Here is a 56,179-nt window from a genome sequence, read left to right as displayed (position 1 = left end):
TGACGATTCCGGTCTGCTTCATCTGCATAAGATGGGCCGCCAGCACGTGCACGACTGCCGGGCTGTAACAGACAATACGCTCACGCCGGCTCTTGGTGGTTTCTGCCCGGATGCGGATAAGGCGGTGCGCAAAGTCGAAGTCATCAACACTGAGCGAAGTAATTTCAGACCGCCGCAGCGCGCCGTAATAGGTTAATGCCAGCATCAGGCGGTCACGCAGCGGGGAAGCGGCGGCATGAAAGAGAAAAGACTGCCACTGCGCATCGTCAGGAATGCGCGGCAGTTTCACGACGCGGGGAACCAGTCCCCGGCCGGTACTCAGCATGCCAGGCGTGCCGGAGCGGGGCAGCGGATTGACCGTGCAGAGGTCCAGGTACATGAGAAAGTCATACCAGAGGCGGATTGCAGACAGGCGAAGCTGGAGCGTGGCGCTGGCTGAAGGGAAAGGCATGCCGGGAAGCTGCGGGCTGATGTACGCGGCCAGGTCTTCAAACCGGGCCTTTTCAGGTTCGATCCGGCGCTGGCTGCAGAATGCAAAATAATGGTGGAGGGCAATGCGGTAGGCGGAAAGTGTGGCCTGTGACCTGCCTAAATCGGATACCAGTTTCAGCCAGCGCTCTGCCAGTAATATGACGTTTTCATTTGGCGGGATCAGCATTGCATTCACCTCTGCCAGCAGTTTTGCTGTTCAAAGTCTACTCAGCTAATGTTGCATTCCACTTAACTTACTATAAGGCGTAATTCGAGCTAAACACATGTATTTTATCAGAATATCCTTCATTTTTAATCTGAAACCACGGGGCACCCATTTTTATGCTCAGGAGCTTCGCGCCCGCTGAGCGGGCAATCACGCAGCCGTCGTTGTTGCTGAGCACCACCACCGGCTTACCGCGCAGGTCCGGGCGAAACAGCGCCTCGCAGCTGGCGTAAAACGAGTTAACGTCGGCCAGTCCGAACATGGGCATGCTTACCTCCGGCGCGCGCGGGTGCTGTTGAAGAACCAGGTCACCACGCCGAGCAGCTGCAGCTCCTCAGGGTAAATGGTGGAGTAAGCCGGATTCATGGGCAGCAGGGCGAGCCGGGGATGCAGCTGCAGGCGTTTGACCGTGAATTCCCCGTTAACCTCCGCAATGACGACATCGCCGTGCGATGCCTCCTCGGCCCTGTCAACCACCATGACGTCGCCGTCATACAACCCCAGTCCTTCCATGCTGCTGCCGCTGGCGCGCACAAAGAAGGTTGAGGCACGCCGGCGGATGCAGAGTTCGTTCAGGTCGAGCTCGGACTAGACATAATCCTGAGCCGGAGAGGAAAATCCGGCGGCACATGGATCCGCAAAGAGCGGGACCCGTACGCGCGGCGTAAAGATGGGTGGCCAGAGCAGCATCAGGCCGGAGCTGTACGCTGCCGGTTTCACTGGAAACTCCGGGTGGCCGTTGCGGTAGTAAAGGTGAGGGCTGTATGTAATTGGTGCATAAAATTCCCCTCTGATAATACTGTTTATATGCACAGTGTTATTGAGTGGCATTTATCTGGTAAGAGGCAGTCCGGCAGTTACGTCCGGAAACGGATTTATGTGGCTGAGAGCGGGGAAAAAATATTTTCTGCCGCACACTCTCTGGGCATCTATGCTGATACCGGGCCCGGGCAACGTACGGAAGCGTTTCCGGGCTGTACATCAGCAGCCTGGCTTTCCGCGGTCGGGCTCCTTTATCTTTCTTTCCTGATCCCGGCACCGGAGCGTAAGCAGTCTTTGCGGGCATCGGTGACGTGACGCTTCCTCGCCACGGCTGTTCGTTCCTCGCGCTGCTGCGGTACGCCTCAGCCGTGACTGCGGCGAGCGTTGCGGGCAGGCAGTTAACGGCAGGTATTTTTTCCGGACCCGTTGTGCAGACCGGACGGAGCGCATTAATCTGGACGAAATCTCTTAATAACCTCCCGGGGTCATCTATGGACGGCCATACATCTCCCGCACGCTTTCTCGCTTATCTGCTGACTGAGCATGATATCTCCGTGACGCAGCTGTGTGACCGCAGCGGGCTGGACAGCGATATCGCCCGGGCTTTTCTGGCGGGGCGACTGCCGGTGACGCAGACGCTGGCTGAGCAACTGGGGATAGTGTTTCATTCATCCGGATTCTGGCTGACCCGTCATGCCATCTGGACGCGGGCCGAATCAGACGCTGCCGCACCGGGCGATGGCGACAGGGCGCCGCTGTGCTAAATTAACCGGTGCCGGTACGGGATTATCTTCTCCTTATTCACCAGGGGTAAATAAACTGTAGCCCGTACCGGCGCCAGTCAGCTGCCGTTAATGCACCGGATAATGTCAGGCCCCTGATTGTGAACGTTGCCGACTTTTGTCGCTACCGGATGCCAGGTAAAGTCGCTTTCAGGCAGCGCGCTGTTATGCGCAATTTCAGCAGCGCGCGCCGGTGAAGTGTCCTGACTCAGCCATTCCCGGACCGCTTCCGCCCTGAGGACAAGAGGGCGGCGATCGTGTATGTCCACCATGCCCTGATTGCTGGCAGCGGTGACGATGACAAAACCCTCCTGCCCGTGTTCCCGTTCAAAAGGCGGCTTCCCGATGGCCAAAAAGAACAACGGTTCTTTGTCCCTTTGATAAATAAAATAGGGCTGTTTTTGGTCGCCGTCTTTTTTCCACTCAAACCAGCCTGATGCCGGCACAATAGCACGGCCGTGCTCCCACAAAGGCTTAAACATACGCCCTGTCGCAGCTGTTTCGTTGCGGGCGTTGATGAGCAGAGGCTTATCCCACCACTCCCGACCATAGCCCCAGTAAACGGGGTCAAACTTCAGATCGCCGTCGCGCTCACTGAGCAACAGAACCTTAGTTACCGGCGCCACGTTGTACCGGCCAATGGGCTCAGCATCCCGGGTCAGTTCTTCAGGGCCGATACCCAGAGCGTCAAAGTAGTCATCTCTGCTGCTGTACTGCGCAAATCGTCCACACATAAGCCCCTCCTGCTATTCAGCATAGGCGGTATAATTTTGTCCGGAGGGATTATCATGTCACATAACCTTGCCGCCCGGCCCCGGGAAGAGCGCGATCGGATCAACGTGGATTTAGCCGCAGCCGGTGTTATGTACAAAGAACGCCTGAATCTGCCGGTGAACGCGGCAGAGGTCGGGCGTCAGCAGTCAGAAGCGTTGCGCGAGTATTACAGGGAGCGACGACCCTGTATATCAAAAGGAAGCTGAAAAATAGTGTCTCCTTTCAGCGAGAAGCGGACATCTTAGAATTAAGGAAAAGTACAACATCTTCAGTTAATAAATAAATTTCGCCTAAATAATGTAATCACCGACCCGAAGGCCGGCAATTGTTAACACTGATAACCGTTTACCACGCGTAAGCTTCAGGTGCCTCACCGCCCGGTCCCGGCCAGATGGTATCCAGCCTTTTGAACGTATCGTCTGAAAGAGACAGCGTCAGGGCACTCAGATTCTGACGGAGCTGTTCAACGGTACGCGGACCACTGAGCACGGCGCTAACCACAGGGTTCTGAAGCAGCTATGCCAGCGCGACGTCTGATGGCGTTTCCTCCAGCTCATCACACAGTGTTTCCCAGGCCTCCAGTTGCGGCCGCAGGCGGTTGATTTGTGCCTGCATCTGCGGTGTTGCCCGGCGGCCGCCGGTAATTTTCTTCAGCACGCCACCCAGCATCCCCATCCCGACCGGGCTCCACGCAATCAGGCCAATGCCGTAATGACGCAGCGCCGGAATGACCTCCAGTTCAACCGTACGCTGGGTCAGATTGTACAGGCTCTGTTCCGATGCCAGCCCCAGCAGGTTGCGCGCGTCAGCCTTACACTGTGCAGTGGCAATATCCCAGCCGGCAAAGTTACTGCTGCCCACTTAGCTGATTTTACCCTCACGGATCAGCTGTTCCATGGCCTGCCAGATCTCCTCCCAGGGTGTGCTCCGGTCGATATGGTGCATCTGATAGAGATCGATATGGTCCGTTTTCAGCCTTTTCAGGCTGGCCTCACAGGCCCGGCAGATATGGTAGGCAGACAGGTATTTATCGTTCGGACCCGTGTCCATCGGCTGGTAAACTTTCGTAGCCAGCACTATCCGGTCACGCTGACCACTGCGCGCTAACCAGTTACCGATGATTTCTTCGGATGTTCCGTAACCCTTTGCCATATCCGGTGACTGCGGCCCGCCATAGACGTCAGCGGTATCAAAAAAGTTGATACCTGCATCCACGGCTTCATCCATGATCCTGAAGCTGCTCGGCTCATCCGTCAGCTCACCAAAATTCATGGTGCCAAGACCGATGCGGCTCACCCGCAATCCGGTACGACCAAGATGTTTGTAGTTCATGTGAGATGATCCTTAACTGGACACGTTATTTCAGATTTTTACGGAAAAAGTCTGTCAGCTTGTCAAAAGGGATTAGGTCGGTACGGTCATACAGATCGACATGCCCTGCGCCCGGTACGATGTACAGTTCTTTAGGCTGACCGGCGCGTTTGAAAGCGTCCTCGCTGAACTCTTTTGAGTGTGCCTGATCGCCAGTAATAAACAGCATCGGGCGCGGAGAGACGGTTTCAATATCGTTGAACGGATAGAAGTTCATAAACTTGCCAATACTGCTCAGCATCGGTTTCGTCGTTAGTTCTTCTTTCTGACCCTGCGGGGTGTAACCGCCGCGTTCTGTGCGGTAAAAATCAAAGAACTCACGCTGAATATCCGGTGTGGAGTCATCCAGTTTGTTTACGGTGCCAGGGATATAAGCCGTCTCGCCACCTTTAAACTCGGCTAACCGTTGCTCAATGGCTGACTGGATAAAGACCTTACGTTGCTCTACCGTCTGGGAATGATTAAGACCATTACGGAACGCACCCCCCATGTCATACATGCTGACCGTGGCAATGGCTTTCATACGCGGGTCAATCTTGGCGGCACTGATAACAAAACTTCCGCTGCCGCAGATACCCAGCACACCGATGTTATCCGGATCGACAAACGGCTGCGTACTCAGATAATCAACCGCAGCGCTGAAATCATCTGTGTAGATTTCCGGTGAAATCAGGTGCCCCGGTTTGCCCTCGCTTTCTCCCCAGAAAGAGAGATCGATAGCCAGCGTGACAAAACCCTGCTCCGCCAGCTTCTGCGCATAAAGATTTGAACTCTGTTCCTTAACGGCTCCCATCGGATGACCAACGACGATCGCCGGGTGTCGGGTTTTCTGGCCCATCGTTTTCGGAATAAACAGGTTGCCGACCACGGCCATCTGATACTGGTTTTTAAAGGTGACTTTTTGCTGCGTCACCTTATCGCTTTTATAGAAATTATCGGCCCCACGGGACATGTCCGCCGCAAAGGAAGCAAATGCACTGATCAACAGCCCCAGCGCTAACGTAAATTTTTTCATGATGGTCTCCTTATTATTAAGCCAGGGTGGCGTTATCAACGACAAACCGGTAATGCACATCGCCCCTGAGCATGCGCTCATAGGCATCGTTAATCTGATCGGCTCGAATAAGCTCAATGTCGGCGACAATGCCGTGTTGGGCGCAGAAATCGAGCATCTCCTGCGTTTCAGGAATGCCCCCAATCATCGACCCGGCAATCGACCTGCGCTTCATGATGAGGCTGAACACTTCTGGCGCGTCATGCGGCGTGGCTGGCGCACCCACCAGGGTCATCGTGCCGTCGCGTTTCAGCAGAGCGGTGAAAACATCGAGGTTATGCGGCGCAGCAACGGTGTTTAGGATGAAATCGAAGCTCTTAGCATGGACTTCCATTTCGCTGGCATGGCGGGAGACCACAACTTCATCTGCACCAAGCGCTCTGGCGGCGTCTCGTTTTGACTCAGACGTGGTAAAGGCCACCACATGCGCGCCCATGGCATGCGCCAGCTTGATCCCCATATGCCCCAGCCCGCCGATACCGACCACCCCGACCTTTTTGCCGGGACCCGCCTGCCAGTGACGCAGCGGGGAGTAAGTTGTGATCCCCGCGCACAGCAGCGGTGCCACGGCGGCCAGCTGCGCTTCCGGGTGAGTAACGCGCAGGACGTACCGTTCATGCACCACAATCTGCTGCGAATATCCGCCCAGCGTGTGGCCCGGTGCATCCGGCGTTGGGAAATTGTATGTCCCCGTCATATGGTCGCAGTAGTTCTCCAGCCCGTCGTCACAGTCACCGCAGTGCCTGCAGCTGTCAACAATGCAGCCGACCCCCACCAAATCCCCGGCACGAAAACCGGAGACGTGATCGCCAACGGCCACTACATGACCGACAATTTCATGTCCAGGAACGCAGGGATAGAGCGTTCCGGCCCATTCAGCGCGTACTTGGTGGATATCCGAGTGGCAGACACCGCAATACGCGATATCAATCTGCACATCATGAGCACCGGGGGCGCGACGGGTGATATCCATCGACTCCAGCGGCAGTGTTCCCGCATGGGCACCGTAAGCTTTAACTGTCATGGCATTACTCCTGGGTTTATGAATGGTCTGCGGCAGAAGTGTCTGCCCGCGAGGTCAGAAAGATCAGTACGGTTGCGATAATCAGCATCGCGGCGCTGGCCAGGAAAGTGCTCTGGTAGCCGTAATGATCGAAAAGCAGGCCGCCCACTGTCGAACCGAGGGCAATGGACAGCTGCACCATAGCCACCATCAGTCCGCCGCCCGCTTCGGCATTCTGCGGGAAGGTACGCGGAACCCATGCCCACCATCCCACCGGTGCGGCAGTGGAAATCAGCCCCCACAGCCCGAGTAGCGCCGTCACGATGGCTACATGACTGCCGAAGGCAATCAGTGACAGCGAAGTGATGGCCATCAACACCGGGATGGCAATCAGGGTCGGGTAGAACCCGCGTTTCAGTACCCGGCCAATCAGGGTAGTGCCGATGAAACCCGCGACACCAATAACCAGCAGGACCTGGGTCACCGTTGCAGCATCCACCCGCGTCACCGTCTCAAGGAAAGGCCTGATGTAGGTAAAGAGCGTGAATTGCCCCATAAAGAAGATCCCCACACCCAGCATGCCCAGCGTGACCACCCGGCGACGAAACAGCATGAATACGTTGCGGGAAGCCGCGGCCTGACGTGTGATCGGCATGGAAGGCAGACTGAGTAATTGCCAGACAAACGCGATGATGGCGACCGGCACCAGGCAGAAGAAGGCCCCCCGCCAGCCAACCACCGATCCGAGCCAACTGCCCAGAGGGGCAGCCACGACGGTAGCCAGAGCATTGCCGCTGTTGAAAATAGCCAGTGCCAGCGGAACACGATGCGCCGGGACCAGACGCATTGCCGTCGCGGCCGACATCGACCAGAACCCGCCGACCACAATGCCAATCAGGGCCCTACCCGCCATATAGGTTAGGTAATTGGGTGCCAGCGCAATAACAGCACCGGAAATTGCCATAATGCAGGTCAGGCCGAGCAGCAGCGTTTTCCGGTTAAGCGTGCCTGCCAGCACGGAAATAAACAGGCTGGTTACCACTGCAAATGTCCCGGAAATAGCGATGCCCTGTCCGGCCATACCTTCGGTGACACGCAGGGTCTGCGCCATAGATGTCAGGAGGCTGACCGGCATAAATTCGGAGGCGATCAGGGCGAAGACGCACAGCGTCATGGCAAAGACACCACTCCAGTGCGCGGGCTGTTTCCCGCTTCCGGTAGTTTTTTTTCTGTTCTCGTCTGTCTTATTACTCATTCAGGGATTTCTATTTTGTAGACAACATGAAGTCTTCACCGCGAAGCCTTCAGCGCTGCAGGAAGAGCTGAAACGGCATACGGGACGGTGATAAGAGAGGAATAATCGCGGTGCGGAAGATGCTGTGGGTCAGTTGGCGACCCTGATCTGCACCGCAAGAGGTCCGTGGCGCTGCAGGACCGGCAGTCCGGAATCAACTTTCCCTAACGGGATCAGTGAACGGGCGTAATCCCTGCCCCGGACAAAAATCGCCAGGTTGCCCCAGGGCGCGTAGTAAGTGATATCTCCTGCTTCCGGCGTCATGCCGTCTGGTGCCTGTGCCGCAGAAAGCCTGCGCGGCAAGTTGCTTATGCGCTCGATATCGGCATAGTCTTCCAGCGTCAAGCTGAGGGGAAGCAGAGACGCAAAGTCCCGGCCTGCTGGCGTATCAAAGAGGGTGCCGGTGGCAGTTTCTCCCTCCACAATGATCTCAATTTTCATAAGCGTCTCCTGTGTCATTCCCCGCGCGTTGTCACCCGCCATCGCGGACTGTGTGATGTAAAGCAGGCCGGCAAGAAGTAGCAACAGTGACGTTCTGCGGCAGGCGTTTTGCATAAGGGTTAGTGTTGACTTTTTCATCGCATTATTGTTACCAATAGGCAGTGGGTTAACTAGCTAATGAATGCTTAATGACCTTATAAGTAAAATTTATAAATAGATCGGAAACGAACATGGCCAGACGCAATCTCAACGACTTACTCTCTTTCATTACCGTGGCACGGGAAGGGAGTTTTACACGCGCTGCCGCGCAGCTTGGGGTGACCCAACCCGCACTGAGCCAGGCGATATCAGGACTGGAAGAACGGATGCAAATCCGCCTGCTGACAAGGACCACGCGCAGCGTGTCAGTGACGGCTGCCGGGGAGCGCCTGCTGCAGTCTGTAGGCCATCGTATTGATGAGATTGAAGCCGAGCTGGACATGCTAACGGCATTGCGTGATAAACCCGCGGGGACCGTCCGCATCACATGTGGCCCCAATGTTCTGAAGACCACGCTGTTGCCAAAGCTGACACCACTGTTACGTGAATATCCGGATATCCATATTGAGTTTGATGCCAACCACGGCTTCCGGGATATCGTTGCGGATCGTTTTGATGCCGGTGTGAGGCTCGGAGACACTATCGACAAGGATATGATAGCCTTACCCATTGGCCCGAAGCTGCGCATGGCCGCTGTAGCTTCCCCTGAGTATTTCGCCCGGTACGCCGCCCCTCAGACGCCACGCGATCTGATGCAACACTGCTGTATTAATGAACGCATGGTTCAATCCGGGAAAATTTACGCCTGGGAGTTTGAGCAGGAAAATGGCAAATTTCACGTTCGGGTTGAAGGCCAACTGACGTTTAACACATCGGAACACGTCGTTGACGCCGCTCTTGCCGGACTGGGCATTGCCTTTTTACCTGAAGAGGAGTTCGGCACACATCTGCGGGAAGGAAAACTAATCCGGGTCCTTGAAGAATGGTGCCGTCCTTTTCCCGGCTACTATCTTTATTATCCCAGCCGTAAACAACCCTCTCCGGCCTTTTCACTCGTTGCAGATGCGTTGCGTATTAACCGGAAAATGTAACGCTGAATTATCGGGCCAATATTTCAAGAACGGACGTGAGCGTCCGCTTCTGGCACAAAGCGGACAGACGCGTTTGTCGATGTTTGCTTCGCTACCGGCAGAACATCATTAAGCATCTGGGCTTAATCATGGGGGCTGACATAGCTTCCAGGCTCCCCAGAAAGCGTGTCTGGATCGATACCTGGTCACCAGGTCAGTCTGGACAGCATTTGCCCTATCCTTGGTTTCCCATGATCTATCCTCGCTGTGGGTAGTGGTGCATCATTCTCTTCACTCTTAGGGTAGGGGGCCGCTGATTATAAGCAGAGTCAGAGGTAAAAAGGTCTTGTTGTCAGAGGGCGTATGGTTTTCTCAACTTTTGCTACAGGCGTCTTTATCCTCATCAATAAACGGTTCAACGAGCAGTTTTTCTAAACGTACGCAAGTCGATGTTCCAGGCTTTGAGCTTGTTGTAAAGCGCCGTGCGGGATATCCCAAGCTGCAGGGCAGACTGACGCAGATTTCCATTGTGTTTATCAATCACCCGCATAATACAGGCGCGTTCCATATCTTGCAGAGAAGGAGATAGATTCTCATCCTTATGCCCATCCGTCGTTTGCGACGCCTGCACCGACTCGGGGAGATCGGCACGGTTGATTTGCAACCCTTCACAAAGGTTGACGACGCGCTCGATCACATTCTCCAGCTCGCGTACGTTGCCTGGCCATTCCCAGGCCTGCAGACACGCCATCGCATCAGGCACGACTGCAGGCGGAATGCGCTTCAGACGCGTACAAAGCGCCTGAACAAAGGTATTGACCAGCTCCGGAATGTCTTCTCGACGGTCACGCAGCGGGGGGATTTCCAGGGAGATGACGTTCAAACGGTAGTAAAGATCGCGACGAAAATCGCCTTTCTCTACGGCATCCAGCAGGTGGCGATGCGTGGCCGCGATAATGCGTACATTAACTTTTACCGGATGTGCTGCGCCAATGCGCAGCACTTCGCCCTCCTGTAGTACGCGCAGCAGGCTGGTTTGAGCTTCGAGCGGCATCTCGCCAATTTCATCCAGAAAAAGAGTCCCGCCGTCAGCCAGTTCAAATTTACCTGCGGAGCCGCCTCGGCGTGAACCGGTAAAGGCGCCGTCTGCATAGCCAAAGAGTTCGCTTTGCACCAGATCGCGCGGCAAGGCACCACAGTTCAGGGCAATAAAGGCTTCCTGCTGGCGCGGGCTGGCATTGTGAATCGCCTGGGCAAACAGCTCCTTGCCAGTCCCACTTTCGCCGCTCAGCAGCACCGTGCTGTCAGTGCGGCTGCTGGCGCGTGCTTTCTGAATCGCCTGCTGCATGCGCGGCGCACCGCCGCGAATCATTTCGAAAGTGTAACTGGCGCTTACGCCCATGACCTTGCGCGTAATTGCGCGGATACGCTGATTTTCACGCAGAGAGAGGACGCGGCCGCCATCTGGCGCGGGCATCAGAGAAATCAGGCAAGAGAGAGGGGGCAGGCCTTCCGGCATAAACTGCAGCTCGCGGTCATTACAGAACGGCATGGTCAGCAGCGATCTCCCCTGCGGCCGAAGCAGTTCGTCAATCGGCCTGTCCTGCCGGTCAATCCCGTTGAAAATCTGGCGCGCATAGCGGTTAAGCGTTTTGATGCGACCCTGTTTATCACAGACAATCACTCCTTCATTCAGGGTTTCCAGGATTGACTGCTGTTCCGCCAGCAAGCGCCTCAGCATGAGCTGCTGCCCGACCGCTTCCGCCGCCGCCTGTACTGTGCCAAGGGTGTGCGCGTTAAAGTTATCCGGCGTGGCCGTCAGGGTCAGCACGCCCATTAACTGGCCGCTGGCGTCGCGTACTGGTGCTGCGGCGCACTGACGACGACGTTTGCGCAGGTCGATTTTCCAGTTTTCGCCGCTCAGCACATACACGAGCCGTTGCTCAATCAGACAACGCGCGGTGCAGTTGGTACCCAGTACTTCTTCGCGCAGAATGCTGCCAACCGGCGTCAGGTCCGCGCCGCAAAAATGCAGCGTGATGCCTTGTGCGTCGGTCAGGTTGATATGGCCGTCCGGATTATAAGCCAGCAAATTTTCCATGATGCTGCGCGCCACCAGAATCAGTTCGGCGTTGTGTTCAAGGATGGCGGCCAGCTCATCCGCGGGCGGGGCAGTATAGACAAAGCTGTGTGGATCGATTGACCGCTGCTGCGAACGCTGCCATGACTGCAGAATGCTGTGCCGCAGTGTTGCCGGCTCTTCACCTTGCACAAAGCACTGCCAGCTCAGCCATAACAGCGCATCCCAGCTGTCGGCCTCCGCCCTGTCCGGCAGGCTAAAAATCGCATCGCTCTCATCTCTCAGTAACCGTTGCTGTTTCATCGATGGCTCACGCTGAACGAAATGTCCATTTTATTGACATGTAAAGTTGACATGTAAATTTTGTTGCCGGTTTGTGAGCTAGCGCCGTGCGGACGCTCACATTATTACCCAAATCTCTGTTGGCATTGCATTTGCACAGTACCAGGCAGACAGGTGATCTGAATGTGAGATAAGGGAAATAAGTCTTTATGCGCAAACATAATTTATTATTGATTCTGTTTATCTGTGCCATCGCTTCGCTTAGCGGCGTAATTCTGGGGTATGACGCGTCGGTAATATCGGGCGTGATTGAACCGCTGACAGAACATCTGGCGTTGACGCCTTGGGAAAGTGGCTGGGCGGTATCTAATGTTATTCTCGGTTGTATCGCTGGCGCATGGTGCGTTGGCTTTATTTCCGATCGTATTGGCCGTAAATCCACGCTGATCGTGACTGCCATACTCTTTGCGCTCTCAGCGATTGGTGCTGCGCTGGCCAGTTCACTGACAGATTTTGTTATCTGGCGCCTGGTGGGCGGCCTGGCAGTAGGAATGGCTTCGGCAATCACGCCGTTATATATCGCCGAAATCTCCCCAAAAGACTGGCGCGGTCGCATGCTGGGCCTGCAGCAGATGCTGATGGTCGGCGGACAGGTAGCGGTCTATATCGTTAACTACCTGATCGCGCGCGGTATGTCGCATCAGTGGATAGTCAACGAGGGCTGGCGCTGGATGTTGGCCTCTGGCGTGGTGCCCTGCGCGCTGTTCCTCCTGCTGGTTCCGTTTATGCCAGAGTCACCGCGCTGGCTGGCGTTAAACGGAAAAACAGAACGTGCTCGCGAAGTGCTGACCCGCCTTTCAAATGCGCAGCATGCTGAACGGCTGCTGCAGGAGATCCTGACGGCAAACCAGCAGGACAACGTTTCCTGCAGCCAGCGCGGCATCCTGCGCGATGCGCGTGCCCGCTATATTCTGCTGATTGGTTGCGCCATCGCTATTTTGCAGCAGATTTCTGGTATCAACATTCTTCTCTATTACGCGCCATCACTGCTGCAAAACATCGCCGGCAGTACGCAGGCATCGCTGTTCCAGAGCATCTTCCTTGGCCTGGCACTGCTGGTCGGCGTGGCTGTTTGCCTGAGCACCATCGACCGCACAGGGCGAACGCCGCTGCTGCGCTGGGGGGCGCTGGGATGCGCGCTCTGTCTGATGTTTACCGCCTGGGCATTTATCACCGAGGCGGGTGGGATCCTGCCGGTGGTGGGGCTGGTGGCTTTCGTCCTGATTTTTGGCCTGTCATGGAGCCTTGGTGCCTGGCTGCTGATCTCTGAAATCTTTCCAAACCGCATTCGCGCCGTGGCGATGGGCTTTGCGTTTGCCTCTATGTACGTCGCGAATTTTATCGTGACCCAGAGCTTTCCGATGATGAATCGCAGTCAGATGCTGATGGAGCATTTTCACGGCGCCTTCCCGCTGATGCTGTGCGCGATGGGGTGTCTGGTGGCGTACTGGTTTGTACGTCGCTTTTTACCGGAAACCCGGGGCGTTTCTCTTGAGCATATTGAGCCGCTGATGCTCTCCAAATCTCGTCGTTTCGCCGCAGAGGCGCAGCGATCTAATCACCAACCTTCCTCGCCCGCGTGGGCAAAAGCGAAATAACAAGGAGTTACTATGAACCAGAAAATATTGCGTGTAGGGTTAATCGGCGCAGGCCGTATGGGCAGTTTCCATGCCGAAAACCTGGCGTATCGCGTGCCCGGCGCTACCCTGGCGGCGGTCGCCGATCCGTTTCCAGGCGCAGCGAAAAAGCTGGCCACACGGCTGGGCGTCAGCAAAACGTACAGCGATCTGCATACGCTTCTCCAGGATGCTGAAATTGATGCTGTTGCCATCGCTGCTCCGGCGCGTACCCATGCCGAATGGGTGATTGCTGCCGCAAATGCCGGTAAACATGTATTTTGTGAGAAACCGATGGCCGTTACGCTGGAGGAAGCGGATCGCGCCATTGCTGCCGTAAAACAGGCGGGCGTAGTGCTGCAGGTAGGCTTCAATCGTCGCTTCGACTCCGGGTTTGCAGCGGCGATTGCAGCCGTGAAAAACGGTGACAACGGCATTACCCAGCTCAGCCGCTCGGTAACGCGTGATCCGGTCCTGCACGATCCAGCGCCAATTCCGCAATGGACGATTTTCCTCGAAACGCTCATTCACGATTTTGACACGCTGCTGCACTTCAATCATGGCGCGAAGCCGGTTGAGGTCTATGCGCTGGCCGATGCGCTGGTACGCCCCGATTTTAAAGACAAGGGGCTGCTGGATACCGCTGTCGTGACGATTCGCTTCGATAATGGTGCTATCGCGACTGCCGAAGCGAATTTTCAGGCGGTATATGGCTATGACGTTCGCGGCGAGGTCTTTGGCAGCAAAGGCATGCTGCAGGCGGGCCATATCAATGCCAATCACTGCGTTCGCTATACCACAAGTGGTATAGCAATCGAGACCTCGCGGCTCGATTCAGATTTACTGCGCGACGCTTATGTGGCGGAAATGACTGAATTTGCTCGCTCTGTGCGCAGCGGTGAGACGCCACGCGCGACCGGCGAAGATGCACGTAATGCGCTGGAAATTGCATTGGCTAGCATTGAGTCTGTTAAGCGCAACCAGCCCATCAAACTGGGAGGGCAATGATGGCCGGTTATCAACTCTCCGTATGTGCTGAAATGGTATTTCTTGAACTGCCGTTTATCGAGCGCGTAAAACGCATTCACGAATTGGGTTTTGGCGTTGAAATCTGGAGCTGGGCCAACAAGGATCTCGATGCACTGGCGGAGACCGGCGCGCGCTTTACTTCCATAACCGGTTATCTGAGCGGCAATCTCATCGACGATGCGGAAATCCAGCAGCTGCTGCAAAGCGCTGAAGCGTCACTGGGGGTGGCGGCCCGGCTCAACTGCCCGGTTCTTAATCTGCATGGTACGGGTCTTGACGATCGCGGCCTGCCAGTCAAACCCGTGACCACAGTGACTGGCGCGATGTGGCTGAAGGCCGCTGATACGTTGCGCCAGATCGCACAAATTGGCGAACGCGCGGGAAAAGTGTTCACTCTCGAAAATCTCAACCTGCCGGTTGATCATCCAGGTACACCCTTTGCCCTCGCCTCTGAGACGCTGGCGCTGGTCGAGGCGGTCAACAGTGCGGGCCTCAAAATGAACCTCGATCTTTATCACGCACAAATTGGTGAAGGCAATCTGATTGAACTGCTGCGGCGCTGCGGTCCAGCAATTGGGGAAATTCAGGTTGCCGATGTACCAGGACGTCAGCAACCAGGAACGGGAGAAATCAACTACCGCGCTATTGCCCGCGTGCTGCAGGAGATAGGTTATAACGGCACTGTCGCAATGGAAGGCTGGGCCAGCGGTGACAGCACGGCTGCGCTTCAGCAGTTCCGCGATCACTTCACGTTGTAAACATTGACTGTCGGGTATTTGCCTGTTGCCCGACGTTAAAAATTTCTGAAAAAAATAATCGCAACCCTACAGGAATACATTATGAACATCAGAAACCTTTTTCTTTGTCTCATCTCGCTGTTGCTCAGTATTAGCGTCAGCGCCAAAACCTATACGGTTGGCGTGGCACTGGCAAACTTCGATCTCAACTTTGTTTCGATCCTGCGTACCCAGATGCAGCAGGAGCTTAAATCGAATCAACTCAACGGGCAGTTTGTTGATGCTAAAGGCGATGTGGCGCTGCAGGTGCAGCAAGTGGATGATTTTATCAATCAGGGGGTCGATGCCATTATCCTCAATCCTGTTGATACTCAGGGTGTCTTGCCAATGATCAACGCGGCAAAAAATGCCGGTATCCCGTTGATTTTTGTGAACCGCAAACCTGAAGTCAAGTTGCCTGGTGATATGGCATATGTAGGCTCCGATTCGGCGCTGGGCGGTGAGATGCAGATGGAAGCGCTGGCAAGAAAAATGAACTACAAAGGCAACGTGGCCATTCTTATGGGCGCCCTCTCAAATGAAGAGGCACGTGAGCGCACCCGAGCAGTAGAAGCGGTTATCGGCAAATATAAAGATATGAAAGTTATTGAGAAGCAGACGGCAAAATGGCAGCGTAACGAAGCGGTAGATGTGGTTTCAGGCTGGCTGTTGAATCAGCGTCCGATTGACGCCATTGCGGCAAATAACGATGAGATGGCGATCGGCGCAATCATGGCGCTAAGCCAGGCGAAAAACGACAAAATTCTTGTAGCCGGCATTGACGGAACCCCTGACGGGCAGCAATTTATCAAAAATGGCAAAATGGCGCTTACCATTTTTCAGGATGCAAGGGGGCAGGCTACGGGTGCGGTCAGGGTGACTAAGGCGCTGCTGGATAAGCAAAAGGTACAGACGCTTAACTGGGTACCTTATCAGCTTATTACTCCTGAAAACTATCAAACATTTTCTGCAAAAAAATAATAATTACTGGTGAAGAGGTTGATTTATCAGCGCTCTTTTCAACTGACAGCTTAGAAACGATGTCCTGGCAGATGGCGCGCAGGAGGAGCACTATCCAGAAGAGTAAGATAGAGGCTCGCTAAAAACAGATGAATACCAAGTTATTCATCTCTGAAAACGTCTGAAAAAAGGGACCATTGAAGATCGCCTGATAGTCGCCCAGTCCAGACAGAGTCGCTCCCAAACGCGGCGATGGCACCCGGCCTCGCGACAGAGATAATAATGACAGCTTGCGAAAAGTGTCACGACACAGATCAAGCTCGTAAATAATTATAAGCCGCCCGGGGCGGCTTATTTTTTGAATGCATAAGTCCTGAATGAATGCAGTGCTAAATCCCCCTGTTATTAATACTGTGTGTTTCAGCAATATCTTCTTATACAAACTGCTAATAATTACGAAGTGCTGATGTTTTATGACGCCCACGCTTTACCGACTTTCGTAGGCTTCGTTAGTTCTGGTATCATAAACCTGGCATGCATTCTAATAAGAGCTTTTCATCAAAATTGAAGGTGCTCATTGCTGTTATGAAAATAAGGCAATGAGCTGATCATGTTATTATGAAATCCAAGTTTTTTTCAAAATATAAATATCGCGCAGTAGCTCAGGGGGGCTTTTTAAGGAGCCACGTAATAAAATTTTTAAAGGGCCGGGCCAGAGGTTATCCGCTTACGCTGAGGTATTTTGGGCACAGCCTGAATTCAGGTTTTATACGCCCATTACCCGAGCCATGATAGTCTGATGTATCCAGCGTGGTGTTGCCCAGATTAAAAAGGTAATTGCTTTGTTACCTGCGCCAGGAACAACGCTCATCTTTCCGGTCTCAAGAGCACGAATACCCGCTTTAACGACAGGTGCTGGCTTCATCATGGCACTTTTCAGCATGGGGGTAAGCTTTTGCTGAGCTGCTTCAGCAAAGCCTGTGTCAGACATACCCGGGCACAGAGCTGTAACAGTGATCCCCTCGGATTTCATTTCGCGGTGCAGAGCATCCGAAAATCTCAGCACGTAAGATTTTGCTGCTGAGTACACAGCAAAGTTTTTAACACCCTGATAAGACAGCAGGCTTGCAACCATCAAAATTCGACCTTTTCCGGTCTTCCGCATATCTTCTGCAAAAAGTCGGGTAATCGCGGTTAGACTGGCAATGTCGAGATTAATCATATCCAGTGACTCATTAAGAGAATGATCAAGAAAACGCCCCTGAAGCCCGTAACCCGCGTTGTTTATCAGAGTTTCGACCTGGATATTCTGTGCCTTTAAACGCTGATGAAGTTCCCTGACTGAATCCAGATCAGCAAGATTAACCTGCTCAACAATTACATCAGTGTTATAACGCTCACGTATTTCCTGAGCCAGGGATTTCAGTTTATCTAGTCTTCTTGCTACCAGAATGACCGCTCTTCCCTGAGCAGCAAACTGGCGGGCAAATTCTTCGCCGAACCCACCGGAGGCCCCAGTAATCAGTACCCATTCTGTGCTTGTATTCTTCATATTGATAACTCCAGAAATGATTGTGGTGTAATAGCAGCTAACTCACGTACTCAAAAATTTTCAGAACAGTTTATTTACTGCTCAAATTATTTAATAAATGATTTGGATTTTTCATAACTTTACTGAGATTTAACCCGCTAATCGCAGTATAAAATCAAACTGATCTTCGCTTGTTGCTACAGGCAAGAATCCAGTCTGCCAAAGAAAATGCTCGAAGTAATGGTTATTTTCAGTGAGAGCAACAATTGGTTTGTTATTTTCTGAATGAGTAATCATCGACATCCTGATGCAGTCTGGATGTCTGAAAAAAAGGCGTAATTGCTGAACCGATATATCCGGAATTAGCGAAACAACAGTATGAACAGAACGCAGGTGCAGACTCTGCGAAATTGAATTTAAATTACAGTGAGAGGGGCTGAGGATGATTATTTCTGTTTCCTCTGAAAGAGACTGGCAGTCATCAAGCGTCCAGCAGGGATATGCAGTTGCCAGTTTCTGAACGCGACTGCAGTCGGAGGGGTAAAGGAACACCTGCATTTCAGGCATGGCGCGGAAAATTGCCATGATGATGCTTTCAGATAATGCATTGAGACCTATAAATCCTATCCTGCGCATATATCACCCGGGCCACAGCCCCATACCGCTTTTTATCAGTAAGAAAGTTTGCCTTTGATGCAGGCATAGCTGGATTAATATCCTTTAAAATATCAGGATGCGTTATTGTTCATCTCAGGTGGCTGCCATCCTCCACCAAGCGCCCGAAAAGCGGCTACTGCTGCACGCGCGCTTTCGGTCTGAGCTTGTGCTCTTGCGTCTGAAACCTGAAGAAGACTTTCTTCATCATGTAAAACGTCTATCAGGCTTGCGGTACCCTGTTTCCATGCGATGAAAGACGACTGACGGGCATCGGACAGTGCGGTTACCCCTCTGGATAGTGTGGTGGTTTGCATTTCACTGTTGATCAGAGACGAGAAAGCATTTTCAACCTCTTCGCTGGCACGCAATACCGTCAGGCGATAAGCGGCAAGCGCTTCCGCCTCCCGTCCTTTCGCCTGGTCTATCTGCGCATTGATACGTCCGAAATCGAAAAGCCGCCAGCGCAGCCCCAGCACGCCGGCAGCCTGGCTGGCCCCACCCGAGAAAAGATTACCGCTCGACACGGATGTTGCGCTGCCGAGTAAGGCACTGAGGGTAAACTTTGGATAATACTCGCTCACGGCAACCCCTATACGCGCATTTGATGCCGCCAGATTACGCTCTGATACGATAATGTCAGGTCGGCGGCGTAGCAGGTCGGCAGGCGTTCCTGTAGAGGTTATTTGTGGAGCTTGCGGAATGGCTGCCGGCAACGCTAACTGCCCGCGGTGAGATCCCGGAGGCGTTCCAAGCATTACGTCCAGCGCATTCATTGCGGCATCGAGTGCTGTCTGGAGAACCGGCACGGTTGCCTGAACCTGTGCCAGAGCCCCTTCAGCCTGTCGAACCTGATACCCAGGAGCCAGCCCTTCAGTCTGAAGCAGTTTCACCTTTTCCAGAAGTTCCTGCTGCGTCCGGACCTGTTTTTCAGCGATTTCCAGTCTGGCCTGTAATCCACGCAGGGTGATATATATATCAGCCGTCTGAGCGGCTACAGCAAGGCGGGTGGCGATTACTCCCGCTTCAGAGGCCTGATAGTCAGCCAGAGCAGCCTCGCGACCGCGACGCAGACCACCAAAAAGGTCAATCTCCCAGCCTGCGTTGAGATCGGCTTCATAGTTATTACCGTAACGATTGTAATCCGGTCTTGAACTGAGAACCTGGCCCAGTGGTGTTTCAGCTGACTGATACGCGCGTGCCGCCTGACTGCTGACGTTTCCTGATGGCAACAGTGCTGCTGTGGCCGCGCCCAGTCCGGCTCGTGACTGCGTCATCCGGGCTGTCGCTTGGGCGAGATCGAGATTCTGCGCCAGGGCGTCAGTAACGAGCTTACTCAGGAGAGGATCATTGAATCCCTCCCACCAGACGGCAAAACTGGCGGGCCGGGATGCACTTCGGTTCAGGAGCGCAAACTTATTCATGTAACTTTTCGCAAGCGGTGCATCCGGGCGATGATAATCCGGTCCGACGGCGCAACCAGCCAGTAAACTGGCGCTCAATATCAGTGCAAAAGGGCGTATGAGAAACAAGGAATATTCCTTGAGATATATTTACGTTGTGACTAAATTACCAAAAGGTCACTCGTTGTCAATCAACGTTTGTTACGTTAAGCTGGAAAAATGAATAAACATACAACTGCTCACCCCTCCAGGGGTCCTTCAGAACATACTATCCGTGACCAGGTGGTTGCAGCTGCGACAGAACACTTCGGGCATTTCGGTTATGAAAAAACCACCGTATCCGATTTGGCAAAAGCCATAGGATTTTCGAAGGCATACATCTATAAATTTTTCGATTCTAAACAGGCGATTGGAGAGCAAATCTGCTCTAACCGTCTGGATATGATCATGGAGATTGTCAACTCCGCGATTGCCGATTCGCCGACGGCATCTGAGAAGATGAGACGGTTGCTGAAAGCGCTAACGGAGTCCGGAAGTGATCTTTTCTTTCACGACCGCAAGCTCTATGACATAGCAGCCGTTGCTGCTCGGGATAAGTGGCCATCAGCAGAGGCACATGAAAAACGTATTCAACAACTCATTGAAAATATTATTATTGAAGGACGAAGCTCAGGAGAGTTTGAGCGAAAAACGCCCCTTGACGAAGCAACACAGGCTATTTTTCTCGTTATGAGACCTTACATCAGCCCCGTTCAGTTGCAGTACAACCTTGATACGGCTGCATCCGCTGCTGCCCTTCTTTCCTCACTCATCTTACGAAGCCTAGCTCCCTGAATTTGTGACTATTGACATTTTTAGTCACTAGCATAAGAATGCGGTTACTTTCCTTTTACTTTATTCAGGTAACCCATGTTCAGGATCAAACCTGCCGCCCTGGCTGTATGCCTGTTACCGTTGGCCCTGGTGGCCTGCGGTGACAATTCTGCCACCGATGATCCACGTACTCAGCCTCCCCTCGTAAGGGTTTTTAGCGTGGGGACGGCAAACGCTGTTTACCGTTCATTTACCGGCGTCGTTGTCGCCCGCACACAGAGCGACCTTGGCTTCAGGGTGCAGGGTAAAATTCTTGAACGCCTCGTTGATGCGGGCCAGACAGTTAAACGTGGACAGCCGCTGATGCGACTTGATCCTGTTGATCTCAGCCTTCAGGCACAGGCGCAGCAGCAGGCAGTTATGGCCGCGCGCGCGCGCGCCAAGCAAGCTTCTCAGGATGAAGCCCGTTACCGCGGCCTTGTTGCAGCAGGCGCCGTTTCAGCATCAGCCTATGATCAGATAAAGGCCGCTGCAGATACTGCAAAAGCCGATCTCAGCGCTGCACAGGCGCAGGCAAATGTTGCACAAAATGCCAGAAGCTATGCCGTGCTTTTGGCTGACGCCGATGGTGTAGTAATGGATACGCTCGCTGAGCCAGGCCAGGTAGTCAGTGCAGGGCAGCCGGTGATCAGATTAGCCAGGGCAGGGCAGCGTGAGGCCCTTGTCCAGCTGCCTGAAACACTCAGGCCAGCACCGGAAAGCCAGGCTGAAGCGACGCTGTATGGCGATAAAGATCAGTCCGTGAATGCACGACTCCGCGTGCTTTCTGATGCAGCCGATCCATTGACACGTACCTTTGAAGCGCGTTATGTGCTTGAGGGCGATATGGCCAGTGCGCCACTGGGAGCTACCGTCACACTGCGCATCGCTGACGGAAAAGCTTCCCGCAAGGTAATGGAGGTACCCCTGGCTGCGCTCTTCGACCAGGGCAAAGGTCCGGGAGTATGGGTTATTACTGGACAGCCCGCCCGGGTATCCTGGCGGGCTGTCCAGACTGAGGGCATGAGTGACGATATGGCAAAAGTCACCAGCGGGATCGGTGACGGCGATAAAGTGGTTGCGCTAGGTGCTCACCTTCTGCATGAGGGCGAAACTGTCCGCGTTGCGCTGCAGGGTGATGGCAGCATTGCCGGAGGCCAGCCGCATGAGTAATGCCCGTTTCAATCTCTCTGCGCTCGCTGTTCGAGAGCGTTCGATTACCTTATTCCTGATCATCCTTATCACGGTTGCGGGCATCCTGTCTTTTTTTGAGCTGGGCCGGGCAGAAGATCCGCCGTTTACCGTGAAACAGATGACAATCATCACCGCATGGCCGGGAGCAACGGCGCAGGAAATGCAGGATCAGGTTGCTGAACCGCTTGAAAAGCGTATGCAGGAACTTAAGTGGTATGACCGGACTGAAACTTACACCCGCCCGGGAATGGCGTTCACAGTGCTCTGGCTGCAGGACAGTACCCCACCCTCACAGGTACAGGAAGAGTTCTATCAGGCGCGGAAAAAGCTGGGGGATGAAGCTAGAAACCTGCCTGCAGGTGTTATGGGACCTATGGTCAATGACGAATTTTCAGATGTTACATTCTCTCTGTTTGCTCTGAAAGCACAAGGTGAGCCTCAGCGTTTACTGGTGCGTGATGCAGAGTCACTGCGACAGCGGCTTCTTCACGTGCCGGGCGTAAAAAAGGTCAACATCATTGGTGAGCAGACTGAACGCATCTTTGTCTCTTTTTCCCATGACAGACTGGCCACGCTGGGCGTTTCACCTCAGGACATATTTTCAGCTCTGAATAACCAGAATCTCCTGACGCCAGCGGGCTCAATTGACACTCAAGGACCTCAGGTATTTATCCGCCTTGACGGTGCTTTTAACAAACTTGAACAGATTCGTAAAACGCCCGTTGTTGTTAATGGCAGAACGCTGCTGCTGTCGGACATCGCCACCGTAGAACGTGGATATGAGGATCCCGCGACTTTCCTGATCCGTAATCAGGGAGAGCCCACTCTGCTGCTGGGCATTATCATGCGTGAGGGTTGGAACGGGCTTGAACTGGGCAAATCGCTTGATGCTGAAGCGGCCAGCATCAACGCGTCTATGCCGCTGGGAATGACACTGACGAAAGTCACCGATCAGTCAGTCAACATCAGCTCTGCAGTCGATGAATTTATGCTGAAATTCTTTGTTGCGCTGCTTGTGGTCATGGTGGTCTGCTTTGTCAGCATGGGCTGGCGCGTGGGCGTGGTGGTAGCCGCTGCCGTACCTCTGACGCTGGCGGTCGTTTTCATGGTCATGGAGGCATCAGGTAAGAACTTTGACCGTATAACTCTGGGGTCACTGATTCTGGCGCTGGGACTTCTGGTGGATGATGCCATCATTGCGATTGAGATGATGGTAGTAAAAATGGAGGAGGGCTACGATCGTATCAAAGCCTCAGCCTATGCATGGAGCCATACAGCCGCTCCGATGCTGGCAGGTACGCTGGTTACGGTCGTGGGCTTTATGCCTAACGGTTTTGCGCAGTCTACCGCCGGTGAATATACCAGTAACATGTTCTGGATAGTGGGGATTGCTCTGATCGCGTCGTGGGTAGTGGCCGTGGTATTCACCCCGTATCTGGGCGTGAAAATGCTGCCAGAGATCAAAACGGTATCTGGTGGCCACGCTGCAATCTACGATACGCCGCGCTACAACCGTTTTCGCCGGTTACTGGCTCGCGTTATCGCCCGGAAGTGGCTCGTCGCCGCGGCGGTTATCATCGTCTTTACCGTTGCCATTCTCGGCATGGGTCTTGTCAAGAAACAATTCTTCCCGACATCTGATCGTCCGGAGGTATTAATTGAGATTCAGATGCCTTACGGCACTTCTATTGAGCAGACCAGCTCGACGACGGCGAAAATCGAGGACTGGCTGCAGAAGCAGAAAGAGGCAAAAATTGTCACCTCTTATATCGGGCAGGGTTCACCTCGCTTCTATCTGGCAATGGCACCTGAGCTTCCCGATCCCTCCTTTGCGAAGATCGTTGTCCTGACTGACAGTCAGGACGCTCGCGATATTCTCAAGCACCGGCTGCGTAAAGCTGTCGCCGACGGGCTGGCTCCTCAGGCACGTGTTCGCGTAACACAGCTGGTCTTTGGTCCGTATTCCCCTTATCCGGTGGCTTATCGGGTCATGGGGCCCGATCCGGATAAATTGCGTGAGATTGCAGGCGAAGTACAGGCAGTAATGCAGGCCAGCCCCCTGATGAGGACCGTTAATACAGATTGGGGCCAGCGCGTGCCGACGCTGCACTTTTCACTCAATCAGGATCGACTTCAGGCAGTAGGACTGACGTCAAATGCTGTTGCTCAGCAACTCCAGTTCCTGCTATCTGGCGTTCCCATTACGTCCGTTCGGGAAGATATTCGCTCCGTGCAGGTTATGGCGCGCGCAGCAGGCGATATCAGGCTTGACCCCGAAAAAATAGCCGGATTTACCCTGGTAGGGTCATCAGGTCAGCGTATTCCGCTTTCTCAGATTGGGGATGTTGAGGTAAGAATGGAAGATCCCGTCCTGCGGCGTCGCGATCGTACCCCGACCGTTACTGTAAGAGGGGATATTGCCGACAGCATGCAGCCGCCCGATGTTTCCACGGCAATTCTGAAACAGTTACAGCCCATTATCGCTAAGCTTCCGACCGGTTACCGTATTGAGCAAGGAGGCCCCATCGAGGAGTCAGGTAAAGCGACGAAAGCAATGGCTCCGCTGTTCCCGATTATGATTGCCATAACGCTGCTGATCATCATTCTGCAGGTGCGCTCAATGTCAGCGATGGTGATGGTGTTTCTGACTGCGCCACTGGGGTTGATTGGCGTTGTGCCAACGCTGCTGCTTTTCAGTCAGCCGTTCGGAATAAATGCGCTGGTAGGGCTGATCGCGCTGTCGGGGATCCTGATGCGTAACACATTAATCCTGATAGGGCAGATCCACCACAACGAGCATGAAGGGCTGACACCTTTTGAGTCAGTCGTGGAAGCAACGGTTCAGCGTGCCCGCCCCGTATTACTGACGGCAATGGCCGCTATCCTGGCCTTTATACCGCTTACGCATTCTGTTTTCTGGGGAACCCTGGCTTACACGCTGATTGGCGGAACATTTGCCGGGACCATCGTTACTTTGGTTTTCCTGCCAGCCATGTATGCCATCTGGTTCAGAATACGCCCTGAAAATAAAAAGTACGCTGAAATAAAAGCTGCCGACTGAGCATTAATCGCGGGGGATACGTTCCCCCTTAACGGCGGCTTATATCGTTACGCTGTACAAACAAGAGCATGAGGTTTTTATCATGAATCAAAATAATTCTGGACGCATTGTCATCACCGGCTGCGGTATTGTCAGCCCTTTGGGATGCGGTACGGAGACGGTTTGGCGCCGGCTTATTGAGGGCCGTTCGGGAATAACGGTACTTCCCCCTGAACTCAGCGAAGGCACCGGCGTTTCCGTTGCCGGACGGGTGCCATCACTTGCAGAGGACCCTGACGCAGGTTACGAGCCAGAGCGGTATATAAACCCTAAAGAGCGCAAAAAAATGGATCGCTTCATTGAGTTTGCCCTTATTGCGGCTCAGGAAGCCCTGACTCAGGCGGGATGGCAGCCGAATAACGAACGCGCGCGTGAACGGACTGCAACCATTATTGCCTCAGGTGTAGGGGGATTCGGTGCCATTGCGGACGCCGTTAGAACGACCGATACACGCGGGCCACGCCGGTTATCACCTTTCACAGCGCCTTCTTTTCTTGCCAACATGGCTGCGGGGCATGTCTCTATTCAGCACGGCTTCCGAGGGCCTGTCGGCGCACCGATAACAGCATGCGCTGCAGGTGTTCAGGCTATCGGGGATGCGGCGAGGCTAATTAAAACCGGCGAAGCCGATATTGCAGTTTGCGGGGGCACAGAAGCCGCAATAGATCGTGTTACGCTTGGGTGTTTTGCAGCGGCACGCGCGCTGTCCACAAATAACGGAGATAAGCCGGGCGAAGCCTCAAAACCCTTTGATACCGATCGGGACGGGTTTGTAATGGCAGAAGGTGCCGGCATACTGGTCATCGAGTCTTTAGAGCATGCTCTGAACCGGGGCGCAACGCCTCTGGCTGAACTGGTGGGATATGGCACCAGCGCTGATGCATGGCATCTCACTGCCGGCCCAGAAGATGGAAGCGGAGCCCGAAGAGCCATTGAGCTGGCCCTGGCTCAGGCAGATGTGAGTGCCGGTGATGTACAGCACATCAATGCTCATGCCACCTCAACGGTGGTTGGGGATAAAGGTGAACTCTCGGCCATCCGGTCCGTATTTGGCAAATTTAGCAAAGTTGCCATCAGTTCGACCAAATCGGCTACCGGGCATCTGCTGGGCGCGGCTGGCGGTATTGAGGCCATCTTTACCGTGCTGGCTTTGCGGGATCAGGTTATTCCGCCGACGCTGAATTTACACCATCCGGATGAAGCAGCAGAGGGTCTGGACCTGGTTGCATTAAAGGCGCGTTATTCTTCCATCCGGCATGCGTTATCAAATGGATTTGGATTTGGCGGCGTGAATGCCAGTGTTCTCTTTCGCCGGTGGGAAGCGGTTTGATCTGAGTGTCATAGCTGGCTTCAGGCAAATCATTCAGATACGTGAATAGCGGATGATATTAGCGCAGTAGGGTGGAGCAGTAAGTCTTACAAAAAAGACAGGCTTCATCTTTCGGCAACAAATAAAATCATTCTGATTTGACTGCCTGGCTTCAGGCTCTGCAGCTGATAAAGGGTGCAGAGCCTGCGATTCTCTTTCCCATAAAATAACAGCAGCTTATTTTCGATAGTTCAAAGAGAAGAGTATGAATTTAAAAAAAACCCAGGCAGTCGCTGATAATTACAAAAGTTCACTGGAACAACGACAGCTGACTGGAAAAATTATAATGATACTTGCCGGTCTCTCCGCCATCAGCACGTTATCCACGAACATTATTCTTCCCGCCTTTCCGGCTATCGGCACGCAGTTTGGGGTATCTTCACGCCAGCTTGGCCTGACGCTATCGTGCTTCTTTATTACCTTTGCGCTAGCGCAGCTAATAGTCGGACCGTTATCCGATCGCTTTGGGCGGGTAAAAATTGTTTCAGGTGGGCTCGCCATCTTTCTAACCGGAACCATAATTAGCGGCCTTTCAAATTCACTTGATATGATGGTTGCCGGGCGAGTTATCCAGGCATCCGGGATATGCGCCGCCTCCGTCCTGGCCCGGGCCATCTCCCGTGACCTTTTTGAAGGGGAAAGACTGGCGCGGGCGCTGTCTCTGACGATGATTGCGACTGCAACCGCCCCTGGTTTTTCTCCTCTGGTAGGGAGTCTTATCACCGTCACGCTGGGCTGGAGGTCGATTTTTATTCTGGTCAGCTTGATGGCTCTCGCAGTGGGTATGTTCTATATCAGAGTCTTAGGCGAAACACACCCTGCAGGGCGGAGAGTCAGGCGTTCTTTCACCGGCGTCTTTACGGCGTATATCAGCCTGTTCCTGAACGGCGCGTTTATCTTTCCCGCATTTGCGGTCAGCCTTCTGATGAGTGGCTTGTTCGCATCATTCGCTGCTGCGCCCGCGATTCTCATGAGCGGAATGGGATTGTCACCCTTACAGGCCGGAATTTTCTTTTTCGCAACCGTCTTTGTGGTTTTTGCCGCCGGTATTTCTGGCCCGCGACTGACACATCGCTTCGGTGCCGCGAAAACTACTGCACTTGGCATATTCACCGCTCTTGTCGGCGGCATTTTGCTGCTAACCGGGCCGCAAACGCCGGGACTCGGATGGTATACCTTTTCAATGATAATTTTTTTATGGGGCATGGGACTGGGCAACCCCGCAGGCACCGCTATCGCAATGGGGCCGGTCGGAAAGGAAGCAGGCCTCGCGTCATCACTGCTGGGTTTTTTGACAATGGCGACGGCTGCGGCCACAACCTGGCTCAGTTCTGTTTTGCCGATACCTGCAGTAGTCACATTAGGGGGTATTCAGACCGCAGTGTATGTCCTCGCTGGTGCTGTTTTTATTACGCCCTGAAAAGGGGCAAGTTGATTAAACAAAGGCCGGATAATATGTCGCGCTGAATTACAAAAATGATTTTCCAGCTGTCTGAGTAAAGTGATAAAGGAATGGGTATTTCCCAATGCAGCTAAATATGTGCACGTTTTGATTATGACCAATTATGCAACTTTGCATAACGGATGAGGTAAACTGTTGATTAAGACAGTCTCCAGGCAGGGCGTATGAATAATGCAGATAATAGTCCAGTTCTTGTTACAGGAGCCGCAGGTGCGGTTGGCGGGATTGGTCGCAGCCTGACGGATAATTTTCTCCTGAAGGGCAGGAAAGTGCGGGCGCTTAGTGGCCAGTATCAGTGCGCCACTACAACCATGCTGTAGAAATGAGGTCTTTTTTTATTTCAAAAACAATAACGCTATCCAGAGGCTGATCAGATAAACCATATATTAATTCATGAACGAAAAAATTATTGCCCATTACGATTCTGGAAACAAGTTCTATTCTAACTCACGGATTATTAAAACGATTATCTATATAAAAATCACGCAATCATTCTTTCCCAACTCTTGGAGGACGCTTACTTGGCATCCGATAACCGTTGAAATCTTCTGAAAAGTAAGACATTAATGCTTCAATATCGTGGGCATTATAGGCTTCAAACTGAGCTTTAACAGGTCAATCGGAAGACATAACAATACCCCAGTTGATTTTATATGAAATATATGCATATAAAATCACGCGAGAGACATATTAACAAGTCGAAAGATAAACTGAGTCAAATTTTGATGCAGCCCGCTTCTGGCACAAAGCGGACGGAGTTCGATGAGCGTCCGCTAAGAGCGAAAAGCGGACATTCGTGTTTTTCATATTCGTTAAGTAAAAAATCACTAGCTCTGAATTCAATTAATCATATCGTGCCCTCATAGTTTGTACGGATTACCGCACGGGCTGTACGAGTTAAGCCGGATATGACGGCGCGTTTTACCGAGTATTATTCGTAGGGAGAGCGATGCTGGTCGCAGGAAAGTTCAAATTGTGCTTATTGAACTAATGCCGGGTTTCCGGAGCAATGTTTGAGCATTTTAAACCTGACGTCCATATGCATCAAAATGCGCTAAACACTCGACATAAGGCTTAACTAATGAAATCAATTAAATATTATAAATATGGTGAACCAGAAAAAGTGCTGGTTGTAAATGATGCAGAAACTCTTCCTTCCCCAGGCAACGGGGAGGTGGTAGTGCGGGTTACGGAACGTATGGTGCATCCGATTGACGAACTGATGATCCGCGGCATTGTACCTCTCCCTATTTCTGAGGCTGGTCTCGTGCCAGGGGGGGACGGTGTTGGCGTGATTGAAGTTCTGGGATCTGGAGTTACAGAAACAGAACAAATTCGTGTGGGAGCAAGAGTAGGGCTCTTCCATGGAGCGCACGGAACATGGGCCGAGTATGTTACTGCCCGGGCCGAAGATCTGATCCTGCTGCCTGATGATATTAGCGATGAAGCTGCTTGTCAGATCATGATCAATGGCATTACGGCAGCTACCCTGCTGCGTGAGGCGTGTAGTGTCAGGAACGTTATTGATGAGGCTGGCCCCGTTTTAATTACTGCTGCAGGTTCCAGTGTGGGACGCAATCTCATCACGCTGGCTCTAAAACGTGGACTCAAAGTTATCGCTACTGTCCGTAGTAAAACATCAGCCGATATTTTAACCAGTGCTTTTTCTGACATTGCCGTAGTAGAAACATCGAATGCCGACTGGAAAGCACAGACCCGTGGTGCTTATGGTATTCCTCCTAAGGTGGCCATAGATCCAATTGGCGGCGCGATGACGGCAGATTTGCTTGAGATACTGGCTGACCGCGGCACACTGTTAACTTATGGCGGAATGGACCATTCTGCATCGCAGTTATCAAGCATCACTTTTGTCGTTCGTGGGTTAACACTCAAAGGCGTGAGCGCACCGGAGGCTGTACAGGACTTTACGGATGAAGAACGTGCACAAGACCTGCAAAGTCTCTTCGATATGGTGAGAAACTCTCCGGAGTTATTTGAAAATTATCGTAAGTTTTCACTCAGTGAAGCAGTTAAAGCAATAAGTTCCTCTCAGGAAACTCCGCGTCGTGACGCGATTCTTCTGTCGACTGAAGCATAACAGCTTGAAAGTTGCCAGAACCATACTCAAGAACGGAGCATAACCGGTAAAACGGCCTTTATTACTGCGACGACTGGGGGAGAAAATAATTCCTCAGTCGTATTAGTTCTTTATGACCTGAAACAATGTAATTTTTAAAGACAAAGGCAGCGGCAGGATAGCCCCATTAAGATTGATAATACTGTGGGGATATATACGGAGAAATTGAGGTCGTTAAATTGATACAGTAAACTTCAAAGGAATCTTATGAAAAACCGTGCTTCAGAAATAATGAAGAGCTGCCAGCGGCGCTGGCTTCTGGGATTCAGTAACGGACTCTATATGATCAATCCTGATTCTGAACCCCCCCGTCTGTTACTAAAAGGTGTACAGCCCACGGCATTTGCTGCGGATCCGGCACAGCCAACTCGTCTTTTTTGTTCGACCTATAATCGCGGCCTCTGGCGCAGCGAAGATATGGGCGAAACCTGGTTTCCAGCAGGAACGCCACAAAATTACTACGGTTCACCGGTTCCGGAAGCGATAGGGCCACGAGAAACTACCTTTGTGTCTTTGTCACCACAGTCAGATCAAAACGGCAGCCACACTGTCTGGGTCGGGACTGAATTAAGCGCTCTGTACCGATCCAATGATGCTGGCGACACATTTAAGCTGGTGACAAATTTTGACGGAATGACATCACGTGCAGACTGGTCATTTCCTCCACGGCCTGAAACGCATCACGTCCGAGCAATAGCCCACGACGCTAATGGCAATATCTATATTTCCGTAGAGTTTGGAGCCTTACTGCGAAGTGAGGACGGTGGCCTGAGCTTTGAAGACCGTCGCTCAGACAGTCCACTGGACACACACACTCTCTTAACTCATCCACAGGCTCCTGGTAAAGTATTTGCCGCCCTGGGAGATGGTCTCATGGATAAAAAACGTGCCTATGCTGAAAGTTCAGATGGAGGACGGACCTGGAAGTACCGCAGCCGGGGCCTGGAGCAGATGCCTTACCTGTACTTTATGGCTGTAAATCCGGAAAATCCGGATGATGTTATCGTTTCAGCTGCTCCGGGGCCGCGAGCTGCACACGGAGCCCCGGAAGCAGCAAATAACATTAAAAGCACCAACGCTCCGGTTTTAAAAGGAGGACCAGTTGCGATATTCAGGCTATCTGGAGAGCTCTGGAGCCGGTTTGACGATGGATTCCCGGCTGAGAACAGCCTGATACCAACGCTTTCTGTTGATCCACATCAGCCCGGTTACTGGTATGCATTATCTAATCAGGGCTTTTATTCAAGAGGACCTGACGATCATGAATGGTCAAGAATTACAATGATGGATGAATGGAAATCAATGCATCCTATGTGCCTGCTTGCCATCGGCTGAAGTTAATTCAGATATCAGCACTTAGTACTGATTTAAACGAAGGTTAGTACCTGATTAAAGGCTTATGCTTGCAGGTTAACAGACATGGACATACAGGTAGTACATAGTGGTTCAAACTACCCCAATCCACATGCAATTTACGGCATGTATGTTATAAATGGTCTGAATTACACTGACTTTATTAATTCATCAAGGGGGCGATTGTTAACGCTCACCGTTTATGCTCAGTACGCCACTTGCCCGGCGGCAGCAAAAAATGGCGCGTGAAGACACGAGTGAATGCTTGCTGATTAAGGAAACCGTATCGGAAAGCTATTTCCGATACGGTGTAATTTGTCGTTTCCAGGTCATGAGCCGCACGGCTAAGCCGGGTTTCTCTGACGTACCGGGCCAGAGAAATCCCTGTCATTTTCCTGAACATTCTTTGCAGATACCATTTTGAATATCCTGCTCTTGCTGAAATCACATCAATAGTTATATGTTCTTCAAGATTTTCGCATATCCATGATTTCAGGTCGTTAATTACCTGATCTGTAATTTTTATGTTTTTTTCATCTGATTTAGACATGTTGAATACACAGTTTTAACATAAGAAAAAGACAATTGACCTGAATAAAAAGAAGAGACAGGATTTCTTGTTGTGCCATCATCATTTACAGGAAAACATAACCTGAGTTTTATTATTTAGTTCCGATTGTATTCAGTTCATCCATTACTTCGTCACTGATATTCAAACCAGACGCCTGTAAATTTTCTTTTAAATGGGCAACTGATGAAGTCCCGGGTATCAGCAAAATATTGGCTGAACGTTTCAGTAACCATGCCAGTGCAACCTGCAGAGGTGTTGCGTTCATTTTTTTCGCAACAGCTGAAAGTTGTTCTGACTGGAGAGGATTAAAACCTCCAAGCGGAAAGAAGGGAACGTAAGCCACGCCACTCTGAGCCAGGCTATCAATTAAGGCATCATCTCTTCGATGTGCAAGGTTATATTCATTCTGAACGCAGATTATTGGAGCAATACTCTGAGCTTCAGCAACCTGTTCAGCTGTCACATTGCTGAGGCCAAGGTGACGGATCAGGCCATCTCGCTGCATAGCGACCACTTCTTTAAACATTTTTGCTATAGAAACATCACCGCTGTTCTGAATGTCTGGATGAATTCTGAGGTTTACAGCATACAGCTGTTCAAGACCGAGGTTTTTCAGGTTGCTCTCGACTGCAGCGCGCAGCTCTGCAGGTTTGAGCGCTGCATTCCATGAACCATCGTCTCCACGCAGTGCACCAATTTTAGTTACGATCACTAGATCTTCGCTGTAAGGCGAAAGGGCTTCGCGGATCAGCTTGTTAGTTACGAATGGGCCATAGAAATCACTGGTGTCAATGTGATTCACGCCCGCTTTAACAGCTTCCCGTAATACGGCAACCGCAGCGTCGTGATCGCGAGGAGGACCAAATACGCCAGGTCCGGCAAGCTGCATGGCACCATATCCCATTCGATTTACCTGACGATCACCAAGTAAAAAACTGTCCGGCTTTACACCGTTTAACGATATTGTTTGCATGTCTACACTCCTGATGTGCTTATTGTACAGGCTTATCTTAGTCCGTAAGATGAAGGCAGATAACAGCAATAATTCGTACAGCTCGTTCGGATAAGTGAACAATGAATGCAGACCTTAATGACATAGGTATATTTTCAGAAGTTGTCAAAGCTGGAGGTTTCCGGGAAGCTTCAAGAGTTACAGGGATCAGTGCCTCTACGTTAAGTGGAACCGTAAAACGACTTGAGACACGACTCAATGTCCGGTTGTTGCACCGTACAACACGCAGTGTTACGCCAACTGAAGCAGGATTACTGTTACTCGAGCGACTGAACCCTGCTTTTGAAGAAATAAATGCCGCTCTTAAATCTTTTGAAGGTTATCAGGACAGAACTGCTGGCACCCTTAAACTAAACGTGCCAATAAGCGCTGCCAGACTGATACTCCCTGAAATTTTACCCGGCTTCATGCTGGCCTATCCAGATATAAAAGTAGAAATCGACACTGAGGATATGCTTGTTGACGTCTTGTCTTTGTACAATGATGCCGGCATTCGCCATCATGAAAAACTTGAACAAGATATGATAGCAATACCAATTGGTCCCCGGGTTATGCGTTTCGTTACAGCAGCGTCTTCAGAGTATCTGGACAAGCACGGACGCCCTTCGCATCCGTCAGAGGTTGCGCATCATTCTTGCATTGTGCACCGGTATGTTACTGGTGCGCTGGCGAGTCCATGGGAATTTGAACGTAACAAAGAAATGGTTGAGGTTTACCCAAATAACCATTTGACAGTACGCGTCGGGGGCGCAACTGACCTGGCTGTAACGGCCGCAATCGCAGGTGTGGGTATCATTCATCTTTTTGAAGACTGGCTAAATCCTTATTTCATTAACGGAAGTCTGGAGCCAGTACTGCAGGAGTGGTGTAAACCCTTTTCAGGTATGTTTCTCTATTATTCTGGCCGGCGTCTTATTCCACCGCCACTCCGGGCATTTATCGATTACGTAAAAAAATTAAACTTCCCTGAATAGGGAGGCAATAACTCACTTATGACTTAAAATCGTCTTCTTCGGTATAGTTACATTTAAAATAATCTCGCTGGTTGCAGTAGAGAAATGGCTGCTAGCCAGTATGTAAGAAATAGCGATCCCGATAATTTGGTGCAGATACTGGCAACGTCCGCTTATGGCACAAAGCAGCCCTTGATGAAGATACCTCGCCGCCTCTCTTTACCAGATATGGCAGCTTATCTCACAACTTGTACAGCATGAATTGCCTTTGTACCTCCCTCCTGATCGTCGGGCTGCGCCGTGACTTCACCTTAGCCGGGCCGCTTCGTCCGCAAGGCAGCTTCGCCTCATGACTCACCCGTTCCCCGCCGTTCGCGGGACATTCAGTCCGCTCCGCCGGCGCGTGCGGCTTCGTCCCTCGACCCTGCGTCCTCCGCAGTGGCCCGGCTGCCGTGACGTCACGGCGCTGATGCCGTGCAACCTGTAACCGGAGTAACCATGAATCACCCTCTCACCACTGGCCAGCTGGCCGAACAGCTGCAGCGTTTTGCACCAGACACACCCTGCGTAGTGCACCTGTGGGTAGCCGATGATTTCGAAGACGTGGCACCGGAGCTGACGTCCGATGAGGTGCTGGCCACGATCGCGCTGGCCGATGCCACGCTCGATGCGGATATCAGTCTCAGCTGGTACTTCCTGCGCCACTGCGCTGACACGGTTCTGGCAAAACGGGAGGAAAAAGAGTGAACACCTGGCTGGCTTCCTTTCATGCAGAGTGGCAGGGCATATGCTCAGAGGAGCATATGCTCATCCTGTCACCGGATGAGCAGCTGGCAGAGGCGGGCTGCATGCTCATGGGCCGTACGTGGTGGAAGGGCGAACCCCGTGAGAGTGAAGGCTGTTACTGGCGCTTTGACGGCAATGACGTCTGGCTGAAGTCTCTCTTGCAACTTGATGCGCAGCAGGCAGCGACACTTTCCGGCCTCCATTTTCTGAATGAGTGGGAAGTGACCGGTACGCTTCTGGCACCCGTGGTGAGCGACCGGTGCGGTTGCCACTGGCCTGATTTCCGGGGCTGAAAACGACGACTCAGGCGGCCGCCCGGCGGGCGGCGCTTTTCACGGGAAAGATAATGATGACGTCGCTTCGCTCCACGCTTATGCCGTCTCCCGTCCTGCGGCCGGTAAACGGCGGGCATAAAGTGCCGTGCCCTCACGGTAGCCGGGCGGCCTCGCAAACAAGGGAAGCTGTCGCCGGCCTGCTTGTATGTTGAGCAAGCCTCTTTAAACTGGCAATGCTGCTGCACGATCGGCCTGCTGGGTTTACAAGCCCGAGGGTGAGCTGAATAGCGCAGCATTTTTTCAGCACCAGCCCGAACAACTGCCTGGGCGGTTAATTCCAGCCCGAATTTTGCAAGATTGGGAGAACTGAAATGAATACGAAAGTCATTGTGGGTGTAGATATAGCTAAGAACAGCTTTGACGTATGTGTCAGTGGATGTTTGGGCACCTATCATTTTGAAAATTCAGCCAAAGGTTTTGAAGAATTGCTGAATTTAGTCAGCAGCCACAAAATCAGTTCATTCGTGGTTGAAGCAACAGGTAACTATCACAGAGCACTTGTAGAAGTACTGGAATTTCATGATTTTCGAGTTGCTGTCGTTAATCCGCGCCTGATAAAAAATTTCAGTCGTGCGTTAGGTCTTCGGTCAAAAACTGACGTACAGGATGCAAGACTAATTTGTGAATACGGTATGCGTATGGAGCCGCCGATCAGAGAGCAGCCTGATAAAGAACTCTTGAAGCTTAAATCAATGGTCAGTCGCCGACGTCAGCTCGTCGCTAATCGCACAATGGAGACGAACCGTCTTGAAGCACAAACAGAACAGGAAATTAAAACTGATATACGTCGCCATATTCAGTGGCTGACCCTGGAAATTAAGCGTATCGACGAAGTCCTCTCTGGAAGGATCGGGAAGATTCCCAAACTGAAAGAAAAAGTTGAGCTGCTTAAAGAGGTTAAAGGAATTGGGCCGGTTGTGATGGCGGCATTACTAACACAAGTGCCTGAACTGGGATCTCTTGATCGCCGTAAGATAAGTGCTCTTATTGGACTATGTCCTTACTCAAGGGATAGTGGGAATTTCAGTGGGCGCAGGATGATATGGGGTGGTCGTTCTGATATCCGTTCAATGTTATACATGGCCGTACTTTCGGCTGTGCGCTTTAACCCAGAGATAAAGGCTTTTTATGAAAATCTGATTGCCAGAGGCAAAGTTTTCAAAGTTGCTATGACTGCATGTATGCGGAAGCTGATAACTATCATAAATGCGATAATCCGGGATGGTGAGAAAAAGCAGAGCTCAGTGCTCCCGAACAGCGACAGGAATGTTTCACTTGTTGAAAAGTGAGATTGTAAAGGAATTGTTTCAACTACGATTGGGAGATAGGGCTAATGTCCGCTATGTGCCATAAGCTGACATTTAAGCTTATGTCCGAGACTGTTCTCAAAAGTAAGTAGTCGGCATTATCCTTGTGACCGTCTTTACTCCGCGTCTTAATCCATCACCGTGGCGGAGGCAGGCAACTCGCTCTATCGCATGCTCGCTTCATTGTAGGTACGACACTGGGCTTATTCTTATTAATACGGTACATCCCGCTTTTTTGACGTCGCCTGGTTGCCCGATAGATTCCCTCAATCGCGGTGCATGTTCACCAGCACCTGCCGGGACGTTCAGGCGCAGATGTGCCATCGGGGAATGGGGATTGCCGCCATGCTGCCAAGGCCTCATGGCGACGCCATCGCCGGATTGCAGAGTATTCCCATGCCGCCGAGGGATGTCACTATTATCTCCGGCATATCGATCGCTGCGGTCCATACTGGATATCGCCAATGCATTGCTGGCGAATTCCGCAACACCAGCAAGGTAGGCATGTTCTTCGGCGCGCGCGCTTTTGCTGTTGCGCCAGCGGAGGTGAACAGATGTTTTACATGTTCGGGGCTGAAGCTTTAGGTTTTGCAATCTGTTGCGTACTGCCCCGTTAGCTGAAAAGAGGGTGGATTGAAAGCGTGTTTATTGGCAGAGAAGAGCCATAAGCTGGCGGGAAACACACATTGAATAACGATCAGAAGCGGTATGTCACCAGCAGGCTTCCGGTGGGTGATGTTTCTTGTTGCACAATCGGGCTATTGCGCGCATCCCCCGTTAACTGCGTAACGCCTGCTGTGGCAATCATGCTCCAGTCCTCATTGAACTTGTGTGTCCAGTCAAGATTCATCGACCAGGCATAAATTCCCGATTTGGCATCATATCGGTTAAATCTTGATGCGGCCGATTGAGCTGCACTGACTCCGTAGTAAGTCTGCATGTATTTGTCCGTCCCCCAACTACCGGTCAGCGCCAGCGTTACTGTATTATTCGGTGAGGTATAGAGCGGGCTATGAATGCCAAAATGCAGTGCCGTGCCATTGTTTTGCTCAGAAAATGGCACTTCAGCCTGCAATTGCAAATTAAGCCAGTCAGTCACACCGTATCCCAGGCCAAGCACACCGAGAGCCGAGCCTTTGACATCGCCCATACCACGCAAATAGTCGCTACCATCGCTTAGGGAGTCACTGTCCACGTCGCGATCCTTACGGCCTGCGCGATAGCTCACCGCAGCGTTGTAATCGAATTTGCCGATGTTATTGCCATAACCTATGCCCCGCGTGGAACTGACGAAGAAACCATTTTCCATGGTGTAATCAAGCACCAAGGAAGTCGTGACGCGGCTTTTGTCCGAACCAGAATAGCGTGGCGTCACGTTCGCGCCGCCTCCCACCGTCAACGCGTTGCCCTGATTCTCTGCTGCCGCCAGTATCGGGGTGGCCAGTAACGCCAGGACTGCGCCCGACAACATTTTTTTCAGGCTGCCCCCCTTGAGTGAAAGGGGGAACTTATGACGCAGAGTGTTATTTCTCATTAAAGAAGTCCTTATGCATTCAAATGATTACGATGCAAGCGGGTTGTAAATGCCATAACGTTCATTTTGAATGCGCCCACTAAAGTTCTCATGAGCCAAAAATGAAGAAAGGGTGAAGCAACCACAGATGCTGCAAAGCTGATAGATTTCCTGATACCGTTTTTTTCTTCAGACGTTCTTCATTCACTGCTGATACCGTAACCATTGTGAAAATACTCCTGATTGAAGACGACCTGGATCTCGGTAACGGCATACGTATTGCCCTTGCAGATCAAGGATTTGATGTTATATGGGTTCGCCGCAAAGAGGATGCGCTGCATCAGCTTGATGTCTGCGTGCCTGAACTTGTGTTGCTCGACCTCGGATTACCCGATGGCGATGGCATGAGCCTGATGGGGTGCTTGCGTCAGCAGCTTAAGAGCATTCCCGTCATCATCCTGACGGCGCGAGGCACACTGCACGATCGCCTTTCCGGGCTGGACGCGGGTGCAGACGACTATCTCGTCAAACCGTTTGTTCTCGCCGAGTTGCTGGCGAGGGTGAGAGCGCTTGCGCGCCGCAGTTATGGTTTTCAGAACGAGGCGATAGAACTTCGGGGATTATCACTTTTTGTGCCCACACGACGCGTGACCGTGAATGCACGGCATATTGAGTTGACGGCAAGTGAATACGCGCTGCTTGAAACGTTGATGTTACGCACTGACCGCGTGCTTACTCGCAGTTTTCTGGAAGAAAGGATCTTCGGCGCAAAAGAAAATATGAGTAATGCGCTTGATGTGCATATGGGGAATTTGCGTCGCAAAATCGGCGAAGGCTATGTACGAACGGTGAGGGGCGTTGGGTATGTCATTGATACCGTACCCATTCAGAAGGGAGCAGGTTGATGCGAAATGTCTGGCGCCATCTGAGAACCCCAACGTTCGTACGGCGAATTATGGTAGCGCAGATGCTATTGCTCACTCTGCTCTGGTGTCTTTTTCTGACTTACGTTTTGTGGGAGGACTTACGAAGTCCGCCGATATTAACGGGCAGTAAGACGTACGAAACCATTTTTACGGTGGTTAAGAGTATGGACGACCGCCCGCAGGAGCGAACGCATGTGCTGGCTGCATTAAGTAAGGCAGTACGGGAAAATTATGGCGGCGGTGAAGATCCAGCACTCTCAATCAGCCTTATCGTACGCGAGAATAAAGAGATAATTTATGCCTCTGATGGTGCGCCAGTCGGAGTGATAAATAGCCGTTATGGAAAAATTGAGCGCGTGGAGAGTGATGGTCGCGCCTGGAACAGCCGTACCTTAAAGTCCGGGAACGCCGACACAGAGGTCACGCTTATCACCCCTGCTGGAGGCTGGAATTTCTTTATCTACTTGAACTCGCGTGGCTACTACGTGATGCCGCTGCTGGTATGCATTCCTTTTCTTTTATTCCCTGCGTGGCTTTCGATCCGCATTGCAATGCGCCCATGGAATAAGGTGGTAAATGAAGTGTCCTTACGCACGCCGGACGATCTCTCGCCCTTAAAAGCAGTGCCAAAGCACAGGGAGCTTCGCCAGATGGTTGACGCGGTTAATGGATTTCTTACCAGGGTGCGGGAAAGCACTGAACGGGAACGCGTTTTCATTGCCGATGCCGCTCACGAGTTGCGTACCCCCCTGGCGGCGATGCGAATCAATGTTGAGGCGCTGGAATCTTATGTGAGCAGTGACAGCCAAAAAGAGTTGCTTGCGGGCATTGTTCGCAGCAACAGCCGTGCGGCTCGTCTGGTCAATCAGTTGCTGCTGCTGATGCACAGCGAAGCGCGCATTGACATGGTTATGGAGCCTTTGCCGCTGACAACGCTCATACAGGAACGTATGGCCGGGCTGGCACCGCTCGCGGCGGAACGCAGGATTGAACTTGAATTTTACGCCGAAGAGGAAATCTGGGTGACTGGCGTCAGGGAGCGGTTAATGTCGCTTATCGATAACGTAGTTGAAAATGCCGTGAAGTATAGCCCCTGGGGCGGGAGGATTGAGGTGGAATTACGATCCTTAAATCAATCCACGCAGTTACGTGTTTCAGATGCAGGGCCTGGCATTCCCGTTGAATTGAGAGAGCGCGTGTTTGACAGATTTTTTCGTCATCCTAACCAGCTGCAAAGCGGGAGTGGGCTGGGGCTTGCCATCGTTAAAGCCGTTGCGCAGCAACACAACAGCAGCGTGAGCCTCAGTACGTCGGCAGAAGGTGGGCTGATGGTTTCGGTTGATTTCCCAAATCACAAGTCCGCCTGAAAGCAAGGACAACGTTGATCCGCCCCGGCGAATGGCCGTTACCTGAATGATGGAGTTAAACGTGAAATACGTTGTTCTTGCAAGCCTGTTAATTTCGCTCTCACTAAGCGGGTGCGCTATTACGGTCAGTGAACTAAAAAACAGCCAATCCTCTTTTGACGGCAGTTTCGTGAGCAAGACAGGCTCATCTGATACTTATCGAACCCTAAGGTACATGGCAAGACAGTGCCTCGAATATGAGGCATATCCAGGAAATCCGGTCATCGTACTGAGCGAATTTGATGGTGAACGCAAAGCAGGGGAGATTAATCAAAAGTTCCTTTCACAGGGATTGTTGATAAATAACACGTTAATTGAGATCGAAAGTCGGCATGGTGACAACGCACAGGTCTCCCTGTATACAACCAAGAACGTCTTGAGCACGGGAATCCGGTCACCAAAGATAATTGATATCAAGCGCTGGGCTGACGGCGATAAAACGTGCTAACGCGACACCGCGAAGCATTCCAGTTATATGACTTGCGCCACATTGATTAACACCGCAATTCTAAGTAATACCTTCATCAGAGGTGAGAGCCACTTCAAACTTCCGCTATTCGCTCATAGCGGACCTGCAGCGCCAACTGTCCGCTTTGTGCCAAAAGCGGACATTAATTACTGGTTTAGATATTTAAACTTTAAATCGCGCAGGTGTGGTGCCAAACACCCTGCGAAACAACGCAATAAAGGCACTCACATTGTCATACCCAAGCTCCAGTGCAACTGTCGTCACTTGCTTACCCGTAGCCAGAAGTTCAAGAGCCTTGAGTAACCGGATGCGCTGTCGCCATTCATTAAAGCTAAAACCGGTTTCAGCACTGAATCGACGTGTCAGTGTGCGTGATGACACTCCCGCCCAGTATGCCCATTCCTCCAGTCTCCGACCGTCGTCTGGGTTATCTGACAGCGCCTGTGCCACTCTGAGGAGCCGAATATCCTGCGGCATTGGCAGCCCAAGATTAACCTTAGGAAGAGTTCCTATTTCATCGAGGATAACGCCATATAAACGTTTTTGAGGCGCATTAAGCTCTGCATTTTTCCATGAGGCTGCTCGTGTTATCGCCTCACCGACAGCCTGTCGAGATCATACTCCGGCAGCAGCGCGACCAGCCCTCCCGCCGCAAGCTCCTGCTCTGCAGCATACAGGGGCAGTATGGCTATGCCGGCTCCCATCTTCGTCGCCTTAAACAGGATCGCCGCCTCATTGGTGCTGATGCTTCCCGTTACCGGGAGACTCACAATGTCGCTCTCTTTATGGAACCGCCACGTGCTCTGGCCGAAGTAGGTATACGTCAGACAGTTGTGGTTTTTCAGGTCGCTCAGGCTGCGTGGTGTGCCGTGATTGTCCAGATACGCGCGGCTGGCGCAGAGTACGGAAGAGCAGTGTCCGAGGTTACGGGCATAAAGGTTCGGGGCAAGTGAGCTTGACGTCCTGATAGCCAGATCGATTCCGTCCTCGGCCAGGTCAACGGTTCTGTCCATTCGTTCACCTCATGCAACAATGTGTTTACTGTATGCCTGTTTTTCATGGTGCGAAATCTAATTATGATGATCACAACTGATTAAAGGAGGACGCATCGTGCATATCGACAGGCTGCAGTATATTTTTGATCCGCTTTGCGGCTGGTGTTATGCCAGCGCGCCCGCCCTGCAGTATCTGGCCCGGCACCACGGTGACCGGCTTGAATTAATGCCCAGTGGCCTTTTCTCTGGTGAAGGTGCACGGCAGATTACGGCGCAGTGGGCTGAACACGCGTGGGCAAACGATCAGCGCATTACAACACTCACCGGTCAGCCGTTCAGCGAGCGCTATCATCAGCTTCTGCTGTCCGGTGCCCGCTTCGATTCAGTCTTTATGAGCCGCGCGCTGACCGCATTTCAGCACACCGGTGCCGTTGCTGAAGCGGGCCTGCTCCACGTACTGCAGCACGCCCGCTACGTACAGGGGCGCGATACTTCCCGCTGCGACGTGGTAGCCGATATCAGCACGACCTGGGCGAAAGAGTATGGCGCGGAGGGCGGCATGGATGATCTGGCCAGCCTGCCTGAAAATGATACCGTGCTTAAAAGCCAGACTGAACAGCGCATTGCCGGGGTGAAGCAGCTCATGAGCGAGAGAGGTATGAGAGGCGTTCCCCTTTTGCTGGCAACCATTTACGGTAATGAACACGTTATCAGCGGTCACGCCCTGTACGGAGGGGAAGACAGCATCAGCGCAGCGCTGGCCGCGCTGGAATAGTGCAACTTGCAATTTCAATACCGTATCCGGAACAGCAAAAGCAGCCATCTTAGTGTTCAGCGGATGCGGCCAGACGTCAGATCAGAGACGGGCCACTCAGCCTGATGCGTAAAACCGTTTCGGGACCGTCCTCATCTGATGAGGACGGCAGTTTTCCGGGGGAGAAATGAGCCGCCGGTCCGCCAGTAAGCGGTTGTCTTTGGCCCCCTCATCCGGCATAAGGCGGAACCGGCATTTCAACGGGCAGTTATTAGAAGGAAGACGAATGAAATATATTCTTGGCAGTGCACTGATTGTCGCAAGTTCATTGTCTTTTGCCGGCTCTCCTGTTCCCGTTGTCGACACGGAGGCGGGTAAGGTTCAGGGATACCGCACCGGTGAGGGGATAAGCGTTTATAAAGGGATCCCCTATGCGGCCAACCCCTTTACTCCTGAGCGACGGTTTCAGAATCCTCAGCCCGTGCAGCCTTGGTCGGGTATCAAAGCGACGGTCTCTGATTCGCCCGTGCCCCAACCGGGGAGGAGCCAGGCACAGCGGCTGGTCGGTCATGCCGGCGACCTGACCCTGAATATATGGCGTCCCGGCAACGCTGAAGGGAAATTGCCCGTTATGGTGTGGATTCCCGGCGGGGCCTGGATCCGTGAAGACGCCACGGAGTCTGTTTATGACGGGAGCGTGTTTGCTGAAAAAGGGGTGGTAGTCGTCACAGTAAACTACAGGGTGGGTGTGGATGGCTTTATGCATTTTGCCCGACGTCCGGACAACCGGGGCATTGCAGACCAGATTGCTGCGCTTAAATGGGTTCAGCGTAATATCGCAAATTTCGGAGGCGATCCGGGCAGAGTCACGCTCTTCGGACAATCCGCGGGCGCGGGAAGCGTTGCGATTCATTTAGGCAATCCGGCGACCAGAGGCCTGTATCAGCGGGCTATTATGCAGAGTCCGCCGGTGCAGTGGGTCAGCCCGTCTGATGCGACCCGGATCACCCGGCAATTTGCCAACAATCTGGGGTTGCCTGCGGACCCCGAAGCCATGGCCAGGGTACCGTTTGAGGCGCTGGTTCAGAACGTACTGAGAGTCGGTGAGCAAATAAAAGATGCCTCTCAGTGGGGAAGACTTTCGCTTGGCGGCACGGCATTTTTGCCGGTTGCTGACGGTAAAATCATCGTCAAAAGCCCCATGGAGGATTTGGCGATGAATGACAGTAACCGCGTCCCTGTTATTGTGGGCAGCACCGACAGTGAGTCCAGACTGTATCTGGTTCCCGGCGGCGCGTTAAAAAAAATCACTGATGAAGATGTGAAAACGGTCACTGATGAGCTGGGTCTCCCCGAGGGGGCTCAGCAGGTTTATGCAAAAAACAGTATCAGTGCGGAAAGTCCGGGTGACGTTTACGCCCAGATTATGTCGGACTACACGTTCAGAATGCCCGCGCTGAACATCGCCCGGCTGCTGAGCCGCCATCAGGACACGTGGTTTTATAATTTTTCCTGGCGTTCACCCGCCTACAACGGTCATCTGGGTGCCGCACATTTTGTGGATGTGCCCTTTACGTTCGGAACGATTCACACAAAAGAAGCTGAAAACTTTGTCGGCGTCAATCCGCCCCAGGCTCTGTCTGCCAGTATGAACGATGCCTGGGTCGCCTTTGCCAGGTATGGCAATCCGGGGTGGGCGCATTATTCAGACAACGAGAACAGGATGATGGTGTTCGATACCAACAGCCAGATGGGAACCCTCACGGACCCGCAAATTGCGACGCTTTGGGATAAATTCCGTTACTGATTGTCCATTTACTGTGTGCTGGATGCTGTAAAGTGCGCCCGGTAAGCATTGGGCCACGGTCTGGTTTCGCTGGCCGTTTAAAACAAGGTGGCCAGACGCTTCTGGCCGCAGCACAGGCTGATGCAAGACTGGCAAAATATCAGTTATTTTAAGGTACTGGTTATTATAAGACTTTCCATGGGTTGTGCGTTCAAAAGGCACGCGACATGCTTGTTAAGTGTGTCGGACGGTGCATTAAACCTTCCCATGAACGTTGTTCTGCAACCGCGCCGTCCGGCCGCCGGAACCTTCCCGTTCACGTCAGTCTTATGCAGGAAGCGTACCTGTCTGGTTTGCCTTTGCTCTATTCAGCGCACAGCAGAGCGTTTTCGACAGCCCCTGTTATCTCGTCTTCGCTGCGGCCTCCGCTGAACGCGACGCGAGCGTTGAAAACGAAGTGCGGAACTGACTGCACGCCTGCTGAAAACGCGTTTGCCACCGCCTGGTCAACCCTGGCGTGCCAGGCCGGCTCTTCAGCAACAGCCAGCGCCTCAGAACGCTCAAAACCATATGACGTGGCGATGTCTGCAAGCACTTCGGTACTGCCAATGTTCATGGCTTTCAGAAAATAGGCTTCCGTAATTGCAACCGCAAGCGGGTGTTGCGTGCCCCGTGAGCGAGCGGCCAAAATGAGCGCATGGGCTGCCTGCGTCGGATAAGCCCGGGGCTGACCTTTCAGGTTGAGCGCCAGCCCTGACAGGCGGGCCTCCCGTTCAACACGGGAAAACGCGGCTTCAGGGTTATGCACGCCGTATCGTTCAGGAAGTAAATCAGCGATTAATACCCCCTCTGCGGGGATGCCGGGCATCAGCAGAACAGGGTGATGGTGAATATCAGCCTGAAGGCCCGGAAAGCGTTCTTTAAGAACCTTATCGAGTCTGTACTGACCGACAATGCACCAGGGACATATGATGTCGGTATAGAGGTCAATCTTCAGCATGTAAGACTTCTCCCTTATTCAGCCCGTTACAGGACTGGATGGTTTCGAAAAGAGCCATAACTCTGCGCTGCGCGGGCTAACAATGACTCAACAGCTGCCTCGGCACTGGCGACAGCGGCCTGTGCAGATTCCGCGCCGAGTACGGTACCTTCTATCCGCACAAGCTCAGCGTCAGTCAGTCCGATAAAGCCAAGTATGTGCAGGAGATAGCGGGTCTGGAAGTCGAAAGCGGCATAATCCCCCTGTGAAAACACCCCCCCTGCTGCGGTGACCAGATAAAGCTTCCTGCCCGTAAGCAGGCCCTGGGGCGCTCCTGTGGCATAGCTGAAGGTGAGCCCCGGCCATGTGATATTGTCAATCCAGGCCTTGAGCTGTGAAGAAGGGCCGAAATTCATCATTCCTGAACCAATGACTATGATGTCGGCCGCGCATAATTCATCAACCAGCTCCCCTGCTCGTTCAACGGCAGTATTCTGTGCAGGTGTGCGCGAGTCAGGAGATTTAGTGCGGCCTTCAGTGTAGTCCTGTGTGATATGCGGGGGCGGACTGGCGACAAGGTCTCGAACAGTCAGTGAACCGCCTCGTTGAGCCTTCAGCCCACGGGCAATTTGAGTGGCAAAGCGGGTAGACAGGCTCTCAGAGCCACGTGGACTGGAAGTAATCAGCAGAATATTACACATAGTCGCTCCGTTTAGGGTATAAAATTAATAATCAGGGCACATTTTTATCCCTGGTTACTAACCGGTACCGCCGATACTAGAATGCCTGCCAGCGCTTAACAAGAAGGCACAACTATGTTACTGAGTCACACTGGGGTTCCTGCAGTACTGCCGGCCCCTGAAACCGAAGGCTGCAAGGCCACCCGTGAAATACTGAACCGGATTGGCGACAAGTGGAGTCTCTACATCATCGCGTCTCTGGCAAATGGAAAGCAGCGCTTTAATCAGCTAAGGCGCAGCATTGACGGTATTTCCCAGCGGATGCTGACGCTGACCCTGAGAGGTCTTGAGCGGGATGGCCTAATCAGCCGGACTGTCTATCCGATCATCCCGCCACGTGTTGATTACGAACTCACTGACCTGGGCCGGTCACTGTCAGAGCCTGTAATGGCGCTTGTGAACTGGGCAAACAATAACCGGTCAGCCATCGCAGAATCCCGTCAGCACTATGACGATACATTTCAGTCTGAGGTGGAATTTAAGGCTCCCGGACAGGGATCATGAGCCCCGGAAGTATCAAAAGCCCCGGTGTGCCTTTTGCTGGATGCGGACAACGGTTATTCCGTCAGTCCGCTCCGTGCCATGAGCGGACGTTACCAGCATCATTAACGGTATGGGTGCAGCACACTACTGATGGCCGCCGCAATTTCTTCTTCGCTACGTCCCCCATTGACTGCGAGACGGTTCAGGAAAATAAAATGCGGAACCGATCGCACACCTGCCGTCACAGAATCTGCTGTTTCCTGCTCAACCCTCCTGAGCTGAATAGCATGGAGGGTAATGGCACGGGCCTCATCTCTGCTGAATCCCCAAACTGCAGCAACATCTGCCAGCAAATCGGCATCTGCAATGTTTACTGCTACCAGAAAATATGCTTCAGTGATGGTCATCGCGAGCTGGTGCTGCGTGCCGTATTACCCGGCATCCATGATAACAGCGTTAGCCGCCTGTATTGGATAAGCGTAGAGCTGGCGATCAAGGTTAAGTTCGAAACCTGATGCGCGGGCCTCCGCTTCAGGCCGGGCAAACACCACCCCGGCTCTGTAATGCCATATCTCATACGCAGCAGCTCGGGAATAAATACTCCTGCCTCCGGCGCGTCTTGCATCAGAAGAAGGGGATGATGATGAATATCTGGGGCCACACCGGGGAAGCGTTCCTTGAGAACCTTGTCCAGCCGGTGCTGACCTACAAAACACCAGGGGCACGTAATTCCGGTATAGAGGTCAATTTGCAACATTATCCCGCGTCCCCTCTTTAATGATTAGCGATACCCGGTGCGGCACATACGAACGTCCTGTCCGTAACCTGGTTCACAAGAAACCTGGCGAGGTTGCCTCTGGACAGCTTCATGCTCAACCTGGTCTGTCTGTACCAGCCCACATCAGTCTTACCGTCTGCGGGGCCGTTCTGAAGGTTCGGAATTCTTACCAGGGTCCAGTCGAGACCTGACCGGGCGATGAGCTCACCCGTCGCCCTAATGTCCTCATAAGCCTTAGGCACGATCACCCTGAACAGCAACACAAACGCATGAGTCCTGAAAGCGAAACCGTCCCGGGGATCGCGGTATGCGGCTGTGGATATCTGGATAAGCCGACGCACACCCGCTTGTTTCATCGCGGAGATGATGTTGGAAAGACCATGCATGACCGGTCTGTCACCCTTTACCTTCAGGCTGTTGGGGCCCAGTGCGCTGATGACTGCATCTGCACCGTAAACGCACTTTTTAATTGCCTCTCGATCCTGCAGGTCACCCACGACGACTTCAACTTTTCCCGCGAATGCTTCAAGCTTGCCCGCATCACGCGTATAAACCGACAAAGTGTACCCCTGCCGGAGGGCTTCTTCGATGATGTATTTCCCGGTCACACCGGTCGCACCAAACAGAGAAAGTTTCATATTTATTCCTTGTAAGCAGATGTTCTGTACTCTTTGGGCCGGGGCGCAGATCCTGATCAGGAAACCGAATTTCCGGAGAACAGACTGAATTCAAGACCGGTAAGCTTTTCAGTTTCAGCCCACAGACGCCTGGCGACTTCTTCGTTCTGCGCGCGTTCACTGATACGTGCACGTGCCGGAGGACCTTTGTACTCAAAAAAACGCCCCGGTCCCCAGTAGCTGCCCGGGGGCGCATCCGGATCCGTCGCTGCACGCATTGTGTTAAGTGCCCCATCAGGCGTACGTAGCTGAAGAAGTGGATTGAGCACGCCTGCCATAAAGCGCTGGTGCGGTAGCAGATGGCGTTGCAGCTCGCTTTTCGTCCACCCCGGATGGGCTGCCGTCACCCGGACTCCGCAACCTGATGCAGCCAGACGTCGCTGAAGCTCCAGGGCGAAGATGAGGTTCGCGAGCTTGCTTTGCTGGTAAGCTTTCAGGGCGTTATAGGGACGTTCATTCCAGTTCAGGTCGTCGAATGCAATATGACCGCCGTGATGCGCCAGGCTTGAAACAATGACGATTCGCGAATGAGGAGTGCGGAGTACAAGCGGCAAAAGGCGTTGCGTAAGCGCCGCATGGCCGAGGTGATTCGTACCGAGCTGAAGCTCAAAGCCCTGCCTTGTTCGAGCAAGAGGCGAAAGCATGACGCCTGCGTTGTTGATGAGCAGATCAATCCTGTCATGCGCTGCTGTGAACCGTTCTGAAAAGGCCGCGATGGAATCAAGGTCGGCAAGATCCAGAACCTCAACAGACGGCACCACTGAAGGCCTCTCCTCAATGATTCGCCTGCGTGCGCCTTCACCTTTACTGAGGTCACGGCATGCAAGCACAACCTTCGCGCCTCGCAGGGCAAACATGCGGGCCGTTTCAAAGCCGATACCGGTGTTTGCACCAGTGACGATGACTGTACGGCCGGTCTGGACCGGAATACTGTTAAAAGTCCATGTGCTCATGTGATTCACCTCCGCTGTCAGGCAGCAGGTTTTGGCAAATATGCGGTGGCTGACTGACGAAAAAGCCAGACCAGGTTGGTGAGTTATTACACTGAGCCCGCTGTTCAAATTCAGTTTCAGAGGATAAGTGTACAAACAGCCTCTCAGCCTCGCTCAGGATGTAAGTCATCTGCAGGAAAGAAAGCATGGTGGCTCCGTTTAAGGTATAAATCAGTTACCAGAGAACATTTTTATGCCTGGTTATCATTCTGTACCGGGATACTAAGATCCCTGCATAAACTTCACAAGAAGGCACACCTATGTCACCGAGTAACACCGATTTTCCCGGAGCACTACCGGCACCTGAAGCGGAAGGCTGTCAGGCCACCCGTGAAATACTGAACCGGGTTGGCGACAAGTGGAGTCTCTATATCATTGCCTCTCTGGCAAGGGGCAGGCTGCGCTTCAACGCATTGAAGCGAAGCATCAACGGCATATCTCAGCGAATGCTGACGCTCACCCTGAAAGGTATGGAGCGGGATGGATTAATCAGCCGGACTGTCTATCCGACTATTCCTCCGCGTGTTGATTATGAACTCACGGTACTTGGACGGACTCTGTTAGAGCCTGTAATGGCACTTGTAAACTGGGCTAACGACAACCGCTCAGCTATCGAAGAAGCGCATCGGCACTTTGACAGCGCGGCGAAATCCGGTGGTACAGAGGGGACTGATTCACAGAGATAATGACCGCAGTCAGGGGCGACAGCCGTAATCAGCGGTTTAAGTGGGTTTTAACTTGCATAATATCTTGTTCGTTCAGCTTTGTGCGAGAGGTAACGTCCGCCTTTCGCTCTTAGTGGACGCTCATCACCTGTAACCACTGACGTCTTTAAAACATCCTTCCAGGTTGACATCAAACACAACTGCTCACCCGTTCCCCGCCGTGCGCGGGACATTCAGTCCGCTCCGGCGGCGCGTGCGGCTTGCGCGTCCGCCCCTGTTTGCTCAGCTGGTCGCCCGGCTTTGTGGAGGTCACGGCACCAGAGGGGTGCCCCCTTCATCCAAAGGAGCACAGCAATGTCACGATTCATGCATGGCGACAGCGTACAGGTTATGGGCGGCTTTCCGGACAAAAGCATTGATTTCATTCTCACCGATCCGCCGTACCTGGTCGGCTTTAAAGACCGGTCCGGGCGCACCATTGCGAATGACGTAAACAGCGACTGGGTGTTGCCGGCGAGCCGGGAAATGTACCGGGTGCTGAAAGATAACAGCCTGGCGGTCAGTTTCTACGGCTGGAACCGCGTGGACACGTTCATGCAGGCCTGGAAGGAAGCGGGTTTTCGCGTTGTCGGTCACCTGGTTTTCACCAAGCCCTACGCCTCAAAGTCGGCCTTTGTCGGCTATCAGCATGAAAGTGCCTACCTGCTGGCGAAAGGGCGCCCGCCGCTGCCGGCAAAACCGCTGCCGGACGTGATGCCATGGGAATACACCGGCAACCGCCACCACCCGACCGAGAAGCCGCTCAGCATCCTGCGGCCGCTGATTAAAACCTTTACGCAGCCGGGCGCCATTGTGCTGGATCCGTTCGCCGGCAGCGGTTCGACCTGCGTGGCCGCCCAGGAATGCGGGCGCCGCTGGATCGGTATCGAGCTGCTGGAGCAGTACCACGCCGCCGGCCTGCGCCGCATTTACGCCCAGCGCAGCGCGCGCGCCGCCTGATCATTACGGAGAAGAAAAACATGAATACGCAAACCCCTGTAAATGCGCTGGCCGACGACGTGGCAGACCTGGAAGAATCGCTGTATGAGTTTCATCTGCGGCTGCGCGACATGACAGCGCGCCACCTCTGGCACGGTGCCAGCCTTGAGCAGAGAATGACCGGCTTACTCATTGAGGAAATCGACAATGACTTAGTGGAACTCTACCGGCGTGCGGCGCAAATCCGGAAGCACTATCGCTAGGCGGGTTAAAAAATAATCATATTGTAAAAGCCCTGCCGGCACGTGGCGGGGCTTCGTTTATCCACAGGGTTCCGGCGCCGATATGCACGCCGGCTGTGGACAGGACTGAGAGGAAAAGGACGTTGCTGCGCGCCGCTTTCATGCCGCCTGCGGCGGGGGAGGAAAAACGTGCGGTCTGCGGCCGGTGCCGTGACTTCACTTTAGCCCGGCCGCTGCGTGTTCAAGAGATCGCTTCGCTCGCCGTCCTCGCCCGTTCGCACTCGCTCCGGCGGGCTCACTCCCGTCGCGCCTCCGCTCATGCTTCGCGTCGCCGCCGTCCGTTATCCCGCCTCCCGCTCGCTTGCGCTGCGGCCTGCGGCGTTGCTCCTGAACACTCCGCTTTTCGCCGGGCTGTCATTCAGTCACGGCACAGGCCGGAACGGTTATCCACTCTGACTGCGGAGGTTTCTGATGAACACAGCACTGCACGCGCCCCAGCCGGCGCAAATCCTGGACGGTTACGTGAAAATGCGCTTTCTGCCGATGCTTTTTGCCGGCCATTTCATACGCGCCGAACTCAACATATACCAGTATGCCGATCGCTTTCTCAGCGACTATGACGGCGGCGTATGGGAGTTCGCGCATCTGCCCGGCGGCGGCGGCTTTATGAAGCCGGAAGGGGAGGCGTACTGGCACTTTTCAAATCCGGGCAATTACAGCGAACTGGACGTAAGCGCGGAGGCGGCGGGGATCATCGTCACCGCGCTGGTTCTCAATCACCGGAGCTGGATGTATGACCGACACGATGAAGAAGAACTCTGTGCACACTACTGCGAACGCCACCGGCAGCTGATGAAGTACGCCGGTGAACATCACGAAGCAGACGCGATTTTCCGCGCGCTGGACTGATTAACTACGCGGGCGGCGTTGCCGCCCCACTGAGGAAAAAAACATGATGCACGGAACTGTAAAAGAGATCAGCACGCGCCTGACGGAGTTGTTTGATGAACAAAACCCGGTTTCAGTATTGATCTGGACGAAGGATGACGTGATGAATGCTGCAGAGTGTATGGATATCACGGAAAGAGAGGCCGTCCGGATACTGTCGTTTATTGCCGACGAAGATCACCGCCGGTACGGTATTGGCCGGGATGCGGTCAGGGACATGCTGGTCAACCTGCGTGAAGAAGAAGGGGAGGAAATGCGCGAAGTAAGTGTACCTGCCGGAGCGCTGGCGGCGGTGCTGAATGTGGCAGAAGATTTTATGCGCTTAAAACACGCTCAGGCCGGGCCGGGTGGAGTCGCCCGTCACTGGCCAGTTGAAAATGAGGCAATGATAACGATCATGGCAGCGCTGGCCAGATAAACGTGACGGGCCTGGAATGTGCTGAGTAGTGATAGCAGGCGGGGACAGACTTACAATGTGGGCTGTCGGATGAAGGGGATTTCACATCCGGCAGCGGACCCGTCTGAGCGCGCGTAAACCCCATGGCCACCCCTGGCTGACGCCAGCGGTGGCCGCGCCGGTATCAGGACAGACAACACAGGTTAAGCAAATAATAAAACCATCTTGAATTTATATATATAATCAGTCAGGATGCGCGGCTGAAATTAATTAAAGGATATCTGATGAAAGCTAATAAATATGCCATGGATGAAAAGTGCCCGCCTTTCGCAGAATTTAATGGCGTCACTTTTTATATTGATGATTTTATGAAAATGTACGAGGAAGGCGCAATAATCACACAAAAACTGCTGTCCGGTGAAATGCTGACTACGTGGATGCAAGGGGACGAGATGATTTGCGAGGTGACACATCAGGACGCCTGAGATTAGCGGGTGTGGTTTTATGTTGTTGATGTTTATATTATTTATCTGGCTTCCTGGGATCGCAAGTAAGTGTGATCTTCTGTCGTGAAAATTACAGAAAGCCTAAGCCTACTGAAATAATAAAACTCTGACTCCCTGAACTCAGAGTCTTTTAAGTTTTCCGCTAAAAACCATAAAGTCTTTTGTGCAGATGTCTGATATTCACCAGACCTTAAAGTTTTTATTTCTTCGCAGCAAGAGTTGTTATATTTAAGAGCCCTTAAGGTCACGGCTAATTAACAGCAACAGCAACAGCAACAGCAACAGCAACAGCAAAAGCCGGGGCCCCCTTCGGCTCCCCGGCAAGCCGTGTCGTCGAGCCCTATGTCGCTAAGCGGCAAAGCCGCCAAGCGCCACCGAACCCCTGCGGGTTTCGGCCGCGAGCGGTTTCGGGCTGATGTCCAGGGTCAACGGCTGCTGCCGGCTGCGCCGTCGCGTTCACCGTCCCGGCCTGTCGCCGGGACTCTGAGGTTAGTCCGCGGGGCGGCCTGAAACTTCCCTTCTGACGCTTCCCTGCATTCCGGCCAGCCCTTGCGCGGAGGGCTGGTCGTAGCACCGCCGGCTCAGGCAGAAAGGGGTGAAATGTACGCCGCCAAAAACTTTTTGCCGGGGCGTCAAAAACTTTTTGTCGTCGCCCCTTTATGCCTTCACTTCGTCGTTGCTCCTTTGCCCCTGCCGCGAAAGGCCAGACCGGAAAGAGAAAACCCGCGTCAGAGAAGGCCTTTGTCGGTTCCGCAGCACGCGCTGCACTACTCAGCCGGATTTAAGGAGCTATGCCATGCAAAATACCCTCGTAAACGTCACCCCGGATGTGATTACCGATTGCGCGCTGACCGAAATAATGACCAGCCATGATGATCAAAACATCATCGATACCGCCTATGAATCTATAGCTGATTGGGTGGAAACACTGAGTGATAACGTTAGTTTTTTCACTCGTCTGCAGATTCGTGATGCGCAGGGGAATTACGTGATGGCCACTGAGAGTCAGATCCTGGAAGAAGCCGCACGCGCCATCGAGCATCGCTATCCCACCGGGACCTTTTTTGCATCAGCGGCGGTTTCAGAAGAATTTTTCAGAGCAAAACTTGCCGGCCGCGATCGGGAAATTTTTGCAGTTGCCTTTCTGAATAACCAGCATCAGTTGCTTGCTTACGAGGAGATGTTTCAGGGGTCTGTTTCAAGCGTCGAAGTGCACCCCCGGGTTTTGGTATGCAGGGCGCTGCAGCTGAACGCGGCGGCGATAATCGTGAGCCATAATCACCCCTCATTTTTGAAAGAGCCTTCCCGGGCTGACATTGCAATCACAGGGCGTTTGAAAAAGGCACTTGAGCTGGTCGCTGTGAGACTGATTGACCATATCATTGTTGCAGGCAACGAGACTGTCTCACTGGCACAACTGGGACATATTGACAGTTAAACCGTTGCGATGACCTGGCTGCCCCAGCAGAATGCCGCACCGGCCCGATAGACGGGCCGGATTCGTGACCAGAGACAGAGCTGAATACTATTACCTGAGAAGAAAAATTTACACTCAGAACCTGCGTTAACCGGCTGCGATTTTGAAGCCTACCGTGACCGCGGCGAAATATACCGTCAGCGTATTAGCGCAGCCGTACTTAATGCGCTGCTGTTGTCTGACAGCTGGCGCATGGACTGTGAAATGCGGGCCGAGTGAGGCGGGGCATATGCGGTATAACTGCGGCAGACCCGCGCGAAGGCGGGCTGGCCAGCCCGTCATGCTGCTCGCTTATATGGTGTGCAATCGTCGCAGACACACGAATCCGCTGCCTCCTGCGCCTGTACGTCAGCGATCGCCTCTAACGAGCGGCGCTGCAGGTGATACTTGAAAAAATCGCAGTGTACACGCGGGCGGGCTTCACAGGTGCCGGTGAGCTTGCCGCCGCGATTCGGACGGGGAGCACACGGTATGATCCGGACCTCACAGGTACTGGTGCTACTGCTGCCGGAGTGACGAAACTCTCTATGGGGCTAAGAACTGACGCTGCATTAGAGATACATCGCATGCATGGCTTCTTAAACCGGGAGATCGTGTGCAGCAGATCGTCAGCTATGAATGTTCCGTGGGAATTATTCGTTGATAAAATAAACAATGTAGTGTGACTTAGTGTTACCCTGTGGTAGTCTATGTGTTACTAAGTCACACACCGGAGGGCATATGGCATCAACAAGACTTCGTCAGCAGGGCGGGGCCGTCGTGCTGACCATCCCGAGCGACATTGCAGCAAGAGCGGGCTGGACGGTAGGCATCGAGCTGGACGTGACCGCTGAGGGCGAGACCGTAAATATTGTGCCGGTAGCGCGTGTACCGCGTGGTCGCCGCACACTGGCACAGCTGCTGGCCGGTATTGATCAGCAGGAAATTCATGGCTATAACGAAGAAATATCTGACGGCTTGAATGACGCGCCGCAGGGCAGGGAGCAAATCTGATGGTTTCAAGGAGGGTGCCGCAGAAGGGCGAAATCTGGCACGTAAACGGCGATCCGGTGGAAGGCCGTGAGTTTAAGGGACCGCATTACTACTTAGTAATCTCGCAGCGCGAGCTGGTGGCGGCACTGGGAACTGCGGTTTGCGTGCCGGTCACAAGCGGCGGCGGCGCGTCACGCTCGCAGGGTGTGACCGTATATCTGGATGGCAACAGCACGGACACCGGTAAAGTGACCGGCGTAGTGCTGTGCTATCAGCTGCGCTCGCTTGACCTGACGGCGCGCAGAGCAAGTTATGCCGCTACGGTTGAGCCATACGTTATGGATGAGATATTGTCGCTGGTGGTTGATCTTATCGATCCGCGCTAAACAACGTAGAACTTAAACGTAGCCTGCAGTTGAAGAATAAGATTATCGATTCTGGATATATCCTGAAGGGCGACAGGAAAAACATTTTTCCATCACAGTCAGGGCTAACTGGCGCATCACTTTCGAATTCACGGACGGTGATGCTTATATTCTTAATCTGGAGGATTACCACTGATGGGCATGTTTAATCCCCCGCATCCGGGCGGCCTGATCACCGAGTATATTGAAGACAATAATATTGGCCTGCGCGTGCTGGCGAAAGAGCTGGGCGTGTCCGCTTCGGCGCTGAGCAAAGTCGCCAGCGGTAAGGCTTCTGTCAGTCCGGAAATGGCGGTGCGGCTGGAGGCGGGGCTGGGTATTGCGGCGCGTCTCTGGTTATCCATGCAGGCCGCCTGCGATCTGCACAAGGCGCGTGCCAATACAGACGTTTCAGGCGTACACCTGCCCCCGGGCGTGCTGGCCGCTCCTGCAGAGGAACGACCGGGCAAATAATCCCGGCAACTGATACCTGCAGACCGCGCCACCTGGCGCGTTTTTTTTGGATTTTCAGCCAGCATCTGAACAGCAACACCGACACCCTGCGGGCCGGGAAAAGCCGGTGCTGGCGCACAGGCCATCCCCGCCTGGCCGCTGATACCCTTCACGCGTTTAATGGATTCAGAGTCGTCAGTTCTCTGTTCAGCTGTTTCAGCCTGCCGCCGGTAAAGCCGCATTAACAGCAACAGCAACAGCAACAGCAAAAGCAAAAGCAAAAGCAAAAGCCGGGGCCCCCTTCGGCCCCCGGCAAGCCGGGTCGTCGAGCCCTATGTCGCTAAGCGGCAAAGCCGCCAAGCGCCACCGAACCCCTGCGGGTTTCGGCCGCGAGCGGTTTCGGGCTGATGTCCAGGGTCAACGGCTGCAGCCGGCTGCGCCGTCGCGTTCACCGTCCCGGCCTGTCGCCGGGACTTTAAGGTCAGTCCGCGGGGCGGCCTGAAACTTCCCTTCTGACGCTTCCCTGCATT

Annotated in this window: 57 protein-coding genes and 4 pseudogenes (1 of these 61 cut by a window edge); 37 read left to right on the top strand and 24 right to left on the bottom strand. The window is 53.0% G+C overall.

Annotation, left to right across the window (positions count from 1 at the left end; genetic code table 11):
- The 3 genes and pseudogenes from FT726_RS09650 to umuD form a co-directional block, all read right to left on the bottom strand.
- Positions 1–658 carry the 5' portion of a tyrosine-type recombinase/integrase gene (locus FT726_RS09650; protein WP_346302743.1) on the bottom strand. It extends 326 nt beyond the left edge of the window, so 658 of the gene's 984 nt are visible here — the first part of the coding sequence; the start codon lies at positions 656–658; its stop codon lies off the left edge, out of view.
- A gap of 73 nt (positions 659–731) precedes the next feature.
- Positions 732–959, bottom strand: a pseudogene (locus FT726_RS09645) (DNA polymerase V subunit UmuC); the annotation flags it as partial.
- An 8-nt stretch (positions 960–967) separates the two neighbouring features.
- Positions 968–1,387, bottom strand: a pseudogene (gene umuD / locus FT726_RS09640) (translesion error-prone DNA polymerase V autoproteolytic subunit).
- Positions 1,388–1,950: 563 nt separating this feature from the next.
- On the opposite strand from umuD, the gene FT726_RS09635 reads away from it, so the two are divergent.
- Entirely contained in the window at positions 1,951–2,223 is a 273-nt protein-coding gene (locus FT726_RS09635; RefSeq protein WP_346302742.1) for an XRE family transcriptional regulator, read from the top strand.
- Between the two features lie 77 nt (positions 2,224–2,300).
- On the opposite strand, the gene FT726_RS09630 is transcribed toward FT726_RS09635, so the two are convergent.
- Positions 2,301–2,975: an SOS response-associated peptidase family protein gene (locus FT726_RS09630; RefSeq protein ID WP_346302741.1), complete on the bottom strand. Its 675-nt coding sequence runs from the start codon at positions 2,973–2,975 to the stop codon at positions 2,301–2,303.
- A gap of 54 nt (positions 2,976–3,029) precedes the next feature.
- On the opposite strand from FT726_RS09630, the gene FT726_RS09625 reads away from it, so the two are divergent.
- Complete coding sequence (locus tag FT726_RS09625; RefSeq protein ID WP_346302740.1) at positions 3,030–3,221, top strand: DNA polymerase III subunit theta; 192 nt, start codon at positions 3,030–3,032, stop codon at positions 3,219–3,221.
- A gap of 139 nt (positions 3,222–3,360) precedes the next feature.
- Here FT726_RS09625 and FT726_RS09620 read toward each other — a convergent pair.
- The 5 genes and pseudogenes from FT726_RS09620 to FT726_RS09600 form a co-directional block, all read right to left on the bottom strand.
- Positions 3,361–4,347: pseudogene (locus FT726_RS09620) on the bottom strand (aldo/keto reductase).
- A 25-nt stretch (positions 4,348–4,372) separates the two neighbouring features.
- Positions 4,373–5,401 (bottom strand): alpha/beta hydrolase, encoded by a 1,029-nt coding sequence (locus tag FT726_RS09615; RefSeq protein WP_346302757.1) that lies wholly within the window; start codon positions 5,399–5,401, stop codon positions 4,373–4,375.
- Between the two features lie 16 nt (positions 5,402–5,417).
- Positions 5,418–6,464, bottom strand: a complete 1,047-nt coding sequence (locus FT726_RS09610) for an NAD(P)-dependent alcohol dehydrogenase (RefSeq protein ID WP_346302739.1) — start codon at positions 6,462–6,464, stop codon at positions 5,418–5,420.
- Positions 6,465–6,480: 16 nt separating this feature from the next.
- On the bottom strand, positions 6,481–7,698 hold the full coding sequence (locus FT726_RS09605; RefSeq protein WP_346302738.1) for an MFS transporter: 1,218 nt from the start codon (positions 7,696–7,698) through the stop codon (positions 6,481–6,483).
- A 129-nt stretch (positions 7,699–7,827) separates the two neighbouring features.
- Positions 7,828–8,178, bottom strand: coding sequence for a cyclophilin-like fold protein (locus tag FT726_RS09600; protein ID WP_346302737.1), 351 nt, complete (start codon positions 8,176–8,178; stop codon positions 7,828–7,830).
- Between the two features lie 230 nt (positions 8,179–8,408).
- On the opposite strand from FT726_RS09600, the gene FT726_RS09595 reads away from it, so the two are divergent.
- Positions 8,409–9,308, top strand: coding sequence for a LysR family transcriptional regulator (locus tag FT726_RS09595; RefSeq protein WP_346302736.1), 900 nt, complete (start codon positions 8,409–8,411; stop codon positions 9,306–9,308).
- A gap of 394 nt (positions 9,309–9,702) precedes the next feature.
- Here FT726_RS09595 and FT726_RS09590 read toward each other — a convergent pair whose 3' ends face one another.
- Positions 9,703–11,670 (bottom strand): sigma 54-interacting transcriptional regulator, encoded by a 1,968-nt coding sequence (locus FT726_RS09590; protein WP_346302735.1) that lies wholly within the window; start codon positions 11,668–11,670, stop codon positions 9,703–9,705.
- A gap of 188 nt (positions 11,671–11,858) precedes the next feature.
- On the opposite strand from FT726_RS09590, the gene FT726_RS09585 reads away from it, so the two are divergent.
- From FT726_RS09585 to FT726_RS09570, 4 genes are all read left to right on the top strand, one after another.
- Positions 11,859–13,307 carry a sugar porter family MFS transporter gene (locus tag FT726_RS09585; RefSeq protein ID WP_346302734.1) on the top strand — a complete coding sequence of 483 codons (1,449 nt, stop codon included), beginning with the start codon at positions 11,859–11,861 and terminating at the stop codon, positions 13,305–13,307.
- A 12-nt stretch (positions 13,308–13,319) separates the two neighbouring features.
- Positions 13,320–14,333, top strand: a complete 1,014-nt coding sequence (locus FT726_RS09580; protein WP_346302733.1) for a Gfo/Idh/MocA family oxidoreductase — start codon at positions 13,320–13,322, stop codon at positions 14,331–14,333.
- Positions 14,333–15,112: a TIM barrel protein gene (locus tag FT726_RS09575; protein ID WP_336699925.1), complete on the top strand. Its 780-nt coding sequence runs from the start codon at positions 14,333–14,335 to the stop codon at positions 15,110–15,112. Before FT726_RS09580 ends, FT726_RS09575 begins: the two co-directional genes overlap by 1 nt.
- Before the next feature lie 81 nt (positions 15,113–15,193).
- A complete protein-coding gene (locus tag FT726_RS09570) occupies positions 15,194–16,111 on the top strand; it encodes a substrate-binding domain-containing protein (protein ID WP_346302732.1) in 918 nt (305 codons plus the stop codon).
- Between the two features lie 745 nt (positions 16,112–16,856).
- Here the strand turns inward: FT726_RS09570 and FT726_RS09565 are convergent.
- The 3 genes from FT726_RS09565 to FT726_RS09555 all read right to left on the bottom strand — a co-directional run bounded on the left by FT726_RS09565 (position 16,857) and on the right by FT726_RS09555 (position 19,807).
- Positions 16,857–17,642 carry an SDR family oxidoreductase gene (locus FT726_RS09565; RefSeq protein WP_336699713.1) on the bottom strand — a complete coding sequence of 262 codons (786 nt, stop codon included), beginning with the start codon at positions 17,640–17,642 and terminating at the stop codon, positions 16,857–16,859.
- A gap of 129 nt (positions 17,643–17,771) precedes the next feature.
- Positions 17,772–18,257 carry a hypothetical protein gene (locus FT726_RS09560; RefSeq protein ID WP_346302731.1) on the bottom strand — a complete coding sequence of 162 codons (486 nt, stop codon included), beginning with the start codon at positions 18,255–18,257 and terminating at the stop codon, positions 17,772–17,774.
- Positions 18,258–18,349: 92 nt separating this feature from the next.
- Positions 18,350–19,807 carry an efflux transporter outer membrane subunit gene (locus FT726_RS09555; RefSeq protein ID WP_346302730.1) on the bottom strand — a complete coding sequence of 486 codons (1,458 nt, stop codon included), beginning with the start codon at positions 19,805–19,807 and terminating at the stop codon, positions 18,350–18,352.
- Between the two features lie 90 nt (positions 19,808–19,897).
- On the opposite strand from FT726_RS09555, the gene FT726_RS09550 reads away from it, so the two are divergent.
- From FT726_RS09550 to FT726_RS09515, 7 genes are all read left to right on the top strand, one after another.
- Positions 19,898–20,512 (top strand): TetR/AcrR family transcriptional regulator, encoded by a 615-nt coding sequence (locus tag FT726_RS09550; RefSeq protein ID WP_346302729.1) that lies wholly within the window; start codon positions 19,898–19,900, stop codon positions 20,510–20,512.
- Positions 20,513–20,587: 75 nt separating this feature from the next.
- A complete protein-coding gene (locus FT726_RS09545) occupies positions 20,588–21,703 on the top strand; it encodes an efflux RND transporter periplasmic adaptor subunit (RefSeq protein WP_346302728.1) in 1,116 nt (371 codons plus the stop codon).
- Complete coding sequence (locus FT726_RS09540) at positions 21,696–24,785, top strand: efflux RND transporter permease subunit (protein WP_346302727.1); 3,090 nt, start codon at positions 21,696–21,698, stop codon at positions 24,783–24,785. Before FT726_RS09545 ends, FT726_RS09540 begins: the two co-directional genes overlap by 8 nt.
- Before the next feature lie 82 nt (positions 24,786–24,867).
- Positions 24,868–26,154, top strand: a complete 1,287-nt coding sequence (fabF, locus tag FT726_RS09535) for a beta-ketoacyl-ACP synthase II (RefSeq protein WP_346302726.1) — start codon at positions 24,868–24,870, stop codon at positions 26,152–26,154.
- A gap of 244 nt (positions 26,155–26,398) precedes the next feature.
- Entirely contained in the window at positions 26,399–27,613 is a 1,215-nt protein-coding gene (locus tag FT726_RS09530) for a multidrug effflux MFS transporter (protein WP_346302725.1), read from the top strand.
- Positions 27,614–28,736: 1,123 nt separating this feature from the next.
- The gene (locus tag FT726_RS09520) at positions 28,737–29,753 is read left to right on the top strand and encodes a zinc-binding dehydrogenase (protein WP_346302724.1); all 1,017 of its coding nucleotides are present in this window, start codon (positions 28,737–28,739) and stop codon (positions 29,751–29,753) included.
- 246 nt (positions 29,754–29,999) lie between these two features.
- Positions 30,000–31,127 (top strand): hypothetical protein, encoded by a 1,128-nt coding sequence (locus FT726_RS09515; protein WP_346302723.1) that lies wholly within the window; start codon positions 30,000–30,002, stop codon positions 31,125–31,127.
- A gap of 211 nt (positions 31,128–31,338) precedes the next feature.
- Here FT726_RS09515 and FT726_RS09510 read toward each other — a convergent pair whose 3' ends face one another.
- Both FT726_RS09510 and FT726_RS09505 read right to left on the bottom strand, forming a co-directional pair.
- Complete coding sequence (locus FT726_RS09510; protein ID WP_346302756.1) at positions 31,339–31,671, bottom strand: helix-turn-helix domain-containing protein; 333 nt, start codon at positions 31,669–31,671, stop codon at positions 31,339–31,341.
- A gap of 136 nt (positions 31,672–31,807) precedes the next feature.
- On the bottom strand, positions 31,808–32,689 hold the full coding sequence (locus FT726_RS09505) for an oxidoreductase (protein ID WP_346302722.1): 882 nt from the start codon (positions 32,687–32,689) through the stop codon (positions 31,808–31,810).
- Between the two features lie 101 nt (positions 32,690–32,790).
- Here FT726_RS09505 and FT726_RS09500 point away from each other — a divergent pair, with 101 nt between their 5' ends.
- From FT726_RS09500 to FT726_RS09485, 4 genes are all read left to right on the top strand, one after another.
- The gene (locus FT726_RS09500) at positions 32,791–33,702 is read left to right on the top strand and encodes a LysR family transcriptional regulator (protein ID WP_346302721.1); all 912 of its coding nucleotides are present in this window, start codon (positions 32,791–32,793) and stop codon (positions 33,700–33,702) included.
- A 477-nt stretch (positions 33,703–34,179) separates the two neighbouring features.
- Complete coding sequence (locus tag FT726_RS09495; protein WP_127835297.1) at positions 34,180–34,428, top strand: hypothetical protein; 249 nt, start codon at positions 34,180–34,182, stop codon at positions 34,426–34,428.
- 56 nt (positions 34,429–34,484) lie between these two features.
- Entirely contained in the window at positions 34,485–34,760 is a 276-nt protein-coding gene (locus tag FT726_RS09490; protein WP_211073236.1) for a hypothetical protein, read from the top strand.
- A 353-nt stretch (positions 34,761–35,113) separates the two neighbouring features.
- A complete protein-coding gene (locus FT726_RS09485) occupies positions 35,114–36,091 on the top strand; it encodes an IS110 family transposase (RefSeq protein ID WP_346302720.1) in 978 nt (325 codons plus the stop codon).
- Between the two features lie 715 nt (positions 36,092–36,806).
- On the opposite strand, the gene FT726_RS09475 is transcribed toward FT726_RS09485, so the two are convergent.
- Positions 36,807–37,643 carry a MipA/OmpV family protein gene (locus FT726_RS09475; RefSeq protein ID WP_346302719.1) on the bottom strand — a complete coding sequence of 279 codons (837 nt, stop codon included), beginning with the start codon at positions 37,641–37,643 and terminating at the stop codon, positions 36,807–36,809.
- 206 nt (positions 37,644–37,849) lie between these two features.
- On the opposite strand from FT726_RS09475, the gene FT726_RS09470 reads away from it, so the two are divergent.
- The 3 genes from FT726_RS09470 to FT726_RS09460 are packed head-to-tail and all read left to right on the top strand — an operon-like array spanning position 37,850 to position 40,402.
- Positions 37,850–38,527, top strand: coding sequence for a response regulator transcription factor (locus FT726_RS09470; RefSeq protein ID WP_346302718.1), 678 nt, complete (start codon positions 37,850–37,852; stop codon positions 38,525–38,527).
- Positions 38,527–39,915, top strand: coding sequence for a HAMP domain-containing sensor histidine kinase (locus tag FT726_RS09465; protein ID WP_346302717.1), 1,389 nt, complete (start codon positions 38,527–38,529; stop codon positions 39,913–39,915). The genes FT726_RS09470 and FT726_RS09465 overlap by 1 nt, the downstream gene beginning before the upstream one ends.
- 49 nt (positions 39,916–39,964) lie before the next feature.
- On the top strand, positions 39,965–40,402 hold the full coding sequence (locus tag FT726_RS09460) for a hypothetical protein (RefSeq protein ID WP_407075062.1): 438 nt from the start codon (positions 39,965–39,967) through the stop codon (positions 40,400–40,402).
- A gap of 183 nt (positions 40,403–40,585) precedes the next feature.
- On the opposite strand, the gene FT726_RS09455 is transcribed toward FT726_RS09460, so the two are convergent.
- The gene (locus FT726_RS09455) at positions 40,586–41,014 is read right to left on the bottom strand and encodes an AraC family transcriptional regulator (RefSeq protein WP_346302755.1); all 429 of its coding nucleotides are present in this window, start codon (positions 41,012–41,014) and stop codon (positions 40,586–40,588) included.
- Entirely contained in the window at positions 41,011–41,436 is a 426-nt protein-coding gene (locus FT726_RS09450; RefSeq protein WP_346302715.1) for a substrate binding domain-containing protein, read from the bottom strand. The genes FT726_RS09455 and FT726_RS09450 overlap by 4 nt, the downstream gene beginning before the upstream one ends.
- A gap of 97 nt (positions 41,437–41,533) precedes the next feature.
- Between FT726_RS09450 and FT726_RS09445 the strand changes: the two genes are divergently transcribed.
- Complete coding sequence (locus FT726_RS09445; protein WP_346302714.1) at positions 41,534–42,193, top strand: protein-disulfide isomerase; 660 nt, start codon at positions 41,534–41,536, stop codon at positions 42,191–42,193.
- Between the two features lie 265 nt (positions 42,194–42,458).
- The gene (locus FT726_RS09440; RefSeq protein WP_346302713.1) at positions 42,459–43,979 is read left to right on the top strand and encodes a carboxylesterase family protein; all 1,521 of its coding nucleotides are present in this window, start codon (positions 42,459–42,461) and stop codon (positions 43,977–43,979) included.
- A 343-nt stretch (positions 43,980–44,322) separates the two neighbouring features.
- On the opposite strand, the gene FT726_RS09435 is transcribed toward FT726_RS09440, so the two are convergent.
- Both FT726_RS09435 and FT726_RS09430 read right to left on the bottom strand, forming a co-directional pair.
- The gene (locus tag FT726_RS09435) at positions 44,323–44,958 is read right to left on the bottom strand and encodes a DsbA family protein (RefSeq protein ID WP_346302712.1); all 636 of its coding nucleotides are present in this window, start codon (positions 44,956–44,958) and stop codon (positions 44,323–44,325) included.
- 26 nt (positions 44,959–44,984) lie between these two features.
- Positions 44,985–45,638: an NAD(P)H-dependent oxidoreductase gene (locus tag FT726_RS09430; protein WP_346302711.1), complete on the bottom strand. Its 654-nt coding sequence runs from the start codon at positions 45,636–45,638 to the stop codon at positions 44,985–44,987.
- Positions 45,639–45,752: 114 nt separating this feature from the next.
- On the opposite strand from FT726_RS09430, the gene FT726_RS09425 reads away from it, so the two are divergent.
- Complete coding sequence (locus FT726_RS09425) at positions 45,753–46,181, top strand: helix-turn-helix domain-containing protein (RefSeq protein WP_346302710.1); 429 nt, start codon at positions 45,753–45,755, stop codon at positions 46,179–46,181.
- Positions 46,182–46,282: 101 nt separating this feature from the next.
- Here FT726_RS09425 and FT726_RS09420 read toward each other — a convergent pair whose 3' ends face one another.
- Entirely contained in the window at positions 46,283–46,567 is a 285-nt protein-coding gene (locus FT726_RS09420) for a hypothetical protein (protein ID WP_346302709.1), read from the bottom strand.
- Positions 46,564–46,854, bottom strand: coding sequence for a hypothetical protein (locus FT726_RS27635; RefSeq protein WP_407075061.1), 291 nt, complete (start codon positions 46,852–46,854; stop codon positions 46,564–46,566). The genes FT726_RS09420 and FT726_RS27635 overlap by 4 nt, the downstream gene beginning before the upstream one ends.
- Here FT726_RS27635 and FT726_RS09415 point away from each other — a divergent pair.
- Entirely contained in the window at positions 46,798–46,938 is a 141-nt protein-coding gene (locus tag FT726_RS09415; protein ID WP_346302708.1) for a hypothetical protein, read from the top strand. The genes FT726_RS27635 and FT726_RS09415 overlap by 57 nt on opposite strands.
- Here the strand turns inward: FT726_RS09415 and FT726_RS09410 are convergent.
- Together FT726_RS09410 and FT726_RS09405 are read right to left on the bottom strand one after the other, a co-directional pair.
- Positions 46,935–47,576, bottom strand: coding sequence for an SDR family oxidoreductase (locus tag FT726_RS09410; RefSeq protein ID WP_346302707.1), 642 nt, complete (start codon positions 47,574–47,576; stop codon positions 46,935–46,937). The genes FT726_RS09415 and FT726_RS09410 overlap by 4 nt on opposite strands.
- Positions 47,577–47,632: 56 nt before the next feature.
- Positions 47,633–48,568, bottom strand: coding sequence for an oxidoreductase (locus tag FT726_RS09405; protein ID WP_346302706.1), 936 nt, complete (start codon positions 48,566–48,568; stop codon positions 47,633–47,635).
- Between the two features lie 299 nt (positions 48,569–48,867).
- Between FT726_RS09405 and FT726_RS09400 the strand changes: the two genes are divergently transcribed.
- The 12 genes and pseudogenes from FT726_RS09400 to FT726_RS09350 all read left to right on the top strand — a co-directional run bounded on the left by FT726_RS09400 (position 48,868) and on the right by FT726_RS09350 (position 55,670).
- Positions 48,868–49,293 (top strand): helix-turn-helix domain-containing protein, encoded by a 426-nt coding sequence (locus FT726_RS09400; protein WP_346302705.1) that lies wholly within the window; start codon positions 48,868–48,870, stop codon positions 49,291–49,293.
- Positions 49,294–49,626: 333 nt separating this feature from the next.
- Positions 49,627–50,271 (top strand): DNA methyltransferase, encoded by a 645-nt coding sequence (locus FT726_RS09395; protein ID WP_346302704.1) that lies wholly within the window; start codon positions 49,627–49,629, stop codon positions 50,269–50,271.
- Positions 50,272–50,291: 20 nt separating this feature from the next.
- On the top strand, positions 50,292–50,513 hold the full coding sequence (locus FT726_RS09390) for a hypothetical protein (RefSeq protein WP_346302703.1): 222 nt from the start codon (positions 50,292–50,294) through the stop codon (positions 50,511–50,513).
- Between the two features lie 450 nt (positions 50,514–50,963).
- Positions 50,964–51,401 carry an antirestriction protein gene (locus FT726_RS09385; protein ID WP_346302702.1) on the top strand — a complete coding sequence of 146 codons (438 nt, stop codon included), beginning with the start codon at positions 50,964–50,966 and terminating at the stop codon, positions 51,399–51,401.
- A gap of 43 nt (positions 51,402–51,444) precedes the next feature.
- Positions 51,445–51,858, top strand: coding sequence for a hypothetical protein (locus tag FT726_RS09380; protein ID WP_346302701.1), 414 nt, complete (start codon positions 51,445–51,447; stop codon positions 51,856–51,858).
- Between the two features lie 263 nt (positions 51,859–52,121).
- Positions 52,122–52,322, top strand: a complete 201-nt coding sequence (locus FT726_RS09375; RefSeq protein WP_346302700.1) for a hypothetical protein — start codon at positions 52,122–52,124, stop codon at positions 52,320–52,322.
- 817 nt (positions 52,323–53,139) lie between these two features.
- Positions 53,140–53,781, top strand: a complete 642-nt coding sequence (locus tag FT726_RS09370) for a JAB domain-containing protein (protein WP_407075059.1) — start codon at positions 53,140–53,142, stop codon at positions 53,779–53,781.
- A gap of 84 nt (positions 53,782–53,865) precedes the next feature.
- The gene (locus tag FT726_RS27630) at positions 53,866–54,039 is read left to right on the top strand and encodes a conjugation system SOS inhibitor PsiB family protein (protein WP_407075060.1); all 174 of its coding nucleotides are present in this window, start codon (positions 53,866–53,868) and stop codon (positions 54,037–54,039) included.
- Positions 54,040–54,540: 501 nt separating this feature from the next.
- A complete protein-coding gene (locus tag FT726_RS09365; protein ID WP_346302699.1) occupies positions 54,541–54,813 on the top strand; it encodes an antitoxin in 273 nt (90 codons plus the stop codon).
- Entirely contained in the window at positions 54,813–55,178 is a 366-nt protein-coding gene (locus FT726_RS09360) for a type II toxin-antitoxin system PemK/MazF family toxin (protein ID WP_346302698.1), read from the top strand. The genes FT726_RS09365 and FT726_RS09360 overlap by 1 nt, the downstream gene beginning before the upstream one ends.
- An 85-nt stretch (positions 55,179–55,263) precedes the next feature.
- Positions 55,264–55,353, top strand: a pseudogene (locus FT726_RS09355) (Killer protein); the annotation flags it as partial.
- Positions 55,353–55,670, top strand: a complete 318-nt coding sequence (locus FT726_RS09350) for a HigA family addiction module antitoxin (protein WP_346302697.1) — start codon at positions 55,353–55,355, stop codon at positions 55,668–55,670. The pseudogene FT726_RS09355 and the gene FT726_RS09350, both read left to right, overlap by 1 nt.
- Positions 55,671–56,179 lie beyond the last annotated feature (509 nt).

It is taken from the genome of Pantoea sp. Morm, from assembly GCF_016643525.1.
GTDB classification, from domain to species: Bacteria; Pseudomonadota; Gammaproteobacteria; order Enterobacterales; family Enterobacteriaceae; genus Pantoea; species Pantoea dispersa.
The sequence above is the reverse complement of the archived record's forward strand: the minus strand, read 5'-3'. Positions and strand labels throughout refer to the sequence as shown.

What these genes read in the sequence shown, in the direction of transcription:
- FT726_RS09635 (WP_346302742.1), top strand. Translation starts at nt 1,951, where the DNA reads ATGGACGGCCATACATCTCCCGCACGCTTTCTCGCTTATCTGCTGACT.
- FT726_RS09630 (WP_346302741.1), bottom strand. Translation starts at nt 2,975, where the DNA reads ATGTGTGGACGATTTGCGCAGTACAGCAGCAGAGATGACTACTTTGAC.
- FT726_RS09625 (WP_346302740.1), top strand. Translation starts at nt 3,030, where the DNA reads ATGTCACATAACCTTGCCGCCCGGCCCCGGGAAGAGCGCGATCGGATC.
- FT726_RS09615 (WP_346302757.1), bottom strand. Translation starts at nt 5,401, where the DNA reads ATGAAAAAATTTACGTTAGCGCTGGGGCTGTTGATCAGTGCATTTGCT.
- FT726_RS09610 (WP_346302739.1), bottom strand. Translation starts at nt 6,464, where the DNA reads ATGACAGTTAAAGCTTACGGTGCCCATGCGGGAACACTGCCGCTGGAG.
- FT726_RS09605 (WP_346302738.1), bottom strand. Translation starts at nt 7,698, where the DNA reads ATGAGTAATAAGACAGACGAGAACAGAAAAAAAACTACCGGAAGCGGG.
- FT726_RS09600 (WP_346302737.1), bottom strand. Translation starts at nt 8,178, where the DNA reads ATGAAAATTGAGATCATTGTGGAGGGAGAAACTGCCACCGGCACCCTC.
- FT726_RS09595 (WP_346302736.1), top strand. Translation starts at nt 8,409, where the DNA reads ATGGCCAGACGCAATCTCAACGACTTACTCTCTTTCATTACCGTGGCA.
- FT726_RS09590 (WP_346302735.1), bottom strand. Translation starts at nt 11,670, where the DNA reads ATGAAACAGCAACGGTTACTGAGAGATGAGAGCGATGCGATTTTTAGC.
- FT726_RS09585 (WP_346302734.1), top strand. Translation starts at nt 11,859, where the DNA reads ATGCGCAAACATAATTTATTATTGATTCTGTTTATCTGTGCCATCGCT.
- FT726_RS09580 (WP_346302733.1), top strand. Translation starts at nt 13,320, where the DNA reads ATGAACCAGAAAATATTGCGTGTAGGGTTAATCGGCGCAGGCCGTATG.
- FT726_RS09575 (WP_336699925.1), top strand. Translation starts at nt 14,333, where the DNA reads ATGGCCGGTTATCAACTCTCCGTATGTGCTGAAATGGTATTTCTTGAA.
- FT726_RS09570 (WP_346302732.1), top strand. Translation starts at nt 15,194, where the DNA reads ATGAACATCAGAAACCTTTTTCTTTGTCTCATCTCGCTGTTGCTCAGT.
- FT726_RS09565 (WP_336699713.1), bottom strand. Translation starts at nt 17,642, where the DNA reads ATGAAGAATACAAGCACAGAATGGGTACTGATTACTGGGGCCTCCGGT.
- FT726_RS09560 (WP_346302731.1), bottom strand. Translation starts at nt 18,257, where the DNA reads ATGCGCAGGATAGGATTTATAGGTCTCAATGCATTATCTGAAAGCATC.
- FT726_RS09550 (WP_346302729.1), top strand. Translation starts at nt 19,898, where the DNA reads ATGAATAAACATACAACTGCTCACCCCTCCAGGGGTCCTTCAGAACAT.
- FT726_RS09545 (WP_346302728.1), top strand. Translation starts at nt 20,588, where the DNA reads ATGTTCAGGATCAAACCTGCCGCCCTGGCTGTATGCCTGTTACCGTTG.
- FT726_RS09540 (WP_346302727.1), top strand. Translation starts at nt 21,696, where the DNA reads ATGAGTAATGCCCGTTTCAATCTCTCTGCGCTCGCTGTTCGAGAGCGT.
- fabF (WP_346302726.1), top strand. Translation starts at nt 24,868, where the DNA reads ATGAATCAAAATAATTCTGGACGCATTGTCATCACCGGCTGCGGTATT.
- FT726_RS09530 (WP_346302725.1), top strand. Translation starts at nt 26,399, where the DNA reads ATGAATTTAAAAAAAACCCAGGCAGTCGCTGATAATTACAAAAGTTCA.
- FT726_RS09520 (WP_346302724.1), top strand. Translation starts at nt 28,737, where the DNA reads ATGAAATCAATTAAATATTATAAATATGGTGAACCAGAAAAAGTGCTG.
- FT726_RS09515 (WP_346302723.1), top strand. Translation starts at nt 30,000, where the DNA reads ATGAAAAACCGTGCTTCAGAAATAATGAAGAGCTGCCAGCGGCGCTGG.
- FT726_RS09505 (WP_346302722.1), bottom strand. Translation starts at nt 32,689, where the DNA reads ATGCAAACAATATCGTTAAACGGTGTAAAGCCGGACAGTTTTTTACTT.
- FT726_RS09500 (WP_346302721.1), top strand. Translation starts at nt 32,791, where the DNA reads ATGAATGCAGACCTTAATGACATAGGTATATTTTCAGAAGTTGTCAAA.
- FT726_RS09495 (WP_127835297.1), top strand. Translation starts at nt 34,180, where the DNA reads ATGAATCACCCTCTCACCACTGGCCAGCTGGCCGAACAGCTGCAGCGT.
- FT726_RS09490 (WP_211073236.1), top strand. Translation starts at nt 34,485, where the DNA reads ATGCTCATCCTGTCACCGGATGAGCAGCTGGCAGAGGCGGGCTGCATG.
- FT726_RS09485 (WP_346302720.1), top strand. Translation starts at nt 35,114, where the DNA reads ATGAATACGAAAGTCATTGTGGGTGTAGATATAGCTAAGAACAGCTTT.
- FT726_RS09475 (WP_346302719.1), bottom strand. Translation starts at nt 37,643, where the DNA reads ATGAGAAATAACACTCTGCGTCATAAGTTCCCCCTTTCACTCAAGGGG.
- FT726_RS09465 (WP_346302717.1), top strand. Translation starts at nt 38,527, where the DNA reads ATGCGAAATGTCTGGCGCCATCTGAGAACCCCAACGTTCGTACGGCGA.
- FT726_RS09460 (WP_407075062.1), top strand. Translation starts at nt 39,965, where the DNA reads ATGGAGTTAAACGTGAAATACGTTGTTCTTGCAAGCCTGTTAATTTCG.
- FT726_RS09450 (WP_346302715.1), bottom strand. Translation starts at nt 41,436, where the DNA reads ATGGACAGAACCGTTGACCTGGCCGAGGACGGAATCGATCTGGCTATC.
- FT726_RS09440 (WP_346302713.1), top strand. Translation starts at nt 42,459, where the DNA reads ATGAAATATATTCTTGGCAGTGCACTGATTGTCGCAAGTTCATTGTCT.
- FT726_RS09435 (WP_346302712.1), bottom strand. Translation starts at nt 44,958, where the DNA reads ATGCTGAAGATTGACCTCTATACCGACATCATATGTCCCTGGTGCATT.
- FT726_RS09430 (WP_346302711.1), bottom strand. Translation starts at nt 45,638, where the DNA reads ATGTGTAATATTCTGCTGATTACTTCCAGTCCACGTGGCTCTGAGAGC.
- FT726_RS09425 (WP_346302710.1), top strand. Translation starts at nt 45,753, where the DNA reads ATGTTACTGAGTCACACTGGGGTTCCTGCAGTACTGCCGGCCCCTGAA.
- FT726_RS09420 (WP_346302709.1), bottom strand. Translation starts at nt 46,567, where the DNA reads ATGACCATCACTGAAGCATATTTTCTGGTAGCAGTAAACATTGCAGAT.
- FT726_RS09415 (WP_346302708.1), top strand. Translation starts at nt 46,798, where the DNA reads ATGATGATGAATATCTGGGGCCACACCGGGGAAGCGTTCCTTGAGAAC.
- FT726_RS09410 (WP_346302707.1), bottom strand. Translation starts at nt 47,576, where the DNA reads ATGAAACTTTCTCTGTTTGGTGCGACCGGTGTGACCGGGAAATACATC.
- FT726_RS09405 (WP_346302706.1), bottom strand. Translation starts at nt 48,568, where the DNA reads ATGAGCACATGGACTTTTAACAGTATTCCGGTCCAGACCGGCCGTACA.
- FT726_RS09400 (WP_346302705.1), top strand. Translation starts at nt 48,868, where the DNA reads ATGTCACCGAGTAACACCGATTTTCCCGGAGCACTACCGGCACCTGAA.
- FT726_RS09395 (WP_346302704.1), top strand. Translation starts at nt 49,627, where the DNA reads ATGTCACGATTCATGCATGGCGACAGCGTACAGGTTATGGGCGGCTTT.
- FT726_RS09390 (WP_346302703.1), top strand. Translation starts at nt 50,292, where the DNA reads ATGAATACGCAAACCCCTGTAAATGCGCTGGCCGACGACGTGGCAGAC.
- FT726_RS09385 (WP_346302702.1), top strand. Translation starts at nt 50,964, where the DNA reads ATGAACACAGCACTGCACGCGCCCCAGCCGGCGCAAATCCTGGACGGT.
- FT726_RS09380 (WP_346302701.1), top strand. Translation starts at nt 51,445, where the DNA reads ATGATGCACGGAACTGTAAAAGAGATCAGCACGCGCCTGACGGAGTTG.
- FT726_RS09375 (WP_346302700.1), top strand. Translation starts at nt 52,122, where the DNA reads ATGAAAGCTAATAAATATGCCATGGATGAAAAGTGCCCGCCTTTCGCA.
- FT726_RS09370 (WP_407075059.1), top strand. Translation starts at nt 53,140, where the DNA reads ATGCAAAATACCCTCGTAAACGTCACCCCGGATGTGATTACCGATTGC.
- FT726_RS09365 (WP_346302699.1), top strand. Translation starts at nt 54,541, where the DNA reads ATGGCATCAACAAGACTTCGTCAGCAGGGCGGGGCCGTCGTGCTGACC.
- FT726_RS09360 (WP_346302698.1), top strand. Translation starts at nt 54,813, where the DNA reads ATGGTTTCAAGGAGGGTGCCGCAGAAGGGCGAAATCTGGCACGTAAAC.
- FT726_RS09350 (WP_346302697.1), top strand. Translation starts at nt 55,353, where the DNA reads ATGGGCATGTTTAATCCCCCGCATCCGGGCGGCCTGATCACCGAGTAT.